The following is a 56,008-nucleotide window of genomic DNA, read 5'->3' on the forward strand; positions in this document are numbered from 1 at the left end:
TCCTGCGCCAGCTCCCGCGCGAGCGGCTGGCGGAACACCTCGCCCGATGGCGTCGGCACCACCAGGACGGCGTCCTCGCCGAGGATGTCGTCGAGCGCCTCGCCCCACGGCTCGGGCTTCATCACCATGCCGGCACCGCCGCCATAGGGGGTGTCGTCGACCGTGCGGTGGCGGTCGTGCGTCCAATCGCGCAGGTCGTGCACCCGCAGGTCGAGCAGGCCCTTCTCACGGGCCTTGCCGATCAGCGAGACGTCCAGCACATCGAAGAACGACGGGAAGATCGTGACGATGTCGATGCGCATCGGATCAGTCCTCGGACGCGGGGGTCTCCGCCTCGGCAGCAGGATCGGACTCGGGCAGCTCCTCGAAGAGGCCTGCGGGCGGCGTCACGACGACGCGTCCGCCCTCGATGTCGACCTCGGGCACGATCGCCGCGACGAACGGCACGAGCACCTCGCCGTCACCAGACGCCACCACGAGCAGATCCTGCGCCGGGAAGTGGTCTACGCGCGCGACCTTGCCGACGACCGATCCGTCCCGCACGACGTCGAGGCCGACGAGCTGGTGGTCGTACCACGCGTCGGGCTCGGAGGCGGCGTCCTCGTCCTCGTCGATCCAGAGGATCGCGCGCACGAGCGTGTCGGCGGCCGTGCGGTCGTCGACGCCTTCGAAGAAGACCACAGGGTGCTGGTTCATCCAGCGGAACTCACGCACGGTGATCGTCTTGCCGTGCCACTGCGACTGCTCGGGCACCTGCAGCGTGAAGGACGCCCCCTGCACGAAACGGCGGTCGGGGTCGTCGGTGTACAGCTCGAGCTTGAGGGCGCCCTTGAGCCCGTGGGCCTTGACGAGGCGGCCGACGCGCAGCTGGTTCTTCGCGGACTTCGCGGCTGCCACGTCAGTCGTCCGCGACGTCGACGCGCACGCGCTTGCCGTCCGCCAGGGCGGCGACGAGGGTGCGCAGTGCCTTCGCGGTACGGCCGCCGCGCCCGATGACCCGGCCACGGTCGTCCGCGTGGACGTGCACTTCCAGCACATCCCCGCGAGACGACGTGGACGAGTCGATGCGCACGTCGTCCGGGTGATCCACGACCCCCTTGACGAGGTGCTCGAGCGCGGCGGCCAGCACGATTACTCTGCGGCCTCGGCCTCGGCGGGAGCCTCGGCGGGCTCCTCGGCCTTCTTCGGGGCCTGCGGCTTGACGACGGACTTCTTCGAGGCGTCGGCGACGTAGCCCGACTTCTCCTCGCGGGTCTTCAGGGTGCTCGTGGCACCCTTCTCGCCCTTGAAGGTGCCCCAGTCGCCCGTGATCTTGAGGATCGCGCGCACCTGCTCGGTCGGCTGCGCGCCGACCGACAGCCAGTACTGCGCACGCTCCGAGTCGACCTCGATGAACGAGGGCTCCTCGGTCGGGTGGTACTTGCCGATCTCCTCGATCACGCGGCCGTCGCGCTTGGTGCGCGAGTCGGCGACGACGATGCGGTAGTACGGCGCACGGATCTTGCCCAGGCGCTTCAGACGGATCTTGACAGCCACGATTCTCCTGTGTGGTGTGTAAAGCGAGACGAACCAGTCGCCAGGTAGTGGGGTGCACACCGGCGGAAGCTCAAGAGGAGGACTCTGGGCGCTGGATAGAGGGTCGAGCACCCGGTCCGACCCTCCATTCTGCCAGATCCCCGGAGCCGTCGCGAACAGCTTGCCGGGCCGCGCGCAGGCCCCGCACACTGAGCGGATGACGATCGCTTTCGCCAAGTCCGCCCGCTCCACCGTCGGCATCGAGTGGGAGCTCATGCTCGCCGACGAGAAGACCGGCGATCTCGTGGGCCGCGCCCCCGAGATCATGCCCGCGCTGGAGGAGGCGACGGCCCTCGAACGGCACACCGTCACGGCCGAGCTGCTGACGAACACGATCGAGCTGACCAGCGGCGTCGGCGACACCGTCGCTGCCGCGGTGGACGACATCTCCGACGCGATCGACGCCGTGCGCACGCAGACGGACCCCCTCGGCATCGAGCTGATGTGCGCAGGCAGTCACCCCTTCGCCCGCTGGTTCGACCAGAAGGTCACCGAGAAGACCCGCTACGAGAAGCTCATCGAGCGCACCCAGTGGTGGGGGCGCAACATGATGATCTGGGGCATCCACGTCCACGTCGGCATCGACCACGTCGACAAGGTCTTCCCGATCATCCACGCCCTCACCGGCTACATCCCGCACCTGCAGGCGCTGTCGGCATCGAGCCCGTTCTGGGCGGGCGAGAGCACGGGGTACGCCTCGAACCGCGCGCTGGTGTTCCAGCAGCTGCCCACGACGGGGCTGCCGTGGCAGCTCCAGAGCTGGGCCGAGTACGAGGCCTACATCGACGACATGACGCGCACGGGCGTGATCGCCGATGCCACGGAGATCCGCTGGGACGTGCGGCCCGCCGCGCACTGGGGGACGATCGAGGTGCGCGCGTGCGACGGCATGTCGACGCTCCCCGAGCTCGCCGCGATGGCTGCCCTCGTGCAGACGCTCGTGGAATCTTTCTCGCGCGATCTCGACGAGGGCCGGGAGCTGCCCGCCCTGCAGCCCTGGTTCACGCGCGAGAACAAGTGGCGCGCCGCGCGATACGGGCTCGACGCCGACGTGATCGTCGACCGCGAGGGCACGCAGGTGCCCGTGCGTGAGCACGTCCGCGAGACCCTGGAGCGCCTCGAGCCCATCGCGGTGGAGCTCAAATGCGCCAAGGAGTTCGCCGAGATCGGCCAGATCCTCGATCGCGGCGCGAGCTACCAGCGTCAGCAGGCCGTCGCCGAGGCCGCGGGCGGCGACCTCCGTGAGGTCGCCCGCTCGCTCATCCGCGAGTTCCGCAGCGGGCCGACGCTGCGCGAGCGCGTGGGCCTCGGACGGCTGGACGCCACCACCGGCGCGTGATCAGCGGTCGGCGAGCAGCCCGCGCGCGAGCGTCTCGTCGACGACGACGTCGGTCACGAGCCCCGACACGATCGCGCCGCGGAGGGCCGGCGCCTTGTGCTCGCCTGCCGCGATGGCCAGCCGCCGCGGCACGCGCCGCAGCCGGTCGAGCGCGGGACCGGTCGTGCGCGCATTGAGCCGGATGTCGCGCCACGTGCCGTCGCCGCGGAAGAACACGGTCGCGACGTCCCCCACCGCGCCGTCCTCGGCCAGGCTGCGGAAGTCGCCGCGGTCCAGGTAGCCGCCGGCATACACGCGGCTCGGCACGTCCGCGGTCGGCGACCCGACGCCGAACACCGCGAGGTCCATGCGGGCCTGCATCTCGAGCACGCGGCGCGTGCTGCGCTCTCGCCACATCGCCTCGCGCGTGCCGGGGTCGTCGAAGAACGCGGGCACGGGGAACTGCTGCACGCGCGCTCCGTACGCCTGCCCGAACCGCTGCAGGATCTCGCTCGCGTACTCGATGCCCGTCGTCTGCATGTTGCCGGCGCCGTTGAGCTGCACGACCGTCACGTTGTGCAGCTCCTTCGGCGTGAGATGCCGGCTCACGGCGCCGATCGTCGAGCCCCACGCGACGCCGATCAGCATGTTGGAGTCGACGTAGCTGGCGAGCAGTCGGGCCGCGGTCATGGCGACGCGCTCGAGACGGTCAACCTCGCTCACGCTCTCGGGGATCGGGACCACCTGCGCCGTGACGCGGAAGCGCTCGCGGATGCGCATCTCCAGCTCGGTGCCGCCCGACAGCGGCGACGAGATCCGGATGTCGACGATCCCGCTCTCGCGCGCGAGCGAGAGCAGGCGCGACACGGATGAGCGAGACACCGCCAGCTCCGCGGCGATCGCCTCCATGGTCATGTCCTGCATGTAGTACATCTGCGCCGCCGCAAGCGCCGCCGTGACCCTGTCCTCGCGCATCCGCCTTCTCCCGTCCCGTGCTCGGACCATCATCCTGCACGTTTGTGCAGTGGAGTTGACCGGATGTGCTCCACGTGACGATTCTGGACCTGTCGCCAATGCAAGGGGGTCACGATGACGGACAGCACGAGTTCCCGCCCGCGGGAGAGAGCCGCGATCACGAAGGCTCGCTCCGCGCGGCCTGCCGTGCTGGTGATCGGCGGCGGCATCAACGGCATCGCGACGTTCCGCGACCTCGCCCTGCAGGGGGTCGACGTCCTGCTCGTCGAGCGCGGTGACTTCGCCTCCGGCGCCTCGGCCGCATCGAGCCACATGATCCACGGCGGCATCCGCTACCTCGAGAACGGCGAGTTCCGCCTCGTGCGCGAATCCGTGCAGGAGCGCAACGGCCTGCTCAGGATCGCGCCGCACTACGTCAAGCCGCTGCGCACCACGATCCCGATCTACTCGACGTTCTCGGGCATCCTGTCGGCGCCCCTGCGCTTCCTCACCCACCGCACGGGCAAGCCGACCGAGCGGGGCGCGTTCCTCATCAAGATCGGACTCACGATCTACGACACGTTCTCGCGTGCCGGCGGCATGGTGCCGCGCCACCGGTTCCTCGGCCGGAAGCGCTCGCTCGCGGAGCTGCCCCAGCTGGACCCGAACATCAAGTACACGGCCACCTACTTCGATGCCTCCATGCACGACCCCGAGCGCCTCGCGCTCGACGTGCTGCAGGACGGGCTCGACGCCCACGGCGGTGCCGTCGCGCTGAACTACGTCGAGGCGGTCGGTCGCTCCGAGGACGGGGTCGTGCTGCGCGACCTCGAGACGGGCTCGGAGTTCACGGTCGCGGCCGACGTCGTCGTCAACGCGTCCGGCCCCTGGACCGACCTGACGAACGCGGCGCTCGGCACCGACACGCGGTTCATGGGCGGCACGAAGGGCTCGCACATCGTCCTGGATCACCCGGAGCTGCTCGCGGCGACGGGCGGACGCGAGATCTTCTTCGAGCACTCCGACGGCCGAATCGTGCTGATCTACCCGCTCAAGGGCCGCGTGCTCGTCGGCACCACCGACATCGACGCGGAACCGGGCGAGGCGGTCGTGTGCACCGAGGAGGAGGTCGACTACTTCTTCGACCTGATCCATCACGTGTTCCCGACGATCTCGGTCGATCGCGGGCAGATCGTGTTCCGCTTCTCCGGGATCCGCCCGCTTCCCCGCCACGAGGACACCGCGCCGGGCTTCGTCTCGCGCGACTACCGGATCGAGGTCGACCGCTCGTCGCGCGCGCCGCTTGTCAGCCTCGTCGGCGGCAAGTGGACGACGTTCCGCGCGCTCGGCGAGGCGCTCGCCGACACGGTCCTGGGTCTGCTCGGACGCACGCGCCGCGTGCGCACGGCGGGACGGACGATCGGCGGCGGCAAGGACTTCCCGCGCACCGCGACCGACCGCGACGCCTGGATGCGGGTGCACCTCGAGGGCGCGGGCGACCGCGCCGGCATCCTGCTCGAGCGCTACGGCACGCGCGCGGCCGATGTGTGGGCGCACATCCGTGAGCACGGCGGCGACGAGCCGCTCGTGCACAGCCCCGTGTCGGCCGGCGAGCTGCGCTGGATGGTCGAGCGCGAGCATGTCGTGCACCTGCCGGACGTCGTGCTGCGCCGCACGGCGATCGCGTTCACGGGTGGTGCGACCACGGCCGCGCTCGAGGAGCTCGCCGATGCGCTCGCTCCCCTGCTGGGCTGGGACGACGAGGCGCGCAAGCGCGAACTCGCCGCCACGAGAGTCCTCCTCGTCGAGCGCCATGGCGGTACGGTCCCGGAAGCAGCCTCCTGATCCTCCGGGGCGGTGCCGCCGTCCCGGATCCCCCGCGCGACAGAGATGTCGCGTGAATCTGAAAGGTCGAAGAAGACATGCAAGATGTGAATCTCGGGCTTTACTTCCTGTCCGAGCTCGTCGGCACAGCGATGCTGATCCTGCTCGGTGCGGGCGTCGTGGCGAACGCGATCCTGGGCAGGGCGAAGGGCTTCGGCGCCGGCTTCCTCATGATCAACTGGGGATGGGGCCTCGCGGTGTTCGCGGGCGTGCTCGTCTCGTCGTACTCCGGAGCGATCCTGAACCCCGCCGTGGGCATCGGCCTGCTGATCCGCGGCGACATCGACATCGTCCAGTACCTGGTGGCCACGGCGGGCGAGCTCGTCGGTGCGATCATCGGCGCGATCCTCGCGTGGGCCGCGTACAAGCAGCACCTCGACGAGGAGACGGATCCGGGCGCCAAGCTCGGCGTCTTCTCGACCGGCCCGGCGATCCGCTCGTACGGCTGGAACCTCGTGACGGAGGTCATCGGCACGTTCGTGCTGGTGTTCGTGATCTTCGCGTTCGCCGACTACGGCGACATCGAGGTCGGCACCCCCGGCGGCCTCGGCCCGCTGACGGCGCTCCCGGTCGCGCTGCTCGTCGTCGGCATCGGCGCCTCCCTCGGCGGCCCGACGGGCTACGCGATCAACCCCGCGCGCGACCTCGGTCCGCGCATCGCGCACGCCATCCTGCCGATCCGCGGCAAGGGCTCGAGCGACTGGGCCTATTCGTGGGTCCCGGTCGTCGGTCCCCTCGTCGGCGGTGCGCTCGCCGGCCTCGCCGCTCCCCTGCTCCTGAGCCTCAGCTGAACCATTCCCGAAGGAGAGAATCCCATGGCTGACTACGTCATCGCGATCGACCAGGGCACGACATCGAGTCGCGCCATCATCTTCGACAAGAAGGGCTCGATCGTCTCGACCGGGCAGAAGGAGCACGAGCAGATCCTCCCGAAGGCGGGCTGGGTCGAACACGATCCCCTCGAGATCTGGCGCAACGTGCAGGAGGTCATCGGCGTCGCACTCGCCAAGGCCGATCTGACGCGTCACGACATCGCGGCGGTGGGCATCACGAACCAGCGCGAGACCGCGGTCGTGTGGGACCGCACGACCGGCAGGCCCGTCTACAACGCGATCGTGTGGCAGGACACCCGCACGCAGAGCATCGTCGACCGGCTCGCGGAGGACGGCGGCGTCGACCGTTTCAAGCCGATCGTGGGTCTGCCGCTCGCGACGTACTTCTCGGGCACGAAGATCGCCTGGATCCTCGAGAACGTCGACGGCGCGCGCGCCAAGGCCGACTCCGGCGACCTGATGTTCGGCACCACCGACAGCTGGGTGCTGTGGAACCTCACGGGCGGGACGGACGGCGGCGTGCACGCCACGGACGTCACGAACGCGTCGCGCACGCTGTTCATGGATCTCGAGACGCTCGAGTGGCGCGACGACATCCTCGAGGTGTTCGGCGTGCCGCGCTCGATGATGCCCGAGATCCGGTCGTCCTCCGAGGTGTACGGCGCCGCCGAGAGCTCGTCGCTGCTGCGCGAGACGCCCATCGCCGGCATCCTCGGCGACCAGCAGGCCGCCACGTTCGGACAGGCGGCCTTCGACACCGGTGAGAGCAAGAACACCTACGGCACGGGCAACTTCCTGATCTTCAACACGGGCGAGGAGATCGTCCACTCGAAGAACGGACTGCTCACGACCGTCGGCTACAAGCTCGGCGACGCCCCGACGCACTACGCGCTCGAGGGCTCGATCGCGGTCACCGGCTCACTCGTGCAGTGGCTGCGCGATCAGCTCGGGATCATCGGATCGGCCCCCGAGGTCGAGCGGCTCGCCACCACGGTCGAGGACAACGGCGGCGTGTACTTCGTGCCGGCGTTCTCGGGCCTGTTCGCGCCGTACTGGCGGCCGGATGCGCGCGGCGCGCTGGTGGGCCTCACCCGCTACGCGAACAAGGGTCACATCGCCCGCGCCGCGCTCGAGGCGGTCGCGTTCCAGACGCGCGACGTGATCGACGCCGTCAACGCCGACGCGGGCGTGGACCTGACGGAGCTCAAGGTCGACGGCGGCATGGTCGCCAACGACGCGCTCATGCAGTTCCAGGCCGATGTGCTCGGCGTGCCGGTCGTGCGCCCCGTCGTCGCCGAGACCACGGCGCTCGGCGCGGCCTATGCCGCGGGCCTCGCGGTGGGCTTCTGGTCGGGTCTCGAGGACCTGCGCGCCAACTGGCAGGAGGACAAGCGCTGGGAGCCGTCGCTCGACGCGGAGGAGGTCGAGCGTCAGCTGCGCCTCTGGCGCAAGGCCGTCACGAAGTCGATGGACTGGGTCGACGCCGACGTCCGCTGATCGGCTGATGCACACGACGCCCCGGGAGCTGCGGCTCCCGGGGCGTCGTCGTTCGTGATGTGCGCGCCGACGATCAGCCGCGACCGAACAGCTTCTGGATCTCCGCGAGGTCGGCCTCGCTCGGCGCCTGCTGGGCACCGAGGCCGAAGCCCGAGCCGGTGGGCTGCTGCGCGGACGCCGCGAGGCCCGCGTTCTCGGCCGCGCGCTTGGCGGGATTGCCCGACCGGGAGCCGCTCTTCTTCGCCTGCTTGCCGCGCTTGGACGAGCCGCCGGGGCGACCCATGCCGGGCATCGGGCCCATCCCGGGGATGTTCGGAGTGCCGCCGCGCGCCACGGTCTTCATCATCTTGGCGGCCTGCTCGAAGCGGTTGACCAGCTGGTTCACGTCGGTCACCGTCATGCCGGATCCGCGCGCGATGCGGGCGCGGCGGGACCCGTTCAGCAGCTTCGTGTTGTTGCGCTCGGCGGGCGTCATCGACCGGATGATCGCCTCGGTGCGGTCGATCTCACGCTCGTCGAAATCATCCAGCTGCTGCTTCATCTGGCCCATGCCCGGCAGCATGCCGAGCATCTTCTTCATCGAGCCCATCTTCTTGAGCTGCTGCATCTGGTCGAGGAAGTCCTCGAGCGTGAACTGGTCCTTCGCGAACTTCTCGGCGACCTTCGCGGCCTGCTCCTCGTCGAAGGCCTGCTGGGCCTGCTCGATCAGGGTCAGGATGTCGCCGAGGTCCAGGATGCGGCTCGCCATCCGGTCGGGGTGGAACGGCTCGATGTCGTCGAGCCCCTCGCCCGTGGACGCGAAGATGATCGGGCGCCCCGTGATCGACGCGACCGACAGCGCGGCGCCGCCGCGCGCATCGCCGTCCAGCTTCGACAGCACGACACCCGTGAAGTCGACGCCCTCCTGGAAGGCCCGCGCCGTGTTGACGGCGTCCTGACCGATCATCGCGTCGATCACGAACAGCACCTCGTCGGGGCTGGTGGCGCGGCGGATGTCGGCGGCCTGCTTCATGAGCTCGGCGTCGACGCCGAGGCGCCCGGCCGTGTCGATGATGACCACGTCGTGCTGCTTCTGCGCGGCGAACGCGACACCGTCCCGCGACACGCGCACGGGATCGCCCACACCGTTGCCCGGCTCGGGCGCGTAGATGGCGGCGCCCGCGCGCTCCGCGACGACCTGAAGCTGGTTCACGGCGTTCGGACGCTGCAGGTCGGCCGCGACGAGCAGCGGCGTGTGGCCGTCCTTCTCGAGCTGGCGGGCGAGCTTGCCCGCGAACGTCGTCTTGCCCGATCCCTGCAGGCCGGCGAGCATGATCACGGTCGGCGGGTTCTTGGCGAACTGCAGGCGCCGCTGCTGCCCCCCGAGGATCCCCACGAGCTCCTCGTTCACGATCTGCACGACCTGCTGCGCGGGATTCAGGGCGCGGTTGACCTCGTCGCCCAGGGCGCGCTCGCGCACCTTCGCGGTGAAGTCCTTCACGACGGTGAGCGCGACGTCCGCGTCGAGCAGGGCGCGGCGGATCTCGCGGACGGTGCCGTCGACATCGGCCGGGGAGAGCTTGCCCTTGGTGCGGAGGTTGCGGAAGGTCTCTGTGAGCCGGTCGGAGAGCGTGCCGAAGGTAGCCATGATCCTCAGATTCTACCGGCGCGGCCTGACCCCTGCGGCGCTGCACGGCCGTGAGGCCGCCCCCGCCGAATCTGCACCGCATCGGGTCCGCGGGCGTATTGTTGGACGCAATCCAGAAATACGGAGGGATCCGCATGCTCGATGTCATCCCGGTCGGCCTGGCGCCGGCCTACGTGCCGTACCTCGATGCGTGGGAGCTGCAGCGTCGCGTCCACGCCGACGTGCGGGCGGGCGAGCGCCCCGACACGCTGCTGCTTCTCGAGCACGAGGCGGTCTACACGGCGGGCGTGCGCACGCAGCCCGAGGACCGACCGCGCGACGGCACGCCGGTGCTCGACGTGGACCGCGGGGGTCGCATCACGTGGCACGGTCCGGGCCAGCTGGTCGGATACCCGATCGTCGCGCTGCCGGAGCCGAACGACGTCGTGGGATATGTGCGGCGCCTCGAACGCGCCCTGATCGCCGCGCTCGCCGAGGCGCGCATCGCAGGTATGCAGATCGCGGGGCGCAGCGGGGTGTGGATCGAGCGCGCCGGATCCTCCCCCGCCAAGGTGGCCGCCATCGGCGTGCGCGTCGCGGGCGGCGTGACGATGCACGGCTTCGCGATCAACTGCGACAACGCGCTCGATGCCTTCGGCGCCATCGTGCCGTGCGGGATCCGTGACGCGGGCGTCACGACGATCAGCGAGGTGCGCGGTGAGCGCGTGTCGCCGCGCGACGTCGTCGGCGTCGTCGCGGCCGCGCTGACGGCGGCATTCGAGACGGCCATCGCGGCTTGATGCCTCGACCCCTACCGGACCCGACCCGACCCGACGACTCGAACGAGGGAACGACATGACTGATGCGAGATCCGCCGCCCCGGACGGACGCAAGCTGCTGCGACTCGAGGTGCGCAACGCGCAGACGCCGATCGAGCGCAAGCCCGAGTGGATCAAGACGGTCGCCAAGCAGGGCCCCGAGTACCAGGCGCTCAAGTCGCTCGTGAAGGGCGAGGAGCTGCACACCGTGTGCCAGGAGGCCGGGTGCCCGAACATCTACGAGTGCTGGGAGGACCGCGAGGCGACCTTCCTGATCGGCGGGTCGCAGTGCACCCGCCGCTGCGACTTCTGCCAGATCGACACGGGAAAGCCTGCCGACTACGACACGGACGAGTCGCGCCGCGTCGCCGAGAGCGTGCGGCGGATGGGCCTGCGCTACGCCACCGTGACCAGCGTGGCGCGCGACGACCTCCCCGACACGGGGGCGTGGCTGAACGCCGAGACCGTGCGCCGGATCCACGAGCTCAACCCGAACACGGGCGTCGAGCTGCTGGCGAACGAGCACAACGCGGACCCGGCACTGCTGGGCCAGATCTTCGACGCGCGTCCCGAGGTGTTCGCCCACAACGTCGAGACCGTGCCGCGCATCTTCAAGCGGATACGCCCCGCCTTCCGGTACGAGCGCTCGCTCGATGTGATCACGCAGGCACGCGCCGCGGGGCTGATCACGAAGTCGAACCTGATCCTCGGGATGGGCGAGGAGCCGCACGAGGTGCTCGGCGCGCTCCAGGACTTGCACGACGCCGGCTGCGACATCATCACCATCACGCAGTACCTGCGACCGACGCCGCGCCACCTGCCGGTCGCGCGCTACGTGAAGCCGCAGGAGTTCGTCGCGTTCAAGGCAGAGGCCGAGCGGATCGGCTTCCTCGGCGTGCTCGCCGGTCCGCTCGTCCGCTCGTCCTACCGCGCGGGCCGCCTCTGGGCGCAGTCGATGCGGTCGAAGGGCAGGGACATCCCGCCGCACCTCGCCCACATCGCCGAGAGCGCGGACGCCGGATTCCTGCAGGCCGTGTGACGCTCCGCCTCGCGGCGGCCCTCGGTGCGGCCTCGCGGCGGCGCTCGCAGCGGCCCTCAGCGGCCAAACCACATCGCCTGAACGAAACCACATGGTTCTCGCGCCCCGAAGCATGTGATCTCGGTCAGGCCATGTGGTTTGGAACTCCATCGAGCCACGGGGTGTGGATTCGAGCCACGGGGTGGATCCAGCCGCGTGGTGGGACTCAGTCGAGCGGGATGTCGCGGATCGAGTCGAGCGCGGCGACGAGCGTCGCGGCGAGGTCGCTGCGACCGGGGCCGGACAGCGACCACCGCTCGATGGCCGCCAGCAGCGCGCCACCGTACGCCGCGCCCGCGACGTCCGCCGCCAGCGCGTCGGTTCCGCGTGCGCGCAGAGCGCGCGCGACCGCGCGGCCGACGCGGGCGCGGCGCAGGGCCGCCTCCCGTTCGAGCTCGGCCGCAAGTCCCATCGCCTCGGCGTTCGCGTACGCGAGGGCGAGCGCGTCGGGCGCGAAGCCGTCGGCGATCCGGCACACCGCCTCGCGCGGCGAGGCGTGATCGAGGAGGCGCTCCAGGACCTCGAGGCGCTCGTCCAACCCGCCCCACAGCAGCGCCCCCTTGGACGCCGCGTAGTTGAAGAAGCTCGAGCGGCTGACACCGGCACGGGCCGCGATCTCCGCGATGGATGTCGCCTCGTACCCCTTCTCGAGGAACAGCTCGCTGGCCGCCTCCGCGAGCGTCTCGCGCGATGAGGCCTTGGGGCGGCCGGCGCGCGCAGAGGTCATGGTCCCAGCGTAGGGCGCGGCGTTTGCGCCGCGTCACGCTCGCCGCCTATCCTGACCTCATAACCGACCGATCGGTCAGGAAATGGGCACGCGAGCGGGACGACGAGGAGGTCACCCGGGTGAGCCAGACCCTGCGCGTGGAGGCGCACGACACGCACGTGCGTGCAACGCTGGACCGTCCTGCCAAGCGCAACGCGATCGATCAGGAGCTCATCGACGCGCTGCACGCGCTGTGCGCCGAGCTCGAGCGCGACCCGCGCACGCTGATCCTGACGGGCGCGGACGGCACGTTCGCCGCGGGGGCCGACATCGCGCAGTTGCGTGAACGCCGCGCCGCCGACGCGCGTGCAGGCATCAACACGCACTGCTTCGCGCGCGTGCGCGCGCTGCCCATGCCGGTCATCGCCGTGGTCGACGGCTACGCGCTCGGGGGCGGCGCCGAGCTCGCCTATGCGGCGGACATCCGGATCGGCACGCCGCGCCTGAGGATCGGCAACCCGGAGACGGGGCTCGGGATCATCGCCGCGGCCGGCGCGACCTGGCGCCTGCGCGACATCGTCGGAGAGCCGCTCGCCGCGGAGATCCTGCTCACAGGGCGTCTGCTGGACGCGGACGAGGCGCTCGCGGCCGGGCTCGTGACGCGCGTGCTCGAACCCGAGCCGGCGCTCGAGGAGGCGGAGCGGATCGCCGCCCGCATCGCCGCGCTGGATCCGGCAGCGACGCAGGCCACCAAGCGCGCGCTGCTCGCATCCCGTGACGCGCACCCCGCGATCGACCTGGAGGAGCAGGCCGTGCTCTTCGAGAGCCCCGAGAAGGAGCGCCGGATGACGGCCTTCCTCGAGCGGAAGACGGCGAGGTGACCGACATCACGCCCGCCCGCGTCGGCGTGCTCGGCGGCGGACGCATGGGGGCCGGCATCGCGCACGCGTTCCTCCTCGCCGGCTCCGAGGTCACCGTCGTCGAACGCGACCTGCACGCCGCCGACGCCGCCCGGGAGCGCATCGGCCGCACCATCGACACGTCGATCGCGCGAGGCTTCGCGGGCAGCGCCGCCGCACTGCGCGGTCGACTCACCGTCGCCACCGACCCCGCGGCCTTCGGGCTGCACAGCCTGGTCATCGAAGCGGTGCCCGAGGACCTCGATCTCAAGCGCGACGCGCTCGCCCGCGTGGAGGCGCCGCTCGCGGCCGACGCGGTCCTCGCGTCCAACACCTCATCCATCCCCCTGGCGCGGCTGGCCGAGGTGCTCGAGCGCCCCGAGCGCCTGGTCGGAATGCACTTCTTCAATCCCGTTCCGACGTCCGCGCTCGTCGAGGTCGTCGTCGGGGCCCATACCGCCGCGGACCTTCCCGCGACCGCGGCCGGCTGGGTGCGTGCGCTCGGCAAGACGCCGATCACGGTCAAGGACTCCCCCGGCTTCGCCTCGAGCCGGCTGGGAGTCGCGATCGCGATGGAGGCGATCCGGATGGTCGAGGAGGGCGTCGCGTCGCCCGCCGACATCGACCTCGCGATGGAACTCGGCTACCGCCACGCGAGCGGCCCGCTCAAGACGACCGACCTGGTCGGCCTCGACGTGCGGCTGGGCATCGCCGAGCAGCTCGAACGGGAACTCGGCCCACGGTTCTCCCCGCCGCGGCTGCTGCGCGACATGGTCGCCGAGGGGCGTCTTGGACGCAAGACCGGGCGGGGCTTCTACGAATGGGAGGACGGACGATGAACCGCATGCTGCAGAGCTACGTGCAGGACGCCTGGTGGCGGCCCGCCGACGGCACGACCGGTGCGGAGGTGCGCGACGCGTCGACCGGCGAGGTGGTCGCGACGGTGTCGAGCGACGGCCTCGATCTCGGCGCCGTGCTCCATTACGGGCGCACGGTGGGCCAGGGCAGCCTCGGCGCGCTCACCTTCCACCAGCGCGCGCTGATCCTGAAGCGACTCGCGCTCGTGCTGCAGGAGCGCAAGGAGGAGCTGTACGAGCTGTCGTACCGCACCGGGGCGACGAAGAACGACTCATGGGTCGACATCGAGGGCGGCATCGGCGTGCTGTTCACCTACTCCAGCAAGGGTCGCCGCGAGCTGCCGAACACGCCGTCCCCCCACACGAGGGTGCAGCTGGACGGGCCGCTCGAGGTGCTGGCGAAGGACGGCTCGTTCCTCGGCCGCCACATCCGCACGACGCTGCCCGGTGTCGCAGTGCAGATCAACGCGTTCAACTTCCCGGTGTGGGGACCGCTCGAGAAGCTCGCTCCGGCGTTCCTCGCCGGCATGCCGAGCGTCATCAAGCCCGCCACGCCCACGGCGTACGTGACCGAGCACCTCGTGCGGATCATGGTCGACTCCGGCCTGCTGCCTGCCGGATCCGTCCAGCTCGTGACGGGATCCGTGCGCGAGCTGTTCGCGCACACGCGGCTGGGCGATGTGGTGTCGTTCACCGGATCCGCGTCGACCGCCGACAGCCTGCGCCGCCATGACGCGGTCCAGCGCGGCGGCGTGATCTTCCACGCCGAGACCGACTCGATCAACGCCTCGGTGCTCGGCCCCGACGCCGCGCCCGGCACCCCGGAGTTCGACGCCTACGTGCGCCAGCTCGTGACCGAGATGACCGCCAAGGCCGGTCAGAAGTGCACGGCCATCCGGCGCGCGATCGTGCCCGGCATGGTCGCCGACGATGTCGTCGAGGCCGTGCGGAGCAGGATCGCCGACAAGGTCGTCGTGGGCGACCCGCGGTCCGACGGCGTCACGATGGGGGCTCTGGCATCGCTCGAGCAGCGCGAGGAGGTGCTGCGCCAGGTGCGCACACTGCTCGACGGCGGCGGCGAACTCGTCATCGGCTCGACGGAGGCCCCCGAGGAGCACGGCGCGTTCCTGTCGCCCATCCTGCTGCGATTTTCCGACCCGACCGCGGAGCGCGCACACGACACGGAGGCCTTCGGGCCCGTCGCGTCGCTGCTCGCGTACGAGACGCCCGAACAGGCCGCCGATCTCGTCGTGCGCGGCGGCGGCTCGCTCGTCACGAGCGTGGCGTCCGGCGATCCGGCGTTCGTCGCCGACCTGACGCGCCGCACGGCCGCGGCGAACGGGCGCATGCTGCTGCTCGACCGCGACGACGCGCGGTCCTCGACCGGGCACGGATCTCCCCTGCCGATGCTCGTTCACGGCGGTCCGGGTCGCGCAGGCGGCGGCGAGGAGCTCGGCGGCATCCGCAGCGTGTTCCACTACATGCAGCGTACGGCGATCCAGGGCTCCCCCGAGATGCTCACCGCGGTGACGGGCGTGTGGCACACGGGCGCGCGCGCGACGTCGGACGGTGTGCACCCGTTCCGCAAGTCGCTCGAGGAGCTGCGGATCGGCGACCAGGTCGTGTCGCAGGAGCGCGAGGTGACGCTCGACGACATCGAGCACTTCGCCGCGTTCACGGGCGACACGTTCTACGCCCACATGGACGAGGACGCCGCCGCCGCGAACCCGTTCTTCCCGGGGCGCGTGGCGCACGGCTACCTGCTGGTGTCGTTCGCGGCCGGCCTGTTCGTCGACCCCGAGCCGGGCCCCGTCCTGGCCAACTACGGCCTCGAGAACCTGCGCTTCCTGACGCCCGTCTCGCCCGGAGACCGCATCCGCGTCGCGCTCACGGCGAAGCAGATCATCCCGCGCGAGACCGACGAGTACGGCGAGGTGCACTGGGACGCCGTGCTGACGAACCAGAGGGACGAGCCCGTCGCGACCTACGACGTCCTCACCCTGGTGTCGAAGTCGCCGATCCCCGTGGCCGTCTGAGCGACATGCCCCGTTGTGCCGGAATTCGCGGCCGAATACCGGCACATCGGGACAAGTCCGGCGCGAGCGCGCCCGCGGATCAGCGGAAGTCGCGGCTCTCGCTGACGCGCAGCCCGCTGCGCACGAACGCGACGACCGCGTCGGCGAGCTGATCGGGGTTCAGCGGACCGTCCGGGCGGTACCACTCCACGATCGAGTTGACCATGCCGAAGGTCAGGCGCTCGGCGACGCCCGGATCCATGTCGTCGCGCAGCTGCCCCTCGTCGCGCGCCAGCTCGAACAGCCGACGCAGGCGCAGATCGAGCGCGCGACGCCGCTGCATCGCCTCGCGCTCGACGTCCGTGTTGCCGCGGAGGCGCAGCAGCAGCGTCAGGTACGGCAGCCGCTCGCATGCCACCGTGACGGCTCCGCGCAGGACGTGCCGGATGCGCAGATCCACCGGACCCTCGCTCGCCTCGGGCGAGTCGAACACCTCCTGCAGCGAGCCCAGCGCCTTCTCGAGGGCGAGCTCGAGCATCTCCTCCTTGGAGGAGAAGTGGTGGTACACGGCCGACTTCGACAGCCCGAGCCGCTGCGCGATGATGCCGAGCGACGTCGCGTCGTAGCCGTGGTCGTTGAACGCCGCCACGATCACCGCGAGCATGCCGTCGCGGTCGTACCCGGGGCGCCCGCGGCGGGCCGGCGCGGCGTCCGTCGTCGAGGTCATCGCTCCATCCTGCCGCAGGGTCGCCTCACTCCTGCGAGCGCAGGTCGTACACGCGCTTGTACTTGCCCTCGGAGCGCGGCAGCGAGCCGGTGGGCACGATCTCCACGTCCACCGTGGTGCCGATCCGCTCCTTGATGCGCAGCTGCAGGATCAGCGCCGCCGACTCGCTCGTGTGCCGCTCGATGCCCGGCGTGCACTCGATCTTCACCGTCAGTTCGTCCATCCGGCCGCGCTTGGTCAGCTCGAGCACGAAGTGCGGCGTGAGGTGCTCGATCTCGAGCGCGATCTCCTCGATCTGCGTCGGGAACAGGTTGACCCCGCGCAGGATGATCATGTCGTCGTTGCGCCCCGTGATCTTCTCGATGCGGCGCATAGCGGGAAACGCCGTACCGGGCAGGAGCCGCGTGAGGTCCCGCGTGCGGTACCGGATGACCGGGAAGGCCTCCTTGGTCAGGGTCGTGAAGACCAGTTCGCCCCGCTCACCGTCGGCGACGCGCCGGAGGTCGTCGTCGATGACCTCCGGGAGGAAGTGGTCCTCCCAGATGTGCGGCCCGTCCTGCGTCGCCACGGCCTCCTGCCCGACGCCCGGCCCCATGACCTCGGACAGGCCGTAGATGTCGACCGCCTTCAGACCCATCCGGCGCTCCAGCTCGCGGCGCATCTCGTTCGTCCACGGCTCGGCCCCGCAGATCGCCACCTTGAGCGAGGTCGCTCGCGGATCGAGCCCCTGCTCCTCGAACGCATCGGCGATCGTCAGCAGGTAGCTGGGCGTGCACATGATGACGTCGGGCTCGAAGTCGCGGATCAGCTGCACCTGCCGCGCTGTCTGCCCTCCCGACACGGGGATCACGACGCACCCCAGCTTCTCGATACCTGCGTGCGCGCCGAGACCGCCCGTGAACAGGCCGTACCCGTACGCGTTGTGCACCTTCCAGCCCGGCCGGACGCCTGCCGCTCGCAGCGACCGCGCGATCAGCTGCGCCCACCGGTCGAGGTCGTCCTCGGTGTAGCCGACGACGGTCGGACGCCCCGTCGTGCCGGATGAGGCGTGCACCCGACGCACCTGATCCATCGGCACCGCGAACATCCCGAACGGATACGCGCCGCGCAGGTCCTCCTTGGTCGTGAACGGCAGGCGCTCGACGTCGGCAAGCGAGCGGATGTCATCCGGTCCGATCCCCTCGGCGTCGAACTTTTCGCGATACAGCGGCACGTTCTCGTACGCGTGGCGCACCGTCCACCGCAGCCGCTCGAGTTGCAGCGCCTGCAGCGTCGCGCGATCCATCGTCTCCGGATCGGCGGCTGCCGCGGGCGGCGCCGAGCGGACGGGCAGGATGTCGGTCATGGTTGCTCCTTCGTCGTCGGAGGAATCGGCGGGGCGGGGATCGCGCGGGACCGGCCGCGGAACTCCGCCACGACACGACCGGCCTCGTCCGTCACGGTGGTGTCGTAGATGCCGTTGCGCCCGCCGATCCAGCGACGCTCGGCGGTCGCGGTGAGGACGTCGCCCTCATGCGTGGCGCGCAGGAAGGTGATGTCGGCGGCTTGGGCGACGACCATGTCCTCGCCTTCGTTGCAGGCGTACGCGAACGCGGTGTCGGCCAGGGTGAAGACCATGCCGCCGTGCGTGATGCCGAAGCCGTTCGCCATCCAGTCGCGCACGGTCATCGTGAGCACCGCGCGCCCGGGCTCGAGCTCGACGATCCCGATGCCGAAGTGCTGCTTCGTGTGATCCGTCGGCGCCATGGTCGTGGCGCGCCAGGCGGGATCCGGCGCGATCGCGCTCTCGAAGGTCTGCACCTGCTGCTCCGGACTCATCCACGCTCCCTCGCGCCCCGGGATCCGCTGTCATTGCGGGCCGATCTGAGGCGAGTATACTCACTGAATGTTCGGTCAGTAATTCCGAATCGAGGAGGCCCGCGATGTCGACGACGACAGACGCCCCGACCGCCGACGAGCTCGCGGCGCAGCAGGAGTTCGAAGCGCTGATCGAGGCGGATCAGCGCATCGAGCCACGCGACTGGATGCCCGCCGCGTATCGCCGCACGCTGATCCGGCAGATCTCGCAGCACGCGCACTCGGAGATCATCGGCATGCAGCCGGAGGCGAACTGGATCACACGCGCTCCGAGCCTGAGGCGCAAGGCGATCCTGATGGCGAAGGTGCAGGATGAGGCCGGCCACGGACTGTACCTCTACTCGGCCGCCCAGACGCTCGGCATCACACGCGACGAGATGACGCAGGCCCTGATCGACGGCAAGGCGCGCTACTCGTCGATCTTCAACTACCCGACGCCGACCTGGGCCGACATGGGGGCGATCGGCTGGCTGGTCGACGGCGCAGCGATCTGCAACCAGGTGCCGCTGTGCCGCGCGTCGTACGGGCCGTACGGCCGAGCCATGGTGCGCATCTGCAAGGAGGAGTCGTTCCACCAGCGGCAGGGATTCGAGATCCTGCTCGCGCTGTCGCAGGGGACACCGGAGCAGAAGCGCATGGCGCAGGATGCGGTCGACCGCTGGTACTGGCCGTCGATCATGATGTTCGGCCCGCCCGACGACGACTCCCCCAACTCGGCCCAGTCGATGGCGTGGAAGATCAAGCGGTTCTCGAACGACGAGCTGCGCTCGCGATTCGTCGGCATGCTGGTGCCCCAATTCGAGGCGCTCGGACTCGAGTGCCCCGACAAGGACCTGCGCTTCGACGAGGCACAGGGCCGGTGGGTGACGGGCCCCATCGACTGGGACGAGTTCCAAACGGTGCTCGACGGGCGCGGACCGATGAACACCGCGCGCCTGCGGCACCGTCGCGAGGCGCACGAGAACGGGGCGTGGGTGCGCGAGGCAGCCGCCGCCTACGCGCGCAAGCAGCAGGAGAAGTCGCGCTTCGCGGCGTGACCGCTCGAGCACGAGGAGACGAGGATGTCGACCCCCGGAGAGTCGCCCGCCGAGACCTGGCCCCTGTGGGAGGTGTTCGTGCGCGCCAACCGCGGCCTGAGCCACGTGCACGTCGGCTCGCTGCACGCGCCCGACGAGGAGATGGCGCTGCGCAACGCGCGGGACCTGTACACCCGTCGGGGCGAGGGCGTGTCCATCTGGGTCGTGCCCGCCGCCGCCATCACGACGAGCGACCCCGACGCGAAGGGCGCGTTCTTCGAGTCCCCCGCCGGCAAGAACTACCGCCATGCCGTGTACTACACGCGCGCCGAGGGGGTGAAGCACCTGTGACGGTGGTCGGACCCGCGCACGGCGTCGACCATCACGGCGACGTGGAGGTCGTCGCGCTCGACCTCGCGGACGAGCTTCCCGGATCGGGTGGGGTCGCCTCCCCTGACGTCGCCGAGTACGCGATGCGCCTGGGCGACGACGCGCTCATCCTGTCGCAGCAGCTGGGCTGGTGGATCTCCCGCGCGCCGGAGCTCGAGGAGGACCTCGCCCTCGGCAACATCGCCCTCGACCTGCTCGGGCATGCCCGCGCCCTCCTCCGCTATGCCGGGACGGAATCCGGCCGTTCCGAGGACGACCTCGCGTACGGGCGCGACGAGCCCGACTTCCGCTGCTGCTGGCTCGTGCAGCAGCCGAACGGCCACTTCGGCGACACGATCGCGCGACAGCTGCTCGTCTCCGCCTTCCAGGTCGAGCTCTACGACGCGCTGACGGCGAGCACCGACGCGGGCCTGCGTGCGATCGCCGAGAAGGCCGCGCGCGAGGTCGCCTATCACCGGGACCACGCCGTGCAGTGGACGCTGCGCCTGGCCGGCGGGACGGACGAGTCGCGGGCGAGGATCATCCGTTCGCTCACGGACCTGTGGCCCTACGTCGACGAGCTGTTCACGGACGACGACCTGCACGTCCGGCTGGGCGACGCGGCGCCGCGACCGTCGTCTCTGCGCGCGGGCTTCGACGCCGTGATCGACGCGGTGCTCGCCGAGGCGCAGCTCGAGCGCCCGACCGTCAAGCCCGCTATGGCGCAGGGGCGGCGAGGGCGTCACAGCGCGCACCTCGGCTTTCTCCTCGCCGAGATGCAGTGGCTCGCCCGGCGGCACCCGGGGGCGACGTGGTGACCGCGGTCTCCTCGGGAGTGCGGCCCGTCGATGCCGCATCGGCCGACGCGTGGGACATCGCCGCCCGCGTCGCCGACCCGGAGGTGCCCGTGCTCACGATCGCCGATCTGGGCGTTCTGCGATCCGTGCGTTCCGATGGCCGGCGCGCGGAGGTCGTCCTGACACCCACCTACTCGGGCTGCCCGGCTATCGAGCAGATGCGCGACGATGTGATCCTGCAGCTCACGGCCGCAGGGTACGAGCGCGTGGACGTGTCGTTCACGCTGTCCCCCGCCTGGACGACCGACTGGATGAGCGATGACGGCAAGGCCAAGCTCGAGCGGTACGGCATCGCGCCGCCCAACGGCCGCGCGCCGGTGCGCCGCGGCCCGATCCCGGTGACGCTGGGCGTGAAGTGCCCGCGGTGCTCGTCGCTGCACACGCGCGAGGTGTCCCGCTACGGATCGACCTCATGCAAGGCGCTGTACGAGTGCCTCGATTGCCAGGAGCCCTTCGACTTCTTCAAGGTGCACTGATGCCGGCCGCACCCGTCGGCGCTCCCCTGAGGCGGCGCGCGGTATTCCATCGCCTGCGCGTGCGGGATGTCCGATCCCTCACCCCCACGAGCGTCGAGGTCACCTTCGAGGTGCCGCCGGAGCTCGAGGAGGACTACGGCTACCTCCCGGGCCAGTACCTGGCACTGCGCGCCCTGATCGACGGGGAGGAGGTGCGCCGCTCGTATTCGATCTGCCGCCCGCCGGTGCCCGGCCGCATCTCGGTCGCGGTCAAGCGCGACGAGCAGGGACTGTTCTCGCGCTGGGTGCACAGCGCGCTGCGGCCCGGCGACGAGCTCGACGTCATGAGCCCGCAGGGCACGTTCACGTCGAATCTCCACCAGCTCGAGGGCCGCCACGTCGTCGGCATCGCCGCCGGATCCGGCATCACCCCCGTGATCACGATGGCGCACCGGATCCTCGAGGACAGCGCGAGCGGACGCTTCACGCTGCTGTACACGAACCGCTCGTCGCTCGACGTGATGTTCATCGAGGAGCTCGCGGATCTGAAGGACCGCTTCCCCGACCGCCTCGCGCTGCACCATGTGCTCTCGCGCGAGCAGCGCACGGCACCCCTGCTCTCCGGGCGGCTCGACGAGGCGAAGCTGCGGACGATCCTGACCTGCCTGATCCCACCGCGCACCGTGGACGAATGGGCGCTGTGCGGCCCGTTCGAGCTCGTGCAGCTGTGCCGCGACCTGCTCGAGGAGCACGGCGTCGACCCGGCCCACATCCGCTTCGAGCTGTTCACGACCGGGGAGCCGGGTGATGCCGCTCCCCCGCGCGGCCGCTCCGTCGCCGCCCAGGCGGACGAGAGAACGCATCGGATCGACTTCACGCTGGACGGCACGTCGGCATCGGTGGACAGCCCGATCAACGCCAACGAGTCGATCCTGAACGCCGCGCTGCGCGTCCGGCCGGATGTGCCGTTCGCCTGCGCGGGCGGGGTGTGCGGCACGTGCCGCGCGCGCCTGGTCGAGGGCAACGTCTCGATGCGCGAGAACTTCGCGCTCGAGCCGGACGAGATCGACCGCGGGTACGTCCTCACGTGCCAGTCCCATCCCACGTCCGACCGCGTCGTCGTCGACTACGACGTCTGACCCGCCATGCCCGACCGAGGGAGTACCGGATGATCGAGCTCACGATCCAGGACGACGTCGCGGAGGTCGCGCTGCGCGCGCCCGAGCGGCGGAACGCACTGAGGCCGGAGGACCTCGACGACCTGGCGGAGGCCTATGCCGAGGCCGAGCGGGCCGGCGTGCGAGCGCTCGTCCTGCGCGGTGAGGGACGCGCGTTCTGCGCGGGACGCGACATCTCAGGCGTCGACCCGCGCGAGGACGACGTGCTGGGATATCTCGAAGGGCGCGTCGAGCCCGTCATGCGCCGGATCGCGCAGTTCCCCGCGCCCACCTTCGGCGCCGCGCACGGGGCCTGCGTGGGCGTCGGGCTCGGCCTGCTCATCGCGACCGACGTCGTCTACGTGGCCGAGTCGGCGAAGATCGGCAGCCCGTTCGCGAACCTCGGGGCGACGCTCGACTCGGGCGGGCACGCGCTGTTCTTCGAGCGGCTCGGCGCGCATCGCGCGCTCGATCTGATCTACTCCGGCCGGCTGATCTCCGGGGCCGAAGCGGTCGCCCTCGGCCTGTTCTCCCGCGCCGTCGCCGACGACGAGGTCGTGGCGGAGACGCGTGCCGCGGCGGCGCGCGCAGCCGCCGGCCCGACGCAGGCGTTCGTCGCCTCGAAGCGCCTGATCGCATCGCTGCGCGACGACCGCGTGGGCCTGTGGCGGTCGATGTCCGACGAGAACCGCGCGCAGGCCGCGCTGTGCGACACCGATGACTACCGCGAGGGCTTCGCGGCCTTCCAGCAGAAGCGCACGCCGGCATTCGGCGGCGGGGCGCTCCGGGGGCTCTCATGAACTTCGTGGCGCAGCAGGGTCCGGGTGAGCTCGCGGAGAAGATGGGCATCGAGTTCCTCGAGCTCACGGTCGAGCGGGCCGTCGCCCGCATGCCCGTGCACGGGAACCGCCAGTCGGTCGGGTTCGTGCACGGCGGCGCGTACGTCGTGCTCGGCGAGTCGCTCGGCTCCGTCGCGGCGAACCTGCACGCCGGCCCGGGGCGCCTCGCGGTCGGCGTCGACGTGAACGCGACGCATACGCGATCCGCCACGTCCGGTCACGTCACCGCCGTCTGCACGCCGCTGCACCTCGGCACCACGGTCGCGGTGCACGAGATCGTCATCACGGACGACGAGGGACGCCGCTGCTCGACGGTCCGCATCACGAACCACATCAAGGACATGCCGCAGCACGCCGCGTCGTCCTGATCGCGCGGCCGGCCGCTACGCTCCTATCATGAACGCCCGTGCTGCCGTCGCCGTCTTCGCGCTGGCCGTCGCATCGGCCGCCCTGACCGGCTGCGCCCCCGCCCAACCCGACCCGAGGGAGGTGCAGGCGTGGCTCGACGACGAGCCCGCGGAGGCGTCCGACCTGCTCGCCTCCCTCAGCGGCCAGGCGGGACCCGACGCCCCGTCGCAGGATGACGACGCGGAGCCGGAGGGCACCACGGTCACCTTCGAGACCCCGGTGACCGTCGACCGGATCGACATCACCTGCTTCGGTAAGGCGACGATCTCGATCGAGGCCGAGATCACCGGATCGCCGACCACCCACGCCGCCGAGACCAACGAGCTTCGGTGCGAGCGGGGCACGTTCTCTCTCATCGAGGACATCGGCGCCGGGAACGTCACCGCGGTCCGCGTAGATGCCCCCACAGCCGACGTCCTCACCGCCTGGCGCGCCACCGTGCACGGCGCCGAGGGCTGACCGCCCGCGCCCACCGCTCCCCGGCGGGCGTATTCTTGGACGCAGTCCGGTTACACCGGCCGCCACAGCACATCCCCTCACAAAGGTCCTCATGCTCCGTCGCGCGCTGCCCGCCCTCGTCCTCGCCTCCTCCGTCGCGCTGATCGCCACCGCGTGCGCCCCCTCGACCGGACAGGCCGGGCCCAGCTCCGAGCCACAGGAAGGCGGCACGCTCGTCTACGCCACGGGCGACGCCGAGCCGACGTGCCTCGACCCGCACGTCGGCGGCAACTACCCGCAGGCGCTGATCAGCTCGCAGTACCTCGAGCCGCTCGTCGGCCGCGACGCCGACGGCGCCATCACTCCCTGGCTCGCCGAGGAGTGGGAGGTCTCCGAGGACGGCCTGACCTGGGACTTCACACTTCAGGGCGACGTCTCCTTCACGGACGGCACCCCGCTCGATGCCGAGGCCGTCAAGGTCAACATCGAGCACCTGCAGGATCCCGAGACCGCCTCCTCCACGGGGTATCTCGCGGTGTCCAAGATCGCCGAGGTCGAGGTCGTCGACGACACCCACGCGCGCATGCACATGTCCGAGCCCGACTCGGCGCTGCTGGAGTCGCTCAGCATGCCCTGGACCGCGATCCAGTCCCCCGCCGGCATCGCGCGCGGCATGGAGGAGAACTGCGCCGCTCCCATCGGCACCGGCCCGTTCGTGGTCGAGGAGTGGGTGCCGCAGCAGCAGATCACGCTCACGCGCAACGACGACTACGCGACCCCCGGACAGCAAACCGAGAACCAGGGCGCCGCGCACCTCGACGAGATCGTGTGGCGCTTCATTCCGGATGCCGCCACGCGCCAGGCCGCGCTCACGTCGGGCGAGGTGCACGTGATCGACAACCCGCAGCCCGACGCGATCGTGGCCGCCGAGCAGGGCGACGAGATCACGCACATCGACGCCCCGCGCCCGGGCTCGGTGAACCGCATCGAGCTCAACGCCGGGCAGGCGCCGTTCGACGACGCCCGCGTGCGCGAAGCGTTCATCCGCGCCGCCGACCCGAACCCCGGCATCGAGGCCCTCTACCTCGGCACGGTCACGCGCTCGTACTCGCCGCTCGGCAGCTCCGAGCCCATGGCGGTGTCCGACGAGTCGCTGTTCGCGACGGACCCGGACCAGGCGAACGCCCTGCTGGACGAGGCCGGCTGGACCGAGAAGGACGAGGACGGCACCCGCATGAAGGACGGCGCTCGCCTCACGGTGCGCTTCCCCGTGAGCACGAACCAGTCGGTCGCCGCCGAGCAGTCGCTCTTCGAGCAGATCCAGGCGAACGTCGCGGAGGTCGGCTTCGACGTCGAGCTCTCCCCCGTCGACCTGTCGACCTGGTACGGCGTGCTGGGCGCGAACGAGTACGAGGCCGTGAGCGCGCCGTACACCCGCGTGGGCGCCGAGGTGCTGCGCGTGCTCTACCACTCCGACGCGATCGTGCCCGCGCCCTCGGGATACTTCGCGAACCACGCGCAGCTGTCCGATCCGGAGCTCGACGCGCTGCTCGACCAGGCGTCGGCGACGCAGGACGAGTCCGCGCGCGCCGACCTGTACGCCCAGGCGCAGCAGCGCGTGCTCGAGAGCTTCACGGTGCTGCCGCTGTACGACCAGCAGAACCACTTCCTCACGCGCGGCGTGACCGGCGTCACCACGCTCGGCACCGTCGCGACGCCGACGTTCGTCGATGCGCGCATCGCCGGCTGAGGCGTCGCGCTCCGCGTCGAACGACCGGCCGACGCGAGGGAGACGAGACCCGGCGCGGATCCGGTCCGTCGCGCGCTGGATCGCGGGGCGCGTCGGATCCGCGCTGCTCGTCGTCTGGATCGTCGCGACGGTCGTCTTCTTCGCGCTGCGCGCGTCGGGCGATCCGCTCGAGGCGATCCTGGGCGGCCCGGGGTCACAGGCCGGTCCGGAGGCGGTCGCCCAGGCCCGTGAGGAGTACGGACTCGATCAGCCGCTGATCCTGCAGTACCTGACGCAGCTATGGCGCGTGGCGACGTTCCAGCTCGGCGACTCGTACGCGCGACGGCAGCCGGTCTCCGACCTGATCGCGGCCCAGCTCCCCGGGACGCTGCTGCTCGCCGCGCTCGCCCTGCTGCTCGCCTGGACGCTCGCGCTGGCGGGGTCCACGATCGCCGCCACGGCCCGCGGTCCGGTCGGCCGCGCGGTGGTCGCTGGCGTGCGCGGGCTCGAGCTCGTCGCGACCGTGATGCCGCAGTTCTGGCTCGGCGCCGTGCTGATCCTGGTGTTCGCGGCCTCGCTGCGGATCCTCCCCGCCACCAGCGGCGGCGGCGATCCGGCGGGACTGATCCTGCCTGTCGTGACGTTGGCGATCCCGATCGCGGGCTTCCTCGCGCAGCTGTCGCGCGATGCGCTGCGGGAAGCGGATCGCGCGCCGTTCGCCACCACCGCCCGATCCCGCGGGGCGAGCGAGTCGCGCGTGCTGCTGCACCACACGCTGCGGCACGCCAGTCTTCCCGCGCTGTCGCTGTCGGGCTGGGCGTTCGGGCACCTGCTGAGCGGTGCGGTCGTCGTGGAGTCGCTGTTCGCCCGCCCGGGACTCGGGCGCCTGCTGCTCGATGCCGCGATGAGCCGCGACGTGCCCGTCGTGATCGGCTCGGTCGTGGTCGTCGCTGTGCTGTACGTCCTCGTCGTCACGGTCGTCGACGCTGTCGAGCTGCTCGTCGACCCGCGTCTGCGCCGCGCGCGCACGGCGCACGCCGTCGAACGGACGCCCGAGCTGGCGGTGGGCTCGTGACGGGCGTCGACGCGCCGGCGCGCCGCGCCCTGCGGACGCTCGGGCCGGGGGGCGTCGTCGCGGCGATCGCGCTCATCGCGATCCTGGTCGCGGTGTTCGCGCCGTCCGTGCTCGCCCCGGGCGATCCGCTCGGGATCGCGCCCGCGGAGGCGTTCTCGCCCCCGTCCTGGGCGCACCCCTTCGGGACGGACGAGTCGGGCCGCGACCTGTACACGCGTGTGATCCACGGGGCAGCCGCGTCGGCGGGCATCGGCCTGGCGGCGACGGGGATCGGCATCGCGGCCGGCCTCGTCCTCGGCTTCGCGGGGGCCCTGGGTCCGCGCTGGCTGGATGCGGCGATCGCGCGCGTCGTGGAGGTGCTGTTCGCACTGCCGACGCTCGTGCTCGCGCTGCTGCTGGTCGCGGTGCTCGGACCGGGCACCCAGGCGTCGATCCTCGCGATCGGCGTCGCGACCGCGCCGGGCTACGCGCGCATCCTGCGCGCCCGGGTGCGCGGCGTCGCGCGCAGCGACTACGTCGCCTACGCCCGCCATGAGGGGGCAGGCCCGCTCACGGTGTTCGTGCGGCACATCGCGCCCAACACGCTGTGGCCGCTCGTCGCGACGGCCACGCTCGGAGTGGGTCAGGCGATCGTCTGGGTCTCGGCGTTGAGCTTCCTCGGGCTGGGCGCACTGCCGCCCTCGCCCGAGTGGGGCGCGATGCTCAACGCGGGACGCGTGTACATCACGACGGCGTGGTGGATGACCGTGCTGCCGGGACTTGCGATCGTCACGACGGCGACCGTGCTCACCGTGCTCGGACGCCGCGCCTCGGGAGCGGGAGCGTCGTGAGCCTGCTGCGCATCCGGAACCTGTCCGTCACGATGCCCGGCGGCGTCGCCGCGCTGCGCGGCGTGGATCTCGACGTCGCGCCGGGCGAGGTCCTCGCGATCGTGGGCGAATCGGGCGCCGGGAAGTCCGTGCTGGCCCGCACGATCCTCGGCCTGTCCCGGCGCGACGGTGGGCGCGTGTCCGCCGACGCGTTCGAGCTGGGCGGGCGCGATGCGCGTCGCCTTCCGGAGCGGCACTGGCGCGCCGTGCGCGGCGGCGGCGTCTCGCTCGTGCTGCAGGACGCGCTGCAGTCGCTCGATCCCCTGCGCACGATCGGGGCGGAGGTGGGCGAGGCGCTGGCGGTGCGGCGCGTGCCGGCGAGCGAGCGCCGCTCCCGCGTGCTGGATGCGCTCGACGCGGCGGGCCTTCCGCTCGGCGGGCCGCAGCGCTCCGAGGCCCGCGCGCGCCTGCGCCAGCGCCCGGGAGAGCTGTCGGGCGGCATGCGGCAGCGCGCGCTCATCGCCTCGGCGATCGTCGCGGGAGCCCCTCTCATCGTGGCGGACGAGCCCACCACGGCACTCGACGCCACCACGGCCGCCCGCGTCCTCGGTCTCCTGGGCCGCCTCCGTGACGAGGGCACGGGGCTCATCCTCATCAGCCACGATCTCGCGGCGGTCGCGCGCATCGCCGACCGCATCGCGGTGCTCGACGCCGGTCTCATCGTCGAGAGCGGCCCTGCTTCCCGCCTCCTCTCCCGTCCCGAGCACCCCGTCACCCGGGCGCTGCTGGCGGCCGTCCCCCACGGTGCGAAGCCGCTTCCTTCGTCTGTGCGGGGCGAACCCGTGCTGGCCGCGCGTGGGCTCGTTCGCCGCTACCCCGGCCCGGGTGGCACCGTCGCAGCCGTCGCCGACGTCGACATCGCGGTCCGCCGGGGCGAGGTCCTCGGCATCGTGGGCGAATCCGGATCCGGCAAGTCGACGCTCGCCCGGCTGCTGCTCGGTCTCGAGCGGCCGGACGCCGGCGACCTGACACGTCGATCGGACGTGCGCGCCCGGCTCGTCCCGCAGGATCCGCTGGGGGCCTTCGACCCGCGACACAGCGTCGAGCGCATCCTGCGCCACGCTCGCCGCGGCGACGCGCCAGCGCCCGGCGCGCTACTCGCACGCGTCGGACTCGATGCCGCCATGCTGCGTCGCAGGCCCGCGTCGCTCTCGGGCGGTCAGCGCCAGCGCGTCGCGATCGCTCGCGCCCTCGCGGCGCGACCGGACGTGCTCGTGTGCGACGAGCCGGTGTCTGCCCTGGACGTCACGACCCAGGCCGGCATCCTCGACCTCCTGCTCGACCTGCAGCGCCAAGAGGAGCTCACGATCGTGTTCATCTCCCACGACCTCGCCGTCGTCCGCCGCGTCAGCGACCGCGTCGCCGTGATGCGCCACGGCCGCATCGTGGAGGAGGGCGATACCGAGGCGGTCTTCTCCCGCCCCGCCCACGCGTTCACGCGCGAGCTGGTCGCGGCCAGCCTCAGTCCGCGCTCGTGACCGACAGAACGGAGGCGTCGGACGCGAGGTTCACGAGCAGCACGTCGTCGGCCGCATCCGGGTCGAGCGCATACTCGAGCACCGCGAACGGGTCCTCGCCGCCGTGCTCGTCCGCGAGGATCGTCATGCTCATCAGCTGAAGCGAGCGGATGATGTCGACCGCGGCATCGCCGCTGATGTCGACGAGGAGGTCCTCCAGCTCGTCCCCGAGCGTCTGCTGCTGCATCAGGATGTACTCGGTCACCTCGCTCGCGCGGTCGTCGACCTCGCTGAGCATCGCGGAGCGGCCTCGACGGTCGAGCTCCTCGAGGGCGGACACCATGGCGGCGGCCGCGTCCAGCGCCGCCGGCGAGACGTCCTCCTGGTCGGGCGCGGTCAGGTCGACGGTGACGTTCTGGTCGCCGAGCTCGACGTTCTCAGACCAGAAGATGGAGCCGTCCGGGCCGGACTCCAGAAGGCCGAAGAAGTCGTGTTCGATCGCCATATCCCTATGAAACCAGCAGGCGGACCCGCACGGTAGATCGCCCGGTTCGCGGTGCGACCGGGCGTGTCGCCGCGCGAGAGGCTCACGGGCCTCCGTGACCTTCGGACGGCTCGCCAGGAGGGCCGCGACGCACGGCGTGAGGATTCCGTGAGGATGCGCCCGCACGACGTGTGGATTCCGTGCGGCCGGGCCGGAGGCCGCATACGGCGGCGTAATTTCGCCCTCCGTGACACAGCTGCTCGAACGCATCGCGACCCGCACGACGACCACGCACGCCGTGCGCGAGCGCGTCCGATTCGCCCTGGTGCTCGGCGCCCTCGGCGTGGTCTTCGGCGACATCGGCACGAGCCCCATCTACACGCTGCAGACGATCTTCAACCCGGACGATCCGCACCCCGTGCCCGTCGATCCCGAGAACGTCTACGGCGTCGTCTCGCTGATCTTCTGGTCGATGATGATCATCGTCACACTCACCTACGTGTCCCTTGCGATGCGCGTGGACAACCACGGCGAGGGCGGCATCATGGCGCTCATCACGCTGCTGCGGTCGTGGGCGGCCAGGCGGCAGGTGCGCGTGACGGGCGTGCTCGCGGCGCTCGGCATCTTCGGCGCCTCGCTGTTCCTCGGCGACGGGATGATCACGCCCGCGATCTCGGTCCTGTCGGCCGTGGAGGGGCTCAAGATCGTCAACCCGGATCTCGAGCCGTTCGTCATCCCGATCGTCGTCGTGATCATCGTCGTGCTGTTCGCGGCGCAGAAGTTCGGCACGAACGCGGTCGGCCGCCTGTTCGGCCCGGTCACAACCGTCTGGTTCGCGGCGATCGCGCTGTGCGGCATCGGCGGCATCCTGCTCGAGCCGGGCATCCTCGTGGCCCTGTCGCCGACCTACGCGATCACGTTCCTGCTCGGCCACTTCCACTACGCGTTCTTCGCACTCGCGGCGATCGTGCTGTGCTTCACCGGCGCCGAGGCGCTGTACGCCGACATGGGTCACTTCGGTCGCAGGCCGATCACGATCGGCTGGCTGTTCGTCGTGCTGCCCGCCGTCACGATCAACTACATGGGCCAGGGCGCTCTCATCCTGCACGACAGGGATGCGCTCGCCTCGCCGTTCTTCCTGCTGATCCCCGAGTCACTGCGCGTGCCGATGGTCGTCCTCGCCACCGCCGCGACCGTCATCGCGTCGCAGGCGGTCATCAGCGGAGCCTTCTCGGTCGCGTCCCAGGCCGCCGAGCTCGGCTACCTGCCGCGCCTGCGCATCCTGCACACCTCGACGGATACGTATGGCCAGATCTACGTGCCGTGGGTGAACGGCATCATCCTCGCGGCCGTGCTGATCCTGGTGCTCACATTCCAGAGCTCGACCGCGCTCGCCTACGCGTACGGCATGACGGCGATCGGCACCAACACGATCACGACCATCCTCTTCTTCTACGTCGCCTTCCGCGCGTGGAAGACGCCGCGCTGGCTGCTGTGGAGCGGCCTCGTGCTGATCCTGTCGTTCGAGCTGCTGTTCGTCGCGGCGAACCTGACCAAGATCCTGCACGGCGCGTGGCTGCCTCTGGCGATCGCCCTGGCGTCGTTCACGGTCATGGCGACCTGGCAGAAGGGCCGCAGCATCGTGACGGCCAAGCGCACGAAAATGGAGGGCTCCCTGGCGGAGTTCATGGACGAGATCAAGAGCCGTCCGCACGAGATCGTGACGGTCCCGGGCACCGCGATCTTCCTCAATCGCGGCAAGACGGAGGTGCCGCTGGCGCTGCGCGACAACATCCGTCACAACCACGTGCGGCACCAGAACATCGTGCTGGTGTCCGTGGAGATCGCGACCGTCCCCCGCGTGGCATCTCGGCACCGCGTCGAAGTCGACGACCTGGGCGATCCCACCGACGGCATCACCCACGTCACCGTGCACTTCGGCTACGCCGAGGTCACCGACGTCCCGCGTGCTCTCGCGCTCGTGAGTCCCAAGGCCGCCTGCGGCCGGCTGCAGCTGGACGAGGCGATCTACTACCTGTCGAGGATCGAGCTGCGCGCCGGTCGCAAACCGCGCATGAGGACGTGGCGCAAGAAGCTGTTCCTCGCGACGTCGCGCATCACGGTCGACGCGGCCGAGCACTTCAACCTGCCGCTGAACCGCACGGTCGTGCTGGGCGAGGTCGTCGAGGTCTGACGCGCTCCCGCGCGCGGGCCGCGCCTCAGTCGACGGCGCCCTCGACGAGCGCCTGCACGAACACGTGGGGCGTGAAGCCCGTGAGGTCGCCGATGCCCTCGCCCTGGCCCAGCAGCTTCACCGGGATGCCCGTGCGCTCCTGCACGGCGAGCACGAATCCGCCCTTCGCCGAGCCGTCGAGCTTCGAGATCACAAGGCCGGTCACGCCGGCGTGCTGCAGGAACGCCTCTGCCTGCATCACGCCGTTCTGGCCCGTGGTCGCGTCGAGCACGAGCAGCACCTCGCTGATCGGCGCCTGCTTCTCGATCACGCGCCGGATCTTGGTGAGCTCGTCCATCAGGCCGCCCTTGGTGTGCAGGCGACCGGCCGTGTCGACGAGCACGATCTCGGTGCCCGTGCGCTTGGCGTAGTCGATCGTCTGGAAGGCGACGGACGCCGGGTCCTGGCCCTCGCGATCGGGGCGCACGATCGCGGCTCCGCCGCGCTCGGCCCACGTCGCGAGCTGGTCGACGGCCGCGGCGCGGAACGTGTCGGCGGCACCCACGACGACCGAGCGCTGATACCGGCCGAGGAAGTGCGCGAACTTGCCGATCGTGGTGGTCTTGCCGACGCCGTTCACGCCGACGACCAGCACGACCGCGGGCCGCTCGGTGAGCTTCAGGGTCGTGTCGTACTTCGCGAACCGCTCCTCGAGCGTCTCCTTCAGCATGCGGTTGAGGTCGCGCGGATCCGTCGTGCGGTAGCGCTCGACGTCGTCACGCAGCTGATCGACGATCCGCTCCGTGATGTCCGGTCCGAAGTCGGCCTGGATCAGCGCGGTCTCGAGTGTGTCCCACGTGTCCTCGTCGATCGTCGGACGCACGAACACGCCGCGCAGCGCACGACCCAGGGACCACTTCTCCGCCATGGGATCAACTCTATGTCGGCGTGCGCCGCGAGCCGCGCCAGCGCTCAGTCGGCCGTGACGCGCGCGCCCTTGCCGACGACCGTGATGCCGCTGTCGGTCACGATGAAGCCGCGAGCGCGGTCCCGCGCGGCATCGACGCCGACCGCGGCGCCCGCCTCGATCACGACGCTCTTATCGACGATCGCCCGGCGTATCGTGGCACCCGCCGCGACGCGCGTGTTCTCGAAAACGATCGAGTCGGTCAGCATCGCTCCCGACTCGACGACCGTGCGCGGCCCCAGCACGCTGCGCTCGATGTGCGCGCCGGAGATGACCGAGCCGAGCGAGACGATCGAGTCGATCACGGTGCTCAGCGTGCCGCGCGCATCGCGGGTGAACTTCGCCGGCGGCAGGTTGTCCTGCCTGCTGAAGATCGGCCACTCGTTGTTGTACAGATTGAAGACCGGCAGCACCGAGATCAGATCCTGATGCGCGTCGAAGTACGACTCGATCGTCCCGACGTCGCGCCAGTAGTACCGATCACGCGCCGTGCTGCCGGGCACGTCGTTGTTCTTCATGTCGTAGACGCCCGCCGTGCCCTTCTCCACGAAGTACGGCACGATGTCGCCACCCATGTCATGGTTCGAGTCCGTGCGCTCCCCGTCGGCGCGCACGGCCTCCACGAGCGCATCCTTCGTGAAGATGTAATTGCCCATCGAGGCCAGCACCTCGCCCGGCGAATCCGGCAGGCCCTGCGGCTGCGCGGGCTTCTCGAGGAACTCGCGGATGCACGACGGATCCTGCGGATCCACGTCGATCACGCCGAACTGGTCCGCGAGCGTGATCGGCTGCCGGATCGCGGCCACGGTGCACTCGGCGCCCGACGCGATATGCGCGTCCAGCATGTGCTCGAAATCCATGCGGTACACGTGATCCGCCCCTACGACGACGATGTAGTCGGGGTTCTCGTCGAACACGAGATTCAGGCTCTGCAGGATCGCGTCGGCCGAGCCGAGGTACCAGCGCTTGCCGAGGCGCTGCTGCGCGGGCACCGAGGTGACGTACGAGTTGAACAGCCCGCTCATGCGCCACAGCTGTGAGATGTGGCGGTCGAGGCTGTGCGACTTGTACTGGGTCAGCACGATGATCTGACGCAGGCCCGAGTTCATCAGATTCGACAGCGCGAAGTCGATCAGGCGATAGTGACCGCCGAACGGCACCGCCGGCTTGGCGCGGTCGAGTGTCAATGGCATCAGTCGCTTGCCTTCGCCGCCCGCGAGGACGATCCCCAGCACCTTCTTCGTTGCAGCCGCTGCCATAGGGCTGACCCTAGTGTCCCCACGACGTGGATCCCACTAGGTTGACACCATGCGCGTCGACCTGCTCACCCGTGAGTACCCACCCGAGATCTACGGGGGCGCCGGCGTCCACGTCGCCGAACTCGTCAAGGCCCTGCGGCGCGACATCGACGTCGTTGTGCGGTGCTTCGGCGCACCCAGGGACGAGCACGACGTGCACGCGTACGAGGTGCCGGACGGACTCGGCGAGGCGAACGGCGCGCTGCAGACGATGGGCGTGGATCTCGCGATCGCGCGCGACGTCGCGGGCACGGACCTCGTGCACTCGCACACCTGGTACGCGAACTTCGCCGGTCACGTCGCCAAGATGCTGCACGGCGTCCCGCACGTCGCGACCGCGCACAGCCTCGAACCGCTGCGCCCCTGGAAGGCCGAGCAGCTCGGCGGCGGCTACCGCCTGTCGAGCTGGATAGAGCGTGACGCGCTGACCTCCGCCGATGCGGTCGTCGCCGTCAGCGAGGGAATGCGACGCGACCTGCTGCGGGTGTACCCGGACCTGGACCCGGAGCGCGTGAAGGTCGTCTACAACGGCATCGACCTCGACGCCTGGCACCGCGTCGACGACGCCGACACGGTGCGCGCGCTCGGAGTGGATCCGGATCGTCCGTCGGTCGTGTTCGTCGGACGGATCACGCGGCAGAAGGGCCTGCCGTACCTGCTGCGCGCGGCGCGACTGCTGCCCCCGGACGTGCAGCTCGTGCTCTGTGCCGGCGCCCCTGACACCCCCGAGATCATGGCGGAGGTCGAGGGGCTGGTCGCCGAGCTGCGCGAGAGCCGTCAGGGCATCGTCTGGATCGACCGGCACCTGCCCCGGCACGAGCTGTGCGCTCTCCTCAGCGCGGCCACCACGTTCGTGTGCCCCTCCGTCTACGAGCCGCTCGGCATCGTGAACCTGGAGGCGATGGCGTGCGGCGCCCCCGTCGTCGGCACGGGCACCGGCGGCATCCCGGAGGTCGTCGCCCACGGCGAGACCGGCACGATCGTGCCGCTGGAGCAGCTCGACGACGGAACGGGCACCCCGACGGACCCCGACCGGTTCGTGTCCGACCTCGCCGCCGCGCTCACCGACATGGTGTCGGACAGGGATCGCGCGCGCACACTGGGCGAGGCGGGGCGCCGGCGTGCAGAGCGCGAGTTCTCCTGGCTGCAGATCGCCGATCGCACCCGCGCGCTCTACGCCGCCGTCCTCGCCGGCTGATCGACAGGGTGCGGGGACGCTCGGTGGGCCTTAGCGCCGCACGGACACCGTCACCGTGAACTTCGGATTCCGCCCCGCCTGACGCGTCGGACCGACCATGCGCTCGAGGATCGGGCGATAGCCGAGGTGCGAGTTGAACACGCACCAGAGCTCGCCTCCCGGACGCAGCACGCGCGCGGCGTCCGCGAACAGCTTGGGGGCGATCGCGTCGGTCACCGCTGCTCCGGAGTGGAAGGGCGGGTTGAGCAGGATGAGGTCGACCGAGGCGTCCGGCCGCGATCCGAGCCCGTCGTCCCGCACCACCTCGACGCGATCCGCCACGCCGTTCGCGGCGGCGGTCGCGCGCGCCGATGCGACGGCCGCCGCCGACTGATCCGTCGCGAGCACCCGGACGGCCGGTCGCGACGTCGCGAGCATCGTCGCGAGCACGCCCGTGCCGCACGCGAGATCGACCGCGTCGGTCGCCTCGCGCATGTCGGGCAGGAAGCCCAGGAGGAACCGCGTGCCGATGTCGATCGACGTCCCCGCGAAGGCGGCGCCGTGCGCGCACACCGTGATCCCGAGATCCGGATGCCGCTGCGCGTGCGGCCACTGATCGCTCGTCGCGCGGATCGGGCCGCTCGCGTGCAGCACGCGCGACTTGCTCGCGGCGCGGCTCGCCGTGACGGACGCGAAGTGCCGCCCCAGGACGTCGTTCATCGCGGGCGTCATGTGCTTCACCCGACCGCCCGCGACGAGCCGGACATCGTCCGCGGCGGCGGAGGCGACGACTCCCGCGATCTCGTCGAGCGCGTCGAGCGATCGCGGCAGCTGCAGCATCACGGCGCGCGCGCCGTCGGCGAGTGAGGCGTCCAGCGGGTGCCAGGCGACCCGGTTCAGCGGGATGCCGACACGCTCCGCGTTCGCCCGCAGCGCCCGCTCCCCCGTGATCGCATCCTGATGCACGCGCACCCGGGCGCGCGGATCCGCCTCCAGCAGCGACAGCGTCAGCGCTCCGTACCGGTCGCCGATCACGACGACGTCCTGGGCGGCCGGACGGGCCTCCGACAGGATGAGCCGATCGCTCGCGTCGGCCGCGACCAGGTCGTGCGCCTCCACGTCCGGCCACCGGCGCAGCCGCGGGGCGAGAGCGTCGAACGCGTCGGCGGCCGTCACGACGCGGCGCGCTCGGAGATCCGCTGGCCCACGACGGCCGAGACGCCGTCCTGGCGCATGGAGACGCCGTACAGCGCGTCGGCGATCTCCATCGTGCGCTTCTGGTGGGTGATCACGATCAGCTGGCTGGACTCGCGCAGCTGCTCGAACACCCCCAGCAGACGGCCGAGGTTCGCGTCGTCGAGCGCGGCCTCGACCTCGTCGAGGATGTAGAACGGGCTGGGACGGGCCTTGAAGATCGCCGTCAGGAACGCCACGGCGGCGAGGGATCGCTCGCCGCCGGAGAGCAGCGACAGCCGCTCGATCTTCTTGCCGACGGGCCGCACCGACACCTCGATGCCGGTCGTGAGCAGGTCGTCCGGGTTCGTGAGCGCGATGGACCCCGTGCCGCCGGGGAACAGGATCGGGAAGACCTCGGCGAACGCGGCCTTCGTGTCCTCGAACGCCGCCTCGAAGATCACCTGCATGCGCTCGTCGAGGTCCGCGATGATCGTCATCAGGTCCTTGCGGGTCTGGACGAGGTCGTCCAGCTGCTCGGTCAGGAACTTGTGCCGCTGCTCGAGGGCGGCGAACTCCTCGAGCGCGAGCGGATTCACGCGGCCGAGCTGGGCGAGCTTGCGCTCGGCATCGCGCAGACGGCGCTCCTGCATGCGGCGGTCGTACGGGATCGTGGCCGGCATGCCCTCGTCGGCATGACCGCTCTGCTGGGCGTGCTCGACGAGATCCTCCGCAGCGCGGATGTCCGCCGTATCGCGAGGAACGGGCTGGTCCGGGCCATATTCCGAAACCAGGATGTCCTCGCCCAAGCCGAGTTCGCTCGCGACCCGCTCGAGCAGGCTCGTGATGTGCAGCTTCTTCTCGTGGATCTGCAGCTCGAGCCCGTGCACGCTCTCGGTGAGGCCCGTGAGGCGCTCGCGGAGACCTGCCTCCTTGCCGCGCAGTTCGCGCAGCTCGGCCGTCACGGTGGCGCGGGCGTTCTCCGCCTCGGCGAGGGCCATGCGCGCCTCGGTGACCGAGCGGTCGACCGAGTCGAGCAGGTGGGGCAGCTCCGCAGCGACCCCCGCTGCGATCTCGCGCTGGCGGCGGCGGATGACGGCGCGCCGCGCGGCGGCGGCCGCCGCCTCGCGCTCGCGCTCGCGCTGCCGCTCTAGGCTCACGGCGCGGGCCTCGGCCGCGCGGACACGCTCGCGCAGCGTCTCGACGTCCAGTCGCGCGCGCATCTCCTGCTCGCGCGCGGCCTCCAGCGCTGCGAGGTAGTCGTCGCGCGCGGAGGCGTCCAGGATCGGCCGCGGCTTCTCCAGTGCGGCGTTGAGCTGCTCCGTCGCCGCCTTCGCCTTGGCCTCCGCATCCGCCACGGCGCCCTGCGCCTGTGCGAGGCCGTTCTGCAGACGCTCGCACTCCGCGACCGCCGCCTCGTGACGCACCGTCGCGCGATTCAGCTGCTCGGCATGCTGCGCCAGGTGAGCGTCGTGCTCGCGCAGGGCCTGGAGCGCCTCCTTGGCGACGCGGCGCGCGGTCTGCAGGCGCTCGTTCGCCTCGGTGCGCAGCACGGTGTGCTCCTCGACCTGCACCCGCACCTCGGCGAGCCGCGCCGCCGCGGCGTCCCGCTCGGCCTGCAGCTCGAGGCGCGACCGCTCCCCCGCCCCGGCCCGCACGGTCTGCGCCGTGCACACCTCGCCGGCCCGGGTCACGATCGTCAGCGTCGAGTCGGGCGCCGCCGCGAATGCGGCACGCGCGGCGTCGAGATCCTCTGCCACTGCGACATGCGCGAGGATCCGCAGCACGCCGTCGGGCGCCCGCACGACCTCGCGTGCCGGAACCACCCCCGGCAGCGCCGTGGGCGCCACGTCCGCCGGCCCCGCTTCGGCGATCACGATGTCGACCACGCCGAACTCGGCGGCGCCCGCCGCGACGGCGAACGCCGCGGTGCGCGATTCGACCAGCACGCCCTCGGCGAGGGGCCCGAGCACGGCCGCGATCGCGGCCTCGTAGCCCGGGTCGACATGCACCTCGTCTCCTACGAGACCCCGGACGCCCTCACCGCCCCGCGCGATGAGCGCCGCGGCCCCGTTCTGCACATCGAGCGCGCTCGACAGCGCCGCCACCTTCGCCGTCAGCGCGTCCGCCTCGCGCTCGGCGGCGCGGTGCGCCTCGCGGATGCGCTCGAGCTCCGCCTCGGCCTCGCCTGTCTCGCGCTGCGCGGTCTCGTACGCGGCCTGATGCTCGGCCGCGGAACCCTCCGACACCACGGTCGGATCGATCCGCTCCAACTCCTCGGCCGCCTCGACCCGGCGCTGGTCCGCGGCGTCCAGCGCATTCTGCTGACGCAGCACGCCGCCGCGCACGGCCGCGAGAGCCGACTGCGCGGCCTCAGCCGAACCGCGCAGCGCCGCCAGTCGCATGTCATGCTCGGAGACGAGCGCGCTCTGCTCCGCGATGTCGGCGTCGAGCGCGTCGAGCTCACCGCGGGCTCGCACCAGTGCGCGCGAGGCATCCTGCACGGCGTCCTGGGCCGCGCCCAGCCCGTCCGAGATCTCGGTGATCTCGTGCCGTGCCTCGTCGATCGCCGCCTGCGTGACCGTGATCGCGACCGCGTCCGGATCGTCATCCGCGCCGAGCAGCGCCAGGCGCTGGTTCGCGAGCGTGAACAGCCCGCGCAGCCTCTCCTGCACCTGCTCGAGCGCGAACGTCACCCGGCGGGCCTCGTCCACCGCCTCGGCGTTCTGCTCGCGCTCCAGCTGCGCGATCCGCGACCGCACGCCGTCGACCTCGTCCTGCAGTACGAGGCGCTCGGTGTGGCGCTCCTGCTCGCTGCGCGCGTGGTCGGCCAGCGCGGCGCGCAGCTGCACGACCTCGTCCGCCAGGAGCCGAGCCTTCGCGTCGCGCACGATCGCCGCGATCGTCTGCGCCTCGCGCGCAATCTCCGCCTGCTTGCCGAGCGGCTTGAGCTGGCGCCGGATCTCGCCCGCCAGGTCACTCAGGCGCGTGAGGTTCTGCTCCATCGCCTCGAGCTTGCGCAGCGTCTTCTCCTTGCGCCGGCGGTGCTTCAGGATGCCGGCGGCCTCTTCGATGAAGCCGCGCCGATCCTCGGGAGTCGCCTGCAGCACGGCGTCGAGCCGGCCCTGTCCCACGATCACGTGCATCTCGCGCCCGAGGCCGGAGTCGCTCAGCAGCTCCTGCACGTCGAGCAGGCGGCAGGATTCGCCGTTGATCGCGTACTCGCTCGATCCGCTGCGGAACAGCGTGCGGCTGATCGTCACCTCGCTGTACTCGATCGGCAGCGCACCGTCCGAGTTGTCGATCGCGAGCTGCACCTCCGCGCGCCCGAGCGGGCCGCGCGTCGCGGTGCCGGCGAAGATGACGTCCTCCATCTTGCCGCCGCGGAGCGTCTTGGCGCCCTGCTCGCCCATGACCCACGCGAGGGCGTCGACGACGTTCGACTTGCCGGAGCCGTTCGGACCGACGATGGCCGTCACACCGGGCTCGAGCGCGAAGGTCGTCGGCTGCGCGAACGACTTGAAGCCCTTGAGCGTCACGCTCTTCAGGTGCATCCCGACTCCTCCCCTCCCGCGGAATTCCGCGGGTTTCACGCTACCGGACGGCTCGCCGCGCACCGTGCACCACGCGCCGCCGCATCAGACACGCCTGAGAGAAGGCTTGACGAACGCTGAATCCCGCCGCTAATGTCGGGAGCCGCGACCCGCGAACAGATGAGAGGAGGGGCGCGATGTTGACTGATTTCACTCCAGATCTCCGCGTCTCCCGCCTCGGCATCATCGGCGTCGCACGGCGATTCCCCGCGGCCATCTGACGCGCCCACGCCACAGGTCTGCCCACTGAGGGCGCCCTTCTGAGGCTTCTCCTCCTCGGGCACCGCGTCGGCATCCCGGACCGCGTCCGCAGCGGTCGGCCCGCGATCGACGGCCCATGCGCCTCGATTCCCGCGATCCCCCTGTCCTTCCGCGACAGGTTCCCTCCCCGTTCGGGGATCCATCCATCACGTCCCCGCCCCCGGGGACATCACCGAGGAGACACCATGTCCACGACCACGCTCCGCACGATCGACCGCCACGACGTCCTGAACCAGGGCTCCGAGGCGCAGGCCGTGCGCACCTCGCATCCGCCGCAACCGCCGGACTCGATAGCCGAGGCGCTGCAGAACCGCTCTGCTCGCACCGCGCTTCCCGACCGGGTGGCGATGTGGATCGGCCTGAGGCTGCTGCTGTGGGGCACGCGCCCCGACCGCGGCCAGGCCACGAACAGCGACCTGCACGAACTGCACCTGGAACGCGAGCTGAACAGGCGTCGCGCCGAGCTCGAGCTCGCGCGCGCCTGGGCCGGGATCCACGCGCACCTTCCCCGCTGATCGACCCCCACCCGGGGCCGGGTGGAACTCCCGCCCGGCCCCGACCTCCCCACGAAGGAAGCACGCTCTCATGTACGACACGTTGCACACCCTCGGGCAGGGCATCGACGCGCTGCCCATCCCCGCCACGACCGACGCCCCCGACGCGGCCGGCCTGCGTGCCGCGGCGGAGATCATCACCGCCTCCGGTCGCCACGACAGCGGCACGGATCTGTTCGACGTCGAGCCCGCCGAGTGGCTCGCCGCGCTGCACGCCACCGAGTACACGGCGCGCGAGGTCCGCATCGTCAGGGTCGGCGATCGGATCACCGGCGTCCTGCTGTTCGAATACCCGCGCGACGGCGAGAAGACCGCGAACGCCGGGGTCTTCGTCCGACCTGAGGACCGCGGGCGCGGGATCGAGGACGCCCTGTTCGACGAGGCCGAACGCCTCGCTCACGAGCACGGGCGAAGCGTCCTGCACTCCTGGAATCTCGCGCGCGCGGATCACCCCGGCGCGCGGCTCGCCTCCCCCGTCGGCATCGGCTCGATTCCGGCGGACGCCGACACGACGCGCCTGCTGCAGCGGCACGGCTACACACTCGGCCAGGTCGAGCGCGTGAGCATGTTCGACTTCGCGGAGTCGCTCGATCACGCGCGGCGCATGCTCGATGGGGCGCTCGCGAAGGCGGGCCCCGACTACCGCCCGGTGTGGTGGCAGTCACCCGCGCCCGACGAGCACGTCGACGGCTACGCCTACGCCGTCTCCCGCATGGCGACGGATGTGCCCAGCGGCGAGCTCGAGTGGGAAGAGGAGGCCTGGGACGCCGAGCGCGTCCGCTATCGCGAGAAGCTCAAGGCCGACGCCGGTCAGATCATGGCCGTGACCGCCGTGGTCCACGTGCCCACCGGCGCCATCGCCGCGTTCAACGAGCTCGTGGTCGGGCGCGACCGCGGCCGCCGCACCGAGAACTACGGCACGCTCGTGCTGCCGGAGCACCGCGGACACCGTCTCGGCACGATCGTGAAGTGCCTGGGGCTCATCCGATGGCACGAGCTCGTGCCCACCTCCCCGAGCGTCATGACGTTCAACGCCGAGGAGAACCGCTACATGCTGGACGTGAACGAGGCGGTCGGCTTCCGCCCCGTCGCCGCTTCCGGCGAATGGAAGAAGGAACTGTGATGGAGTCGACGACCCTGGACATCCGGATCGAACCGCTCGTCATCCCCGCCTCGCTGGACGCGCCCGACGCGGGCGACTTCCTCGAGGCCGTCAGGATCGCGAACGAGGCGTGGCGCCGGGCTTCCGGCACCGATCTGCACGACGACGACCCGGCCGAGCTGCTCGCGCAGTCGCGCGAGACGCCCTATCGCGTCACCCACCTCGTGGGTGCCCGCATCGAGGGCGCGCTCGTGGGCGTCGGCAGCGTGGAGTTCGACAAGACGACCGCGGAGTCCGCCGCGTTCGATGTGTCGCTCGTCGCGGAGCACGAGCAGGGCCCGGCGTCCGACGCGCTGATGGCCGAGGTCGAGCGCATCGCGCGCGAGCACGGCCGCAGCGTGCTGCAGTCGTGGACGATCCACCGGCCCGACCCCGTCGAGCACCGCCTCGTCCCGCCGACGGGCGCGGGCTGGATCCCGAGCGAGGACGCGGCCACGCGCCGCATGCTCGCCGCCGGCTTCCGCCTCGGCCAGGTCGAGCGCAACAGCGTGTTCGAGCTGCACGGCTCGTACGACGCGACCGACAGCCTGCTGGAGCAGGCGATCGCGAAGGCCGGTCCTGACTACCGCCCCGTGTGGTGGGCGGGTCCCACGCCGCCCGAGTACGCCGCCGGCTACGCCACGGCGATCGGGCGGATGCACTCGGACGTGCCGAGCGGCGACATGGTCAGCGAGCTGTCGGTGTGGGATGCCGAGCGGGTGTTCGAGCGCGACGGCCGGTTCGCCGAGGCGGGCACGCTGATGGGCGTGACGCTCGTGGTGCACGAGCCGACCGGCGAGGTCGCGGCGTTCAACGAGCTGACGATCGGCCCCGACCGCACGCGTCCGACGTCGCAATGGGGAACGCTCGTGATGCCCGAGCACCGCGGCCATCGCCTCGGTGCGATCGTGAAGTGCATCGGGCTGAAGAAGTGGCACGAGCTCGTGCCGGAGTCGCCGCGTGTGTCCACGTTCAACGCCGAGGAGAACCGCTACATGCTCGACGTGAACGAGGCCGTCGGCTTCGTTCCGGCGTCGTACGCGGGCGCGTGGGAGAAGAAGCTGTCCTGATCCGTGCCGCCGCCGATCCCGCATACGGTTGATGCGTGAATCTTGTGGTGATCGGCGGCGGCGTGGGCTGCGCCCGTTTCGTGATGGGCCTGCGCGAGCGCGTGCGGCGGACCGGCGGACAGGACCGGATCGACGTGGTCGTCAACACCGCCGATGACTGGTGGGTGTCCGGGCTGCGGATCGCACCGGACCACGACAGCCTGCTCTACGCGCTCGCCGGCGTGAACGACCTCACGCGCGGCTGGGGGCGAGCCGACGAGAGCGAGCGCGTCTCGGGCGAGCTCGCCGTGTGGGGCACCGCGCCGGAGTGGTTCACGCTCGGCGATCTCGACCTCGGCACGCACATCGCGCGTACCGCCTGGCTGCGCGACGGACTGAGCCTCTCCGAGGTCTACCGGCGCCTCGGCCGGCGATGGGACCTCGGTGTCACGCTGCACCCGGCGACGGATGCGGAGATCGACACGTACGTCCTGCTCGCCGACCGGGATCCGATCCACTTCCAGGAGTGGTGGGTGCGCCATCGCGCCCAGCTTCCGGCGACGGGCTTCACGCAGCAGGGCATCGCGCACGCGACTGCGTCGTCCGGGGCGCTGGCCGCGATCGCGGCCGCCGATGTGGTGCTCATCGCCCCCTCGAACCCGGTGGTCTCGGTCGGGCCGGTGCTCGCCGTGCCCGGCATGCGCGAGGCACTCACAGCGACGCGAGCGCCGATCGTCGGCGTGTCAGGGATCATCGCCGGCGCCGTCGTGCGCGGCATGGCCGATGCGTGCCTCGCCGCTGTCGGTGTCGAGACGTCGGCCCTTGCCGTCGGCGCTCACTACGGCGCCCGCTCCGACGGCGGTCTTCTCGACGGCTGGCTGGTCGACGAGGCCGACGCGGCTGCCGTGGAGCCGCTGGAGCGGATGGGCATCCGGACGCGTGCCGTGCCGTTGTGGATGCGCGACGCCGACACCTCCGTGGGGCTGGCCGCCGAGGCGCTGGGGCTGGCGGGCTCGCTGGCCTCATCCGCCTGAGCCGATCTGTCGACGACGCCGCCTGCCTCCGTCACCGGTCCCGGCCGAGCAGCGCGTCCTCGACCTCGGTGAGCTCGTCGAGGAGCAGCATCAGCCCCGGCGCACCGGCCTTGCTGAGCGACTGCGAGACAGCGGACTGAGAGATCCCCTCCGCATCCGCGAGATCCTTCTGCGCGTCTCCGCGCATGCGCCCGAGCGTCAATCGGCGTGCGCGGCCGTTCATCTCGCCGATGATGTGGTCACGGGCGAGGAGATAGCCGTTGACGAGCGCGGTGATCGCCGTGATCTCGCTCGGCGCGCCGATCCCCGCCTGGAACCAGGTGCGCGCAGGTCGCACGCGGCGTCGCGCGAGCGAGTGGACATGCTCGATCGCCTCGCGCGCCGCCCACCATCCCGGACCGTCCTGCAGCTCGTCTCGCGACGATGCGACAGAAACGACGGCGCCGTAGCCGATCCCGAAACGGCACTCGACGCTGTCAGGCGCGGCGAGCTGAAGCACGAGCGTCGCCCGCAGGGCTCCGCCGAGCGTCTCGTACACCGCCTGCAGCTCGTCACCGACGGTGGGCCGCCAGGGCCGGGTCGCGCCGGGCACCAGTCGATCCGCCTGCGCGGCGGCTTCTTCGATCTGCTTCTGGAGAGCGTCGCGGTCAGGCTGACGCCGGGAACCGACGATGTCCGCGAGGATGGCGACCGTCATGAGTGAAGTTTATCACTGATAACTGCTGAGTATCAGCAATAAGTTGATACTCAGATCGACTCGGGATTGTGAGCTGATAAGTCGCGGATATAAGCGTTTCCTGGTTGCCGAACGCAACCCGATGCGCCTTGCCGCGAGTCTGCCCGCTGGGCGGCGCCGCGCCGCGTGGCGATGATCTCCGCCTGAGGCCGCATGCGAGCCTCGTGTCGCTCCACCGCCCACTCGACCGCGAAGCCTGCACGCTCCAGCTTCCGGCCCAACGCATCCGATGTCCAGTACCAGGCTGTGGTCACGGCATGGTCGAACGGCTCCTGATCCGGCCCGGAGAAGAAGCCCATCAAGAGCGACCCGTCCCGGCGCGTCACGCGCGCGAACTCCCGCAGTATTGCAGGCACTTCGCTCGGCGCGGTATGGATGACCGAGAACCACGCCAGCACCCCGCCGAAAGCGCCATCGGCGAAGGGAAGTCGCGCGAGATCTCCCTCGATGAAGTCGATACCGGGGAACCGGCGGCGCGCCGATGCGATGAAGCGCCGGGAGCAGTCGACGCCTGCCACCGGCTCCTCACGCCGACCGGCGACATGATGTGTCCACTGACCTGGCCCGCACCCTGCGTCCAGAATCGGTCCGCGAACCCCGTCAGCCCACGTCTCGATCACGACGCGGTCCCGCGCGGAGGTCGCGTCGACCGAACCGAACAGATCGATGTACTCCTCCGCCCGGCGATCATAGGCGCCGGCGACCTGTTCGCTCATCGTTCGTGAACGCTCCCCCGACGCCCGCACGTCATCCGCACACCGAGGAGCCTACTGACCGCTTCGCGCTACCGGCGCCGCTGGCACCGCGCGCAGAAGTGACTGCTGCGGTTGGCGAACGCCATGCGCACGATCGGGACGCCGCAGCGAGGGCACGGTTTCCCGTGCCGGCCGTAGGCGTTCAGGCTGTGCGCGAAGTACCCCGCCTGGCCGTTGACGTTCACGTACTGCGCGTCGAAGCTCGTCCCACCCTCCGCCAGCGCCTTCGCCAGCACGGCCCGGACCTCCGCCAGCAGCCGATTCACCGCCCGGGACGACAGATCCCGCGCCGAGGTCTCCGGATGGATCCGCGCGGCCCACAGCGCCTCGTCCGCATAGATGTTCCCGATGCCGCTGACGACGGTCTGGTCGAGCAGCACGCGTTTGACGCCCGACGACTTGGTCGCCAGGCGCGTGCGGAACAGCGCATCATCGAACGCCGGATCGAGCGGATCCCGCGCGATGTGCGCGGCCTGCTGCGGCACCAGCGGCGCGTCGTCGCCGAACCCCCCGGCCCGCCCGTCCCGGGTCGGGACGAGCGCATCGATCGCGAGCGAGCCGAACGTCCGCTGGTCCGCGAACACGACCGCCAGCTCGCCGTGATCCGGATGTGCGATCGCGAGACGGATGCGCTCGTGCCGCTCGGCCGGCGCGCCGGGAGTGCGCAGCAGCATCTGACCGCTCATCCCGAGGTGCACCATGACCGCCTCGGGGCCCACCGCCGCCGCGTCATCGGCGACCGGCAACCACAGGAACTTTCCGCGCCGCGCCGTGCCGAGGATGGTGCGACCCGTGAGCCGCGCCTCGAACTCGGCAGCCGTGCCGATGTGCCGTGTGAGGGCGCGCGCGTCGTGCGCCTCCACTCCCAGCACGCGCGCGCCGGTGACGGCGGGCGCCAGCCCCGCACGCACGACCTCGACCTCGGGAAGCTCCGGCATGGGCGAAGATCAGGCGCGTTCGCGCGCGTCGAGCTCGCGCCACAGATCCAGCGCGGCGGCCATCTCGGCGGTCTTCTTGCTGGTGCCCTCGCCGCTCGCCGACAGTTCGCCCACCGCCACGGTCGCGACGAAGCGGCGCTCGTGATCCGGCCCGCTCGCCTCGACCGAGTAGATCGGCGGCGTGAAGCCCTGCCGAGCCGCGATCTCCTGCAGCGCCGTCTTCGGATCCATCGCGGCGCCGTACCGCTCGGGGTTCTCGAGCAGCGGCTCGATCAACCGCAGCACCATCGCGGTGGCGGACTCGGTTCCGGCCGACACGTAGGCGGCGCCGATCACCGCCTCCATGGCGTCGGCGAGGATCGAGTCCTTGTCCCGCCCGCCGGTGAGCACCTCGCCCCGGCCCAGCCGGATGTGCTCACCCAGGCCGATCCCCCGCGCGACCTCCGCCAGCGCGACGGTCGAGACCACGCTCGCGCGGCGCTTCGCGAGTGATCCCTCATCGAGCTCGGGATGCCGCGTGTACAGCATGCTCGTCACGGCCAGGCCCAGCACCGAGTCGCCGAGGAACTCCAGACGCTCGTTGTGCGGGATCCCGCCGTTCTCGTACGCGAAGGAGCGGTGCGTCAGCGCCAAGCCGAGAAGCGGGGGGGGGCAGTAGTCCCCGACCGTCGTCGACGGCGCCGCCGCGCTTCTCGGTCAGGTGCTGAGGTCCGCGACTATCGATCGTCACGGGTGCCGATTCAGACGTCGGCGACCTTGCGGCCCTTGTACTCCAGGAACAGCTCGGTGCCCTGCGAGTCGGTGACGACCTTGGCCTGGTGCGGACGGCTGTAGACGACCTTGCCGTTCTCGACCGTCTTGACGAGCGCGGGGGCCTCGGCCTTCCACTGCGCGCGGCGCGAACGGGTGTTGGAGCGGGAGACCTTCCGCTTCGGGGGGTTACCAGCCATGATTTCAGCTCTCTTCTGTGTCGCGGGCGGCGTCGTGCGCCGTTCCGTGGTCGGTGAGGTTCTGGAGCGCGGCCCATCGAGGATCGACGGGCGCCTGCGTGGCGCCTGCCGGTTCCGTCAACCGCTCGCCCGTGACCGGATCAAGGCCGGGGCAATCCGGCTGACAGACCGGCTGAAACGGAAGCGCCAGAACGGTCGCATCCCTGACCAGAGTTTCAAGATCCACGTGGTCGTCTTGAACCTCGAAGTCAGCAGTTTCCCCTCCAGGATACTCGAAAAGCTCCTGGAACTCGACTTCGAGGGGCGCGGCGATCTCGCGCAGGCAGCGGGCGCACTCGCCCTCGTACTCCGTGTCGACCGTGCCCGATACGAGAATGCCCTCGTGCACCGACTCGAGGCGCACGTCGAGGTCGATCTCCTTGCCCTGCGGCACGGAGACGATGCCCTCCCCCCAGCGCTGCGGCGACGGGATGGTCAGGGAGTGTTCGCGCATCTCGCCCGGCTTGCGCACGATGTCGCGCACGGGGAGCACGAAGGGACCGGAAATTCGTGATCTCACGCTTCGATGCTACCCGCGGGACCCCGAGCGCGGGCCGGGCACACGGGCTCAGAAGTCGTTCGCGCCGGCCCGGGCGAGGAAGCGGGACACCGCCGGCGGCACGTACGGCGACACGTCGCCGCCGAGGCCCGCGACCTGGCGCACGAGCGAGCTCGACACGAGCGCGTGCGACGGCTCGGGCAGCAGGAAGACCGTCTCGATGTCGGCCAGGTGGCGGTTGACGACCGCCATGGGCGTCTCGTACGCGACGTCCACCTGCGAGCGGATGCCCTTGACGAGCACCCCGGCACCGACTTCCTGCGCGTAGTCGACGAGGAGCCCGACGCTCCAGGCGCCGACGATCACATTGCCGGACATGGCCTCGTCCTCGGCGATGGACTGCTCGAGCAGCGACACGCGCTGCGCGGCCGGCAGCATGCCCGCCTTGTCGGGATTGTGCACGACGACCACGTGCAACTCGTCGTAGAGCCGCGCCGCGCGTCGGATGACGTCGAGATGACCGAGGGTCGGCGGGTCGAAGGATCCGGGAACGACGGCGATCCGGCTGCTCATGCCGATGAGCCTATCGGTCACGACTTGGACAGGGCCGCGCGCTCCTCCTGCGTGACGCGCCGCGACAGCGCGTCGGCGAGCTCGGGATGTCGGTCGAGCATCGGATCGCGCTCCAGGATGCGCTCCGCCTCCGCACGCGCACGCGCGATGAGGTCGGCGTCCTTGACGACGCGCAGCAGCCGCAGCGACGAGCGCACGCCCGACTGCGCGTCGCCCAGCACGTCGCCCTCGCCGCGCAGCTCGAGGTCGATCTCGGCCAGGGCGAAGCCGTCGAGCGTCGAGGCGACCGCCTCGACCCGCGAGCGCGCGACGCTTCCCTGCTCGGCCTCCGTCACGAGCAGGCACAGCCCGGGCACGCCGCCGCGACCCACGCGACCGCGCAGCTGATGCAGCTGGGAGACGCCGAAGCGGTCGGCATCCAGGATGACCATGGTCGACGCGTTCGCCACGTCGACTCCGACCTCGATCACGGTGGTGGCCACGAGCACGTCGATGTCGCCGCGTGCGAAGTCCTGCATGATGCGGTCCTTCTCGTCAACGGGCAGCTTCCCGTGCAGCGTCGCGATGCGCAGCCGCCCCACGGTGGGGTGCCGCTGCAGCATCTCGGCCACCTGCACGACGCCCCAGTGCGGCCGCGCCGCCTCACCCTCGACGGAGGCGGCACCCGCCCCCGTGCCGTCGTCGGCACCGGGTGCCGGGGCCGACTTCTCGGCGTCGATCGCGGAGCACACGACGAACACCTGGTGGCCCTTCGCGACCTCCTCCGCCGCCCGGTCCCACACGCGCCCGAACCAGGCGGGTTTCTCGGCGACCGGCGCGACGAAGGTCTGGATGCCCGCGCGTCCGGCCGGCATCGTCCGGATCGTCGACACGTCGAGATCGCCGAACACCGTCATCGCGACGGTGCGCGGGATGGGCGTCGCCGTCAGCACGAGCGCGTGCGGGCTCGTGCCCTTGGCGCGCAGCGTCTCGCGCTGCTCGACGCCGAAGCGGTGCTGCTCGTCGACGACGACCAGGCCGAGATCCGCGAAGGTCGTGCCCGCGCTCAGCAGCGCGTGGGTCCCGATCACGATCCGCGCCTGGCCGGAGGCCACGCGAAGTGCGGCCTTGCGGCGCTCGGCCGCCGTCATCTGCCCGGTCAGCAGCGTCGGCATCAGTTCGGGTGCCAGCGCGGGACCGAGCATGCGGGCCATCGAACGCAGATGCTGCGCCGCGAGCACCTCGGTCGGCGCGATGAGCGCCGACTGGCCGCCCGACTCGGCCACCTGCAGCATCGCCCGCAGCGCGACCAGCGTCTTGCCCGATCCGACCTCGCCCTGCACGAGCCGGTTCATCGGCCACTCGGCCGTCAGGTCGAGCCCGATCTGATCGCCGACGGTGATCTGATCCGGCGTGCGCTCGAACGGCAGCGCCGCGTCGAAGCGCTCGAGCAGCCCTCCCGCGCGAGCGGGACGCTTGGTGGCCGACATCATCCGCACGAACTGGCGCTGCTGCGCGAGCGCGGTCTGCAGCACGAGCGCCTCGTGCCAGCGCAGCGTGCCGCGCGCGGCGTCGATCTGCGCGCGCGTCTGAGGCCGGTGCACCCATCCGACGGCCTCGCGGGCCGTGAGCAGCGCCTCCCGCGATCGCAGCTCCTCGGGCACGGGATCGGGGACGTCGCCCAGCCGGTCGAGCACCTCGGAGATCCATCGCTGGATCTTCCAGGTCGCGATCGCCGCCGTCGCCGGATAGATCGGGATGGGCGTGCGCACCATCTCGTCGGCTTCCGCGAGGCCGGGGCTGCGGTCGTCCTCGAACAGCTCGTAGTCGGGGTTCGAGAACTGCAGCTTGCCCCGGAAGGCCCCGACCTTGCCCGAGAAGACGCCGCGTCGTCCTGGTCTCAGCTCCTTCTCGCGCCAGGCCTGACCGAAGAACGTGAGGGCCAGCTGGCCCTTGCCGTCGCCGATCACGACCTCGAGGATGCGGCCGCTGCGGTTGCGCATGGGTCGCGACGAGACGGACATGACCTCGGCGACCACCGTCGCGAGCTCGCCGAGCGGCAATCCGTCGATCGGGGTCAACTCGCCGCGCAGCGCATAGCGGCGCGGGTAGTGCGCGAGGAGGTCGCCCACGGTCGACATGCCGAAAGCGCGCGAGAGCTCCTTGGCGGGCTTGTCTCCGAGCGCGACGATCAGCGGCGTGTCGAGGGTGAGCGACATGAGCCGAGTCTAGGTCGGGGCGAGGACGTGCCAGCGGATAGCGTGGGACGGTGACGAGGATCATCGCGGGCGCGGCGGGCGGAGTGCGTCTGAACGTGCCGTCATCCGGCACGCGCCCCACGAGCGACCGCGTGCGCGAGTCGCTGTTCGGAGCGCTCGAATCGAGCGACGCGCTCGACGGCGCCCGCGTCGTCGACCTGTACGCCGGCTCCGGCGCGCTGGGGCTCGAAGCCGCGAGCCGCGGCGCCGCGGCGGTCGATCTGGTCGAGCGCGCCCGTTCCGCGGCCACCATCGCTCGGCGCAACGCCGAGGGCGTGCGCCGCTCGATCGGCCGCGCCGCGCCGCCGGTGCGTGTGCACGCGGCCGCCGTCGGCACCTGGCTGCGCGGCGCCGCCGGGCCGTTCGATCTCGCGTTCCTGGATCCGCCGTACGACCTGCCCGACGCCGAGCTCACCCAAAACCTGACGGCGCTCGCATCCGTGCTCTCCCCCGACGCGCTCGTGGTCGTGGAGCGGTCGTCCCGGTCAGGGTCGCCCGACTGGGTCACGGCCGGACTCGCGCCGCTGCGCGACCGGACCTACGGTGACACCGCGCTGTGGTGGGGTCAGCCCGCCGCGGCGTCCCAGTCGCGATAGGGGTCCCAGCCGCCCGGGCCGCCGTACGCCCGGCCGGCCACCAGCACGGCCGCCTCGCCGCGCGCCACGACGCGGCCGAGAACGCGGAAGCCCGGCGGCAGCGCATCCTCGGCGAACGTCGCGAGCAGCGCGTGGTCCTCGCCGCCCTCCAGCGCGGTGGCGGGGTCCGGACCCAGCGCGACGGGGTCGAGGTCGAGCGACACACCGGAGGCGTCCGCCAGCCGGCGCGCGTCCAGGCCCAGCCCGTCCGAGACGTCCATCATCGCCGTGGCGCCCGCGACCGCCGCCATGGCACCGAGCCCGATGGGCGGAGAAGGTCGCAGCTGCGCCGCGAGCTCCTCGGGCTCGCCCGGCGCGAGGCGTGCCGCATCCACGGGGACGGGCGACCCCGCTTCGTCGCGGAAGCGGTCGAACAGCACCGCGAGGCCGCGTGCCGCGACGCCGAGCTCGCCCGCGACCGCGACGACGTCGCCCTCGCGCGCGCCCGAGCGCAGCACGGCCCGCCGGCCCTCCAGGTCGCCGAGAGCCGTGATCGCGAGTGTCAGGGTCGCCGACACGGTCAGGTCGCCGCCCACGACCGCGCAACCGGGAGCCAGCGCGTCGCACGCGTCGCGCAGACCGTCGGCGAGAGCCTCCACGAAAGAGATCCGCGTGTGGTTCGGCATCGCCAGCGCCACGAGCAGCGCCGTCGGGCGTGCGCCCATCGCCGCCACGTCCGCGAGGTTCACGGCCGCGGCCTTCCAGCCGAGGTCGTAACCGCTCGACCACGCCATGCGGAAGTCCGGACCGTGCACGAGCGTGTCCGTCGTCGCCACGACCGCCCCGCTCGGCGCGCCCACGACGGCGGCGTCATCTCCCGGTCCCACGATGGCCGCCGACGCCCGCCCCGTGCGCGCGATGATCCGGCGCAGGATCTCCCCCTCGCTCAGCTCGCCGATCGTGGGGTCCGCAGGCGCCTCGTGCATCCCCTCAGCGTAGTTCGCGCGGAGACGCCCCTCAGGATCGACGAAATAGGCTGGACGCGTGATCCGTCGTCTCGCCGCCGCGGCCCCGCTCGTCCTCATGCTGGGTCTCGCCGGATGCGCCAGCACGGTCTCCGTGCCGGCCGCGGAGGACGCCAACGACCCGCTGTGCGCGGACGTCACGGTGCGCCTCCCCGACACGCTCGGAGAGGGCGCTTCGCTGCTGGAGCGCCGCTGGACCGACGGTCAGGCGACCGGCGCATGGGGCGATCCGACGTCGGTCATCCTGAGCTGCGGTGTCGAGCCGCCCGGACCCACCACGCTGCAGTGCGTGACGTTCGAGGGGGTGGACTGGGTCGTCGACGCGTCGGACCTGCCCATGCAGCGCATCACGACCTACGGCCGCACGCCGGCGACGCAGGTGTACGTCGACACCTCGGTCATCAGCCCGTCCGACGTGCTGCCCGCCATCAGCCGCCTCGTCCAGCCGACGCCGGCCGAATCGTCCTGCGTGGGACTCGAGGACGCCACGCCGGTGCCCGAGGAGGGCTGACCGGCTCAGGCCGCGCGCGCGATCCCGAGCTCGACAAGCTCGGTGATGAGCTCGGCGTAGGTCATGCCGGACGCGATCCAGCACTTCGGGTACATCGAGATGGGCGTGAATCCCGGCATCGTGTTGAGCTCGTTGATCACGACCTCGCCGTCCGCGGTGAGGAACACGTCCACGCGCGCGAGACCGCGCCCGTCGACCGCCTCGAACGCGCGGCGTCCGACCTCGCGGATCCGTTCGGTCTCGTCGTCTGTCAGCGCCGCGGGACACACGACCTCGGCCCCGTCGCCACCCAGGTACTTGCCCTCGAAGTCGTAGAACTCCCGAGTCGTCAGCACGATCTCGCCCGGCAGCGAGGCGCGCGGGCGGTCTCCGTCGCGTCCCTCGAGGATCGCCACCTCGATCTCGCGCCCGACGATGCCGACTTCGACGAGCACCTTGTCGTCCTCGTCGAGCGCCACGCGCATCGCCTCGTCGAGCTCGGACGCGTCGTGCGCCTTCGAGACGCCGACGCTCGAACCGGCACGGGCGGGCTTGACGAACACGGGATACCCGAGCCGCTCGACCTCGGCGCGCACGCCGTCGGCGTCGGACGCCCACCGCGCGGCGCGCACGGTCACCCACGGGGCGACCGGAAGCCCCTCGGCCTGCAGCGCGATCTTCATGAAGTGCTTGTCCATGCACAGCGCCGAGTCGAGCACGCCGCCGCCTGCGTAAGGCAGCTCGAGGATGTCGAGGAAGCCCTGGATCGTGCCGTCCTCGCCGTGCAGGCCATGCAGGATCGGCAGCACGACGTCCACGTCGGCGACGTCCTCGACCGAGCCGTCCTCGCGCGCGACGCGCAGAGTGCGCTCCCCGCCGCCCGAGGGCCACAGGATGCGCGTGCCGTTGTCGACGACCTCCGGCAGCTTCGCGGCATCGAGTGCGAACCGGGCCGGGTCGTCCTGCTCGAGCACGAAGACGCCCTCGCGCGTGATGCCCACAGGGATCACGCGGTAGCGGTCGCGGTCAATCGCGCCGAGGACCCCGCCCGCCGTCGCGGAGGAGATCGAGTGCTCGCTCGATCGCCCTCCGAAGAGCACCGCCACGGTCGTTCTGGCCATTCTGCGTCCCTTCGCCCTGCGGGGTGTCGTCGTCTGTCGTGAGATGCGGCGCGATCTCCCGCGGGCTCATCCGGCCTTCCAGCACCATCTTCACCTGCTGCACGATCGGCATCTCGACCCCGGCCTCTTTCGCCAGTTCCAGGATCGGATGCACGGACGCGAGCCCCTCGGCCGTCTGGTTCATCTGCGCGATGACCTCGTGGAACTTGTATCCCTGGCCGAGCAGGCGGCCTGCCGTGTTGTTGCGGCTGAGCGGCGACTGGCAGGTGGCGATCAGGTCGCCGAGCCCCGCGAGTCCCTGCAGCGTTCCCGGCTGCGCGCCGTACGCGACCGCGAAGTCGGTCATCTCGACAAGTCCGCGCGTGATGATCGAGGCCTTCGTGTTCTCGCCGTAGCCGACGCCGTCGACGATGCCGATCGCGACGGCGATCAGGTTCTTCAGCACGCCGCCGAACTCCGTGCCGGTGACGTCGGTGTTGACGAAGCTGCGGAAGTACGGGTTCCTGGCCCGGCGCGCCACGGCGTCGGCGGTGTCCTGGCTGCCCGATGCGATCACGGCCGCCGTCGGGTTCTCGCGCGCGATCTCGAGCGCGAGGTTCGGCCCGCTCGCCACCGCGATGCGCGCCGGGTCGCACCGCAGCTCCTGCTCGATCACCTGGCTCATGCGCAGGTTCGTCTTCTTCTCGACGCCCTTCATCAGGCTGACGATGGGCACGGCGTCGTCTGTCAGATAGGGCCGCATGGCGCGCAGCGTCTCGCGCGCGGACTGGCTGGGCACCGACAGATAGACCTGCGCCGCGCCGTCGATCGCCTGGCGCAGCTCGTGCGTCGCCCGCATCGTGCGCGGCAGGTTGATGCCCGGCAGGTACTTCGAGTTGCGCTTCGCCTCGTCGATCTCCTGCGCCTGCTCGGGCCGGCGCGCCCACATCGTGACCTGCGCGCCGCCGTCGGCGAGGATCTTGCCGAACGTCGTGCCCCAGCTTCCGGAGCCGATCACCACGACCTTGGGCCCGTCGGGCCTGCGGCCCGGCTGACGGCTCACAGGCGTCCCGTCTCGGACTGGCCGTTCGAGGTCGGGTCCCAGCGCACGGCCGGCGCCTTCTCGTCGCGGATGTCCTCGAGCAGGGCGGTGATCGCGGCCATCAGGCGAGCAGTCGCCTCGGAGATGGCGGCCGGGTCGGTCGGCCGGTCCTTGAGATCCGACAGATCGACTGGATCGCCGAACGCCAGGCGCACGAGCTTGCGCGGCGGCCAGACGCTGATCGAGCGCGCGTAGCGGGCCATGACGTTCTGGACGCCCCAGTGCGCGACGGGGATCAGCGGCATGTCGCCCGCGAGCGCCAGACGCGCGGCGCCGGACTTGCCGCGCATGGGCCACAGATCGGGGTCGCGCGTGAGCGTTCCCTCGGGGTACACGATCACCCCGCGGCCGTCCTTCACGAGCGCGGTCGACTGCGCCATCGTCTGCGCCGCCGAGTCGCGCGAGGACGTCCGCGCGACGGGCACCATGCCGGTCGCGCGCAGCGCGGCGCCCAGCACCGGCACCCGGAACAGGCTCTCCTTGGCCATGAACCGGGGCGCGCGGCCCAGCCGCCACACGGCCAGGGCCACGATCAGCGGATCCAGCTCGCTGACGTGGTTCGGCGCGACGACGTACGCGCCCTCACGCGGCAGCTTCTCGGCGCCCGTGATGCGCACGCGCGCCAGCAGCCCCATGATCGGCACCACGACGGCCGCGAGCGGCCAGAACCAGCTCGGCCGACTCTTCTCCGAAGAGCTCATGCGCGCCTGCCTCAGCCGACGACGTCGAAGTCGGCGCCGAGCGCCGTCAGCTTCTCGAAGAACTTCTCGTAGCCGCGGCGGATGATGCCCA

The 56,008-nt window shown here is 71.1% G+C and carries 56 protein-coding genes and 1 pseudogene (1 of these 57 cut by a window edge); 29 read left to right on the forward strand and 28 right to left on the reverse strand.

Annotation, left to right across the window (positions count from 1 at the left end; all coding sequences use genetic code 11):
* The 4 genes and pseudogenes from RIF89_RS00005 to rpsP form a co-directional block, all read right to left on the reverse strand.
* Window positions 1-302, reverse strand: a pseudogene (locus tag RIF89_RS00005) (tRNA (guanosine(37)-N1)-methyltransferase TrmD); the annotation flags it as partial.
* Window positions 303-306: 4 nt separating this feature from the next.
* On the reverse strand, window positions 307-897 hold the full coding sequence (gene rimM, locus RIF89_RS00010; protein ID WP_309067135.1) for a ribosome maturation factor RimM: 591 nt from the start codon (window positions 895-897) through the stop codon (window positions 307-309).
* A gap of 1 nt (window position 898) precedes the next feature.
* A complete protein-coding gene (locus RIF89_RS00015) occupies window positions 899-1,129 on the reverse strand; it encodes an RNA-binding protein (RefSeq protein WP_309067136.1) in 231 nt (76 codons plus the stop codon).
* A 2-nt stretch (window positions 1,130-1,131) separates the two neighbouring features.
* Window positions 1,132-1,536, reverse strand: coding sequence for a 30S ribosomal protein S16 (rpsP, locus tag RIF89_RS00020; protein ID WP_309067137.1), 405 nt, complete (start codon window positions 1,534-1,536; stop codon window positions 1,132-1,134).
* Between the two features lie 196 nt (window positions 1,537-1,732).
* Between rpsP and RIF89_RS00025 the strand changes: the two genes are divergently transcribed.
* Entirely contained in the window at window positions 1,733-2,914 is a 1,182-nt protein-coding gene (locus tag RIF89_RS00025; RefSeq protein WP_309067138.1) for a glutamate--cysteine ligase, read from the forward strand.
* Here the strand turns inward: RIF89_RS00025 and RIF89_RS00030 are convergent, their stop codons facing one another.
* On the reverse strand, window positions 2,915-3,868 hold the full coding sequence (locus RIF89_RS00030) for a sugar-binding domain-containing protein (RefSeq protein ID WP_309067139.1): 954 nt from the start codon (window positions 3,866-3,868) through the stop codon (window positions 2,915-2,917). It abuts the gene before it with no gap.
* A 114-nt stretch (window positions 3,869-3,982) separates the two neighbouring features.
* Between RIF89_RS00030 and RIF89_RS00035 the strand changes: the two genes are divergently transcribed.
* The 3 genes from RIF89_RS00035 to glpK all read left to right on the forward strand — a co-directional run bounded on the left by RIF89_RS00035 (window position 3,983) and on the right by glpK (window position 8,061).
* Window positions 3,983-5,692 (forward strand): glycerol-3-phosphate dehydrogenase/oxidase, encoded by a 1,710-nt coding sequence (locus tag RIF89_RS00035; protein WP_309067140.1) that lies wholly within the window; start codon window positions 3,983-3,985, stop codon window positions 5,690-5,692.
* A 77-nt stretch (window positions 5,693-5,769) separates the two neighbouring features.
* Window positions 5,770-6,522, forward strand: a complete 753-nt coding sequence (locus tag RIF89_RS00040; RefSeq protein WP_309067141.1) for an MIP/aquaporin family protein — start codon at window positions 5,770-5,772, stop codon at window positions 6,520-6,522.
* Window positions 6,523-6,546: 24 nt separating this feature from the next.
* Window positions 6,547-8,061, forward strand: coding sequence for a glycerol kinase GlpK (gene glpK / locus RIF89_RS00045; RefSeq protein ID WP_309067142.1), 1,515 nt, complete (start codon window positions 6,547-6,549; stop codon window positions 8,059-8,061).
* 73 nt (window positions 8,062-8,134) lie between these two features.
* Here glpK and ffh read toward each other — a convergent pair whose 3' ends face one another.
* Entirely contained in the window at window positions 8,135-9,688 is a 1,554-nt protein-coding gene (ffh, locus tag RIF89_RS00050; RefSeq protein ID WP_309067143.1) for a signal recognition particle protein, read from the reverse strand.
* 134 nt (window positions 9,689-9,822) lie between these two features.
* Between ffh and lipB the strand changes: the two genes are divergently transcribed.
* Complete coding sequence (gene lipB / locus RIF89_RS00055; protein WP_309067144.1) at window positions 9,823-10,467, forward strand: lipoyl(octanoyl) transferase LipB; 645 nt, start codon at window positions 9,823-9,825, stop codon at window positions 10,465-10,467.
* 55 nt (window positions 10,468-10,522) lie between these two features.
* Entirely contained in the window at window positions 10,523-11,524 is a 1,002-nt protein-coding gene (lipA, locus tag RIF89_RS00060; RefSeq protein WP_375294408.1) for a lipoyl synthase, read from the forward strand.
* A 205-nt stretch (window positions 11,525-11,729) separates the two neighbouring features.
* Here lipA and RIF89_RS00065 read toward each other — a convergent pair whose 3' ends face one another.
* Complete coding sequence (locus RIF89_RS00065) at window positions 11,730-12,290, reverse strand: helix-turn-helix domain-containing protein (protein ID WP_309067145.1); 561 nt, start codon at window positions 12,288-12,290, stop codon at window positions 11,730-11,732.
* Between the two features lie 119 nt (window positions 12,291-12,409).
* Between RIF89_RS00065 and RIF89_RS00070 the strand changes: the two genes are divergently transcribed.
* From RIF89_RS00070 to paaZ, 3 genes are read left to right on the forward strand one after another with little or no spacing between them, the layout of a single operon-like run.
* Window positions 12,410-13,150: an enoyl-CoA hydratase/isomerase family protein gene (locus RIF89_RS00070; protein ID WP_309067146.1), complete on the forward strand. Its 741-nt coding sequence runs from the start codon at window positions 12,410-12,412 to the stop codon at window positions 13,148-13,150.
* Window positions 13,147-14,007 (forward strand): 3-hydroxyacyl-CoA dehydrogenase family protein, encoded by an 861-nt coding sequence (locus RIF89_RS00075; RefSeq protein ID WP_309067147.1) that lies wholly within the window; start codon window positions 13,147-13,149, stop codon window positions 14,005-14,007. The genes RIF89_RS00070 and RIF89_RS00075 overlap by 4 nt, the downstream gene beginning before the upstream one ends.
* Window positions 14,004-16,061 carry a phenylacetic acid degradation bifunctional protein PaaZ gene (gene paaZ, locus RIF89_RS00080; RefSeq protein WP_309067148.1) on the forward strand — a complete coding sequence of 686 codons (2,058 nt, stop codon included), beginning with the start codon at window positions 14,004-14,006 and terminating at the stop codon, window positions 16,059-16,061. Before RIF89_RS00075 ends, paaZ begins: the two co-directional genes overlap by 4 nt.
* 79 nt (window positions 16,062-16,140) lie before the next feature.
* On the opposite strand, the gene RIF89_RS00085 is transcribed toward paaZ, so the two are convergent.
* Genes RIF89_RS00085 through paaI form a run of 3 tightly spaced genes read right to left on the reverse strand, consistent with a single transcriptional unit; the run spans window position 16,141 to window position 18,585 of the window.
* Window positions 16,141-16,767: a TetR/AcrR family transcriptional regulator gene (locus RIF89_RS00085; RefSeq protein ID WP_309067149.1), complete on the reverse strand. Its 627-nt coding sequence runs from the start codon at window positions 16,765-16,767 to the stop codon at window positions 16,141-16,143.
* Window positions 16,768-16,792: 25 nt separating this feature from the next.
* Window positions 16,793-18,112: a phenylacetate--CoA ligase PaaK gene (gene paaK / locus RIF89_RS00090; RefSeq protein WP_375294409.1), complete on the reverse strand. Its 1,320-nt coding sequence runs from the start codon at window positions 18,110-18,112 to the stop codon at window positions 16,793-16,795.
* Entirely contained in the window at window positions 18,109-18,585 is a 477-nt protein-coding gene (gene paaI, locus RIF89_RS00095; protein ID WP_309067150.1) for a hydroxyphenylacetyl-CoA thioesterase PaaI, read from the reverse strand. Before paaI ends, paaK begins: the two co-directional genes overlap by 4 nt.
* A 104-nt stretch (window positions 18,586-18,689) precedes the next feature.
* On the opposite strand from paaI, the gene paaA reads away from it, so the two are divergent.
* The 12 genes from paaA (at window position 18,690) to RIF89_RS00155 (ending at window position 29,314) form a co-directional block, all read left to right on the forward strand.
* Entirely contained in the window at window positions 18,690-19,661 is a 972-nt protein-coding gene (gene paaA / locus RIF89_RS00100; protein WP_309067151.1) for a 1,2-phenylacetyl-CoA epoxidase subunit PaaA, read from the forward strand.
* Window positions 19,662-19,685: 24 nt separating this feature from the next.
* Window positions 19,686-19,991, forward strand: coding sequence for a 1,2-phenylacetyl-CoA epoxidase subunit PaaB (gene paaB / locus RIF89_RS00105; protein ID WP_309067152.1), 306 nt, complete (start codon window positions 19,686-19,688; stop codon window positions 19,989-19,991).
* A 2-nt stretch (window positions 19,992-19,993) separates the two neighbouring features.
* Window positions 19,994-20,827, forward strand: a complete 834-nt coding sequence (gene paaC, locus RIF89_RS00110; protein WP_375294410.1) for a 1,2-phenylacetyl-CoA epoxidase subunit PaaC — start codon at window positions 19,994-19,996, stop codon at window positions 20,825-20,827.
* Entirely contained in the window at window positions 20,824-21,342 is a 519-nt protein-coding gene (paaD, locus tag RIF89_RS00115) for a 1,2-phenylacetyl-CoA epoxidase subunit PaaD (protein ID WP_309067154.1), read from the forward strand. The genes paaC and paaD overlap by 4 nt, the downstream gene beginning before the upstream one ends.
* Complete coding sequence (paaE, locus tag RIF89_RS00120; protein ID WP_309067155.1) at window positions 21,342-22,460, forward strand: 1,2-phenylacetyl-CoA epoxidase subunit PaaE; 1,119 nt, start codon at window positions 21,342-21,344, stop codon at window positions 22,458-22,460. Before paaD ends, paaE begins: the two co-directional genes overlap by 1 nt.
* A gap of 29 nt (window positions 22,461-22,489) precedes the next feature.
* Window positions 22,490-23,278: an enoyl-CoA hydratase/isomerase family protein gene (locus tag RIF89_RS00125; protein WP_309067156.1), complete on the forward strand. Its 789-nt coding sequence runs from the start codon at window positions 22,490-22,492 to the stop codon at window positions 23,276-23,278.
* Window positions 23,275-23,685 carry a hotdog fold thioesterase gene (locus RIF89_RS00130; RefSeq protein ID WP_309067157.1) on the forward strand — a complete coding sequence of 137 codons (411 nt, stop codon included), beginning with the start codon at window positions 23,275-23,277 and terminating at the stop codon, window positions 23,683-23,685. The genes RIF89_RS00125 and RIF89_RS00130 overlap by 4 nt, the downstream gene beginning before the upstream one ends.
* Window positions 23,686-23,713: 28 nt before the next feature.
* Complete coding sequence (locus tag RIF89_RS00135) at window positions 23,714-24,184, forward strand: hypothetical protein (protein WP_309067158.1); 471 nt, start codon at window positions 23,714-23,716, stop codon at window positions 24,182-24,184.
* Between the two features lie 91 nt (window positions 24,185-24,275).
* Window positions 24,276-25,913 (forward strand): ABC transporter substrate-binding protein, encoded by a 1,638-nt coding sequence (locus RIF89_RS00140; RefSeq protein ID WP_309067159.1) that lies wholly within the window; start codon window positions 24,276-24,278, stop codon window positions 25,911-25,913.
* A complete protein-coding gene (locus tag RIF89_RS00145; protein WP_309067160.1) occupies window positions 25,894-26,967 on the forward strand; it encodes an ABC transporter permease in 1,074 nt (357 codons plus the stop codon). Before RIF89_RS00140 ends, RIF89_RS00145 begins: the two co-directional genes overlap by 20 nt.
* Window positions 26,964-27,797 carry an ABC transporter permease gene (locus RIF89_RS00150; RefSeq protein ID WP_309067161.1) on the forward strand — a complete coding sequence of 278 codons (834 nt, stop codon included), beginning with the start codon at window positions 26,964-26,966 and terminating at the stop codon, window positions 27,795-27,797. Before RIF89_RS00145 ends, RIF89_RS00150 begins: the two co-directional genes overlap by 4 nt.
* On the forward strand, window positions 27,794-29,314 hold the full coding sequence (locus tag RIF89_RS00155) for an ABC transporter ATP-binding protein (protein ID WP_309067162.1): 1,521 nt from the start codon (window positions 27,794-27,796) through the stop codon (window positions 29,312-29,314). Before RIF89_RS00150 ends, RIF89_RS00155 begins: the two co-directional genes overlap by 4 nt.
* Here RIF89_RS00155 and RIF89_RS00160 read toward each other — a convergent pair.
* A complete protein-coding gene (locus tag RIF89_RS00160) occupies window positions 29,298-29,798 on the reverse strand; it encodes a DUF2004 domain-containing protein (RefSeq protein ID WP_309067163.1) in 501 nt (166 codons plus the stop codon). The genes RIF89_RS00155 and RIF89_RS00160 overlap by 17 nt on opposite strands.
* A 226-nt stretch (window positions 29,799-30,024) precedes the next feature.
* Here RIF89_RS00160 and RIF89_RS00165 point away from each other — a divergent pair, with 226 nt between their 5' ends.
* The gene (locus tag RIF89_RS00165) at window positions 30,025-31,971 is read left to right on the forward strand and encodes a KUP/HAK/KT family potassium transporter (RefSeq protein WP_309067164.1); all 1,947 of its coding nucleotides are present in this window, start codon (window positions 30,025-30,027) and stop codon (window positions 31,969-31,971) included.
* 25 nt (window positions 31,972-31,996) lie between these two features.
* Here RIF89_RS00165 and ftsY read toward each other — a convergent pair whose 3' ends face one another.
* Both ftsY and glgC read right to left on the reverse strand, forming a co-directional pair.
* A complete protein-coding gene (gene ftsY / locus RIF89_RS00170) occupies window positions 31,997-32,878 on the reverse strand; it encodes a signal recognition particle-docking protein FtsY (RefSeq protein ID WP_309067165.1) in 882 nt (293 codons plus the stop codon).
* A 44-nt stretch (window positions 32,879-32,922) separates the two neighbouring features.
* On the reverse strand, window positions 32,923-34,176 hold the full coding sequence (gene glgC / locus RIF89_RS00175; RefSeq protein ID WP_309067166.1) for a glucose-1-phosphate adenylyltransferase: 1,254 nt from the start codon (window positions 34,174-34,176) through the stop codon (window positions 32,923-32,925).
* A gap of 49 nt (window positions 34,177-34,225) precedes the next feature.
* Here glgC and glgA point away from each other — a divergent pair, with 49 nt between their 5' ends.
* Window positions 34,226-35,413, forward strand: a complete 1,188-nt coding sequence (glgA, locus tag RIF89_RS00180) for a glycogen synthase (RefSeq protein WP_309067167.1) — start codon at window positions 34,226-34,228, stop codon at window positions 35,411-35,413.
* A gap of 30 nt (window positions 35,414-35,443) precedes the next feature.
* Here glgA and RIF89_RS00185 read toward each other — a convergent pair whose 3' ends face one another.
* On the reverse strand, window positions 35,444-36,568 hold the full coding sequence (locus RIF89_RS00185) for a methyltransferase (RefSeq protein WP_309067168.1): 1,125 nt from the start codon (window positions 36,566-36,568) through the stop codon (window positions 35,444-35,446).
* Window positions 36,565-40,119: a chromosome segregation protein SMC gene (smc, locus tag RIF89_RS00190; RefSeq protein WP_309067169.1), complete on the reverse strand. Its 3,555-nt coding sequence runs from the start codon at window positions 40,117-40,119 to the stop codon at window positions 36,565-36,567. Before smc ends, RIF89_RS00185 begins: the two co-directional genes overlap by 4 nt.
* A 485-nt stretch (window positions 40,120-40,604) precedes the next feature.
* On the opposite strand from smc, the gene RIF89_RS00195 reads away from it, so the two are divergent.
* The 4 genes from RIF89_RS00195 to cofD all read left to right on the forward strand — a co-directional run bounded on the left by RIF89_RS00195 (window position 40,605) and on the right by cofD (window position 44,197).
* Entirely contained in the window at window positions 40,605-40,934 is a 330-nt protein-coding gene (locus tag RIF89_RS00195; RefSeq protein WP_309067170.1) for a hypothetical protein, read from the forward strand.
* A 70-nt stretch (window positions 40,935-41,004) separates the two neighbouring features.
* Window positions 41,005-42,096, forward strand: coding sequence for a GNAT family N-acetyltransferase (locus RIF89_RS00200; protein WP_309067171.1), 1,092 nt, complete (start codon window positions 41,005-41,007; stop codon window positions 42,094-42,096).
* Window positions 42,096-43,184, forward strand: a complete 1,089-nt coding sequence (locus RIF89_RS00205; RefSeq protein WP_309067172.1) for a GNAT family N-acetyltransferase — start codon at window positions 42,096-42,098, stop codon at window positions 43,182-43,184. The genes RIF89_RS00200 and RIF89_RS00205 overlap by 1 nt, the downstream gene beginning before the upstream one ends.
* Before the next feature lie 35 nt (window positions 43,185-43,219).
* Window positions 43,220-44,197 carry a 2-phospho-L-lactate transferase gene (cofD, locus tag RIF89_RS00210; RefSeq protein WP_309067173.1) on the forward strand — a complete coding sequence of 326 codons (978 nt, stop codon included), beginning with the start codon at window positions 43,220-43,222 and terminating at the stop codon, window positions 44,195-44,197.
* A gap of 31 nt (window positions 44,198-44,228) precedes the next feature.
* Here the strand turns inward: cofD and RIF89_RS00215 are convergent, their stop codons facing one another.
* The 8 genes from RIF89_RS00215 to RIF89_RS00250 all read right to left on the reverse strand — a co-directional run bounded on the left by RIF89_RS00215 (window position 44,229) and on the right by RIF89_RS00250 (window position 50,885).
* Window positions 44,229-44,894 carry a SatD family protein gene (locus tag RIF89_RS00215; RefSeq protein WP_309067174.1) on the reverse strand — a complete coding sequence of 222 codons (666 nt, stop codon included), beginning with the start codon at window positions 44,892-44,894 and terminating at the stop codon, window positions 44,229-44,231.
* Between the two features lie 50 nt (window positions 44,895-44,944).
* The gene (locus RIF89_RS00220; RefSeq protein WP_309067175.1) at window positions 44,945-45,649 is read right to left on the reverse strand and encodes a class I SAM-dependent methyltransferase; all 705 of its coding nucleotides are present in this window, start codon (window positions 45,647-45,649) and stop codon (window positions 44,945-44,947) included.
* 68 nt (window positions 45,650-45,717) lie between these two features.
* Entirely contained in the window at window positions 45,718-46,626 is a 909-nt protein-coding gene (mutM, locus tag RIF89_RS00225) for a bifunctional DNA-formamidopyrimidine glycosylase/DNA-(apurinic or apyrimidinic site) lyase (RefSeq protein ID WP_309067176.1), read from the reverse strand.
* Between the two features lie 9 nt (window positions 46,627-46,635).
* Window positions 46,636-47,259 (reverse strand): ribonuclease III, encoded by a 624-nt coding sequence (rnc, locus tag RIF89_RS00230; protein ID WP_309067177.1) that lies wholly within the window; start codon window positions 47,257-47,259, stop codon window positions 46,636-46,638.
* Between the two features lie 107 nt (window positions 47,260-47,366).
* The gene (gene rpmF, locus RIF89_RS00235; RefSeq protein WP_050721097.1) at window positions 47,367-47,576 is read right to left on the reverse strand and encodes a 50S ribosomal protein L32; all 210 of its coding nucleotides are present in this window, start codon (window positions 47,574-47,576) and stop codon (window positions 47,367-47,369) included.
* Window positions 47,577-47,580: 4 nt separating this feature from the next.
* Window positions 47,581-48,123: a YceD family protein gene (locus tag RIF89_RS00240; protein ID WP_309067190.1), complete on the reverse strand. Its 543-nt coding sequence runs from the start codon at window positions 48,121-48,123 to the stop codon at window positions 47,581-47,583.
* Between the two features lie 60 nt (window positions 48,124-48,183).
* Entirely contained in the window at window positions 48,184-48,687 is a 504-nt protein-coding gene (coaD, locus tag RIF89_RS00245; protein WP_309067178.1) for a pantetheine-phosphate adenylyltransferase, read from the reverse strand.
* A 17-nt stretch (window positions 48,688-48,704) separates the two neighbouring features.
* Window positions 48,705-50,885 carry an ATP-dependent DNA helicase RecG gene (locus RIF89_RS00250; protein ID WP_309067179.1) on the reverse strand — a complete coding sequence of 727 codons (2,181 nt, stop codon included), beginning with the start codon at window positions 50,883-50,885 and terminating at the stop codon, window positions 48,705-48,707.
* A gap of 50 nt (window positions 50,886-50,935) precedes the next feature.
* Here RIF89_RS00250 and rsmD point away from each other — a divergent pair, with 50 nt between their 5' ends.
* On the forward strand, window positions 50,936-51,520 hold the full coding sequence (gene rsmD / locus RIF89_RS00255; RefSeq protein WP_309067180.1) for a 16S rRNA (guanine(966)-N(2))-methyltransferase RsmD: 585 nt from the start codon (window positions 50,936-50,938) through the stop codon (window positions 51,518-51,520).
* Here the strand turns inward: rsmD and thiL are convergent.
* Entirely contained in the window at window positions 51,490-52,485 is a 996-nt protein-coding gene (gene thiL, locus RIF89_RS00260; protein ID WP_309067181.1) for a thiamine-phosphate kinase, read from the reverse strand. The two genes, rsmD and thiL, sit on opposite strands and share 31 nt — an antisense overlap.
* A 58-nt stretch (window positions 52,486-52,543) precedes the next feature.
* Between thiL and RIF89_RS00265 the strand changes: the two genes are divergently transcribed.
* Entirely contained in the window at window positions 52,544-53,035 is a 492-nt protein-coding gene (locus RIF89_RS00265) for a DUF3515 family protein (RefSeq protein WP_309067182.1), read from the forward strand.
* A 5-nt stretch (window positions 53,036-53,040) separates the two neighbouring features.
* Here the strand turns inward: RIF89_RS00265 and RIF89_RS00270 are convergent, their stop codons facing one another.
* The 4 genes in view from RIF89_RS00270 to murA are tightly spaced (at most 11 nt apart) and all read right to left on the reverse strand, a layout consistent with a single transcriptional unit that may run on beyond the window.
* A complete protein-coding gene (locus RIF89_RS00270) occupies window positions 53,041-54,135 on the reverse strand; it encodes a D-alanine--D-alanine ligase family protein (RefSeq protein WP_309067183.1) in 1,095 nt (364 codons plus the stop codon).
* A complete protein-coding gene (locus RIF89_RS00275) occupies window positions 54,041-55,177 on the reverse strand; it encodes an NAD(P)H-dependent glycerol-3-phosphate dehydrogenase (protein WP_309067184.1) in 1,137 nt (378 codons plus the stop codon). Before RIF89_RS00275 ends, RIF89_RS00270 begins: the two co-directional genes overlap by 95 nt.
* Complete coding sequence (locus RIF89_RS00280; protein ID WP_309067185.1) at window positions 55,174-55,917, reverse strand: lysophospholipid acyltransferase family protein; 744 nt, start codon at window positions 55,915-55,917, stop codon at window positions 55,174-55,176. The genes RIF89_RS00275 and RIF89_RS00280 overlap by 4 nt, the downstream gene beginning before the upstream one ends.
* An 11-nt stretch (window positions 55,918-55,928) precedes the next feature.
* Window positions 55,929-56,008: the final stretch of a UDP-N-acetylglucosamine 1-carboxyvinyltransferase gene (gene murA, locus RIF89_RS00285; RefSeq protein WP_309067186.1), read on the reverse strand. Its footprint extends 1,288 nt past the window's final position; only the last 80 of its 1,368 coding nucleotides appear in the window; its start codon lies off the right edge, out of view — the gene reads right to left on this strand; its stop codon occupies window positions 55,929-55,931.

The organism is Microbacterium sp., assembly GCF_031178525.1.
Taxonomy (GTDB): Bacteria; Actinomycetota; Actinomycetes; order Actinomycetales; family Microbacteriaceae; genus Microbacterium.

Bases quoted from the DNA above. Each gene is read 5' to 3' on its own strand.
- RIF89_RS00025 (WP_309067138.1), top strand. From the start codon at position 1,733: ATGACGATCGCTTTCGCCAAGTCCGCCCGCTCCACCGTCGGCATCGAG.
- RIF89_RS00030 (WP_309067139.1), bottom strand. From the start codon at position 3,868: ATGCGCGAGGACAGGGTCACGGCGGCGCTTGCGGCGGCGCAGATGTAC.
- RIF89_RS00035 (WP_309067140.1), top strand. From the start codon at position 3,983: ATGACGGACAGCACGAGTTCCCGCCCGCGGGAGAGAGCCGCGATCACG.
- RIF89_RS00040 (WP_309067141.1), top strand. From the start codon at position 5,770: ATGCAAGATGTGAATCTCGGGCTTTACTTCCTGTCCGAGCTCGTCGGC.
- glpK (WP_309067142.1), top strand. From the start codon at position 6,547: ATGGCTGACTACGTCATCGCGATCGACCAGGGCACGACATCGAGTCGC.
- ffh (WP_309067143.1), bottom strand. From the start codon at position 9,688: ATGGCTACCTTCGGCACGCTCTCCGACCGGCTCACAGAGACCTTCCGC.
- lipB (WP_309067144.1), top strand. From the start codon at position 9,823: ATGCTCGATGTCATCCCGGTCGGCCTGGCGCCGGCCTACGTGCCGTAC.
- lipA (WP_375294408.1), top strand. From the start codon at position 10,523: ATGACTGATGCGAGATCCGCCGCCCCGGACGGACGCAAGCTGCTGCGA.
- RIF89_RS00065 (WP_309067145.1), bottom strand. From the start codon at position 12,290: ATGACCTCTGCGCGCGCCGGCCGCCCCAAGGCCTCATCGCGCGAGACG.
- paaZ (WP_309067148.1), top strand. From the start codon at position 14,004: ATGAACCGCATGCTGCAGAGCTACGTGCAGGACGCCTGGTGGCGGCCC.
- RIF89_RS00085 (WP_309067149.1), bottom strand. From the start codon at position 16,767: ATGACCTCGACGACGGACGCCGCGCCGGCCCGCCGCGGGCGCCCCGGG.
- paaK (WP_375294409.1), bottom strand. From the start codon at position 18,112: ATGACCGACATCCTGCCCGTCCGCTCGGCGCCGCCCGCGGCAGCCGCC.
- paaI (WP_309067150.1), bottom strand. From the start codon at position 18,585: ATGAGTCCGGAGCAGCAGGTGCAGACCTTCGAGAGCGCGATCGCGCCG.
- paaA (WP_309067151.1), top strand. From the start codon at position 18,690: ATGTCGACGACGACAGACGCCCCGACCGCCGACGAGCTCGCGGCGCAG.
- paaB (WP_309067152.1), top strand. From the start codon at position 19,686: ATGTCGACCCCCGGAGAGTCGCCCGCCGAGACCTGGCCCCTGTGGGAG.
- paaE (WP_309067155.1), top strand. From the start codon at position 21,342: ATGCCGGCCGCACCCGTCGGCGCTCCCCTGAGGCGGCGCGCGGTATTC.
- RIF89_RS00125 (WP_309067156.1), top strand. From the start codon at position 22,490: ATGATCGAGCTCACGATCCAGGACGACGTCGCGGAGGTCGCGCTGCGC.
- RIF89_RS00130 (WP_309067157.1), top strand. From the start codon at position 23,275: ATGAACTTCGTGGCGCAGCAGGGTCCGGGTGAGCTCGCGGAGAAGATG.
- RIF89_RS00135 (WP_309067158.1), top strand. From the start codon at position 23,714: ATGAACGCCCGTGCTGCCGTCGCCGTCTTCGCGCTGGCCGTCGCATCG.
- RIF89_RS00140 (WP_309067159.1), top strand. From the start codon at position 24,276: ATGCTCCGTCGCGCGCTGCCCGCCCTCGTCCTCGCCTCCTCCGTCGCG.
- RIF89_RS00145 (WP_309067160.1), top strand. From the start codon at position 25,894: ATGCGCGCATCGCCGGCTGAGGCGTCGCGCTCCGCGTCGAACGACCGG.
- RIF89_RS00160 (WP_309067163.1), bottom strand. From the start codon at position 29,798: ATGGCGATCGAACACGACTTCTTCGGCCTTCTGGAGTCCGGCCCGGAC.
- ftsY (WP_309067165.1), bottom strand. From the start codon at position 32,878: ATGGCGGAGAAGTGGTCCCTGGGTCGTGCGCTGCGCGGCGTGTTCGTG.
- glgC (WP_309067166.1), bottom strand. From the start codon at position 34,176: ATGGCAGCGGCTGCAACGAAGAAGGTGCTGGGGATCGTCCTCGCGGGC.
- glgA (WP_309067167.1), top strand. From the start codon at position 34,226: ATGCGCGTCGACCTGCTCACCCGTGAGTACCCACCCGAGATCTACGGG.
- smc (WP_309067169.1), bottom strand. From the start codon at position 40,119: ATGCACCTGAAGAGCGTGACGCTCAAGGGCTTCAAGTCGTTCGCGCAG.
- RIF89_RS00195 (WP_309067170.1), top strand. From the start codon at position 40,605: ATGTCCACGACCACGCTCCGCACGATCGACCGCCACGACGTCCTGAAC.
- RIF89_RS00200 (WP_309067171.1), top strand. From the start codon at position 41,005: ATGTACGACACGTTGCACACCCTCGGGCAGGGCATCGACGCGCTGCCC.
- RIF89_RS00205 (WP_309067172.1), top strand. From the start codon at position 42,096: ATGGAGTCGACGACCCTGGACATCCGGATCGAACCGCTCGTCATCCCC.
- RIF89_RS00215 (WP_309067174.1), bottom strand. From the start codon at position 44,894: ATGACGGTCGCCATCCTCGCGGACATCGTCGGTTCCCGGCGTCAGCCT.
- RIF89_RS00220 (WP_309067175.1), bottom strand. From the start codon at position 45,649: ATGAGCGAACAGGTCGCCGGCGCCTATGATCGCCGGGCGGAGGAGTAC.
- mutM (WP_309067176.1), bottom strand. From the start codon at position 46,626: ATGCCGGAGCTTCCCGAGGTCGAGGTCGTGCGTGCGGGGCTGGCGCCC.
- rpmF (WP_050721097.1), bottom strand. From the start codon at position 47,576: ATGGCTGGTAACCCCCCGAAGCGGAAGGTCTCCCGCTCCAACACCCGT.
- coaD (WP_309067178.1), bottom strand. From the start codon at position 48,687: ATGAGCAGCCGGATCGCCGTCGTTCCCGGATCCTTCGACCCGCCGACC.
- RIF89_RS00250 (WP_309067179.1), bottom strand. From the start codon at position 50,885: ATGTCGCTCACCCTCGACACGCCGCTGATCGTCGCGCTCGGAGACAAG.
- thiL (WP_309067181.1), bottom strand. From the start codon at position 52,485: ATGCACGAGGCGCCTGCGGACCCCACGATCGGCGAGCTGAGCGAGGGG.
- RIF89_RS00270 (WP_309067183.1), bottom strand. From the start codon at position 54,135: ATGGCCAGAACGACCGTGGCGGTGCTCTTCGGAGGGCGATCGAGCGAG.
- RIF89_RS00280 (WP_309067185.1), bottom strand. From the start codon at position 55,917: ATGAGCTCTTCGGAGAAGAGTCGGCCGAGCTGGTTCTGGCCGCTCGCG.